Source organism: Akkermansia muciniphila ATCC BAA-835, assembly GCF_000020225.1.
GTDB lineage: Bacteria > Verrucomicrobiota > Verrucomicrobiia > Verrucomicrobiales > Akkermansiaceae > Akkermansia > Akkermansia muciniphila.
The window spans coordinates 2,588,685-2,646,355 of record NC_010655.1 but is presented as its reverse complement, the minus strand read 5'-3'; the positions used below and the strand labels follow the sequence as shown (position 1 = coordinate 2,646,355).

Annotated in this window: 44 protein-coding genes (2 of these 44 cut by a window edge); 17 read left to right on the top strand and 27 right to left on the bottom strand. The window is 56.9% G+C overall.

The window, feature by feature from the left end:
- From AMUC_RS11560 to AMUC_RS11540, 5 genes are all read left to right on the top strand, one after another.
- Nucleotides 1–1,281 carry the 3' portion of a tetratricopeptide repeat protein gene (locus AMUC_RS11560; protein WP_012421189.1) on the top strand. Its footprint begins 333 nt before the window's first position, so the window shows 1,281 of its 1,614 coding nt (coding positions 334–1,614); its start codon lies off the left edge, out of view; the stop codon is at nt 1,279–1,281.
- Between the two features lie 389 nt (nt 1,282–1,670).
- Entirely contained in the window at nt 1,671–3,773 is a 2,103-nt protein-coding gene (locus AMUC_RS11555; RefSeq protein WP_012421188.1) for a M3 family metallopeptidase, read from the top strand.
- Between the two features lie 31 nt (nt 3,774–3,804).
- The gene (locus AMUC_RS11550) at nt 3,805–5,127 is read left to right on the top strand and encodes a Gfo/Idh/MocA family protein (protein ID WP_012421187.1); all 1,323 of its coding nucleotides are present in this window, start codon (nt 3,805–3,807) and stop codon (nt 5,125–5,127) included.
- A gap of 633 nt (nt 5,128–5,760) precedes the next feature.
- Nucleotides 5,761–6,219 (top strand): PEP-CTERM sorting domain-containing protein, encoded by a 459-nt coding sequence (locus AMUC_RS12740; RefSeq protein ID WP_157738297.1) that lies wholly within the window; start codon nt 5,761–5,763, stop codon nt 6,217–6,219.
- Nucleotides 6,220–6,369: 150 nt separating this feature from the next.
- A complete protein-coding gene (locus tag AMUC_RS11540; RefSeq protein WP_012421185.1) occupies nt 6,370–10,071 on the top strand; it encodes a LamG-like jellyroll fold domain-containing protein in 3,702 nt (1,233 codons plus the stop codon).
- A gap of 298 nt (nt 10,072–10,369) precedes the next feature.
- Here AMUC_RS11540 and AMUC_RS11535 read toward each other — a convergent pair whose 3' ends face one another.
- The 13 genes from AMUC_RS11535 to nadA all read right to left on the bottom strand — a co-directional run bounded on the left by AMUC_RS11535 (nt 10,370) and on the right by nadA (nt 27,944).
- A complete protein-coding gene (locus AMUC_RS11535; RefSeq protein WP_012421184.1) occupies nt 10,370–13,132 on the bottom strand; it encodes a tetratricopeptide repeat protein in 2,763 nt (920 codons plus the stop codon).
- Between the two features lie 284 nt (nt 13,133–13,416).
- Nucleotides 13,417–14,547 carry an AMP-binding protein gene (locus AMUC_RS12250; RefSeq protein WP_012421182.1) on the bottom strand — a complete coding sequence of 377 codons (1,131 nt, stop codon included), beginning with the start codon at nt 14,545–14,547 and terminating at the stop codon, nt 13,417–13,419.
- Nucleotides 14,548–14,559: 12 nt separating this feature from the next.
- A complete protein-coding gene (locus AMUC_RS11520; RefSeq protein WP_035196850.1) occupies nt 14,560–14,859 on the bottom strand; it encodes a ribonuclease III domain-containing protein in 300 nt (99 codons plus the stop codon).
- Nucleotides 14,860–14,867: 8 nt separating this feature from the next.
- A complete protein-coding gene (locus AMUC_RS11515) occupies nt 14,868–15,668 on the bottom strand; it encodes a hypothetical protein (RefSeq protein WP_012421180.1) in 801 nt (266 codons plus the stop codon).
- Between the two features lie 35 nt (nt 15,669–15,703).
- On the bottom strand, nt 15,704–16,288 hold the full coding sequence (locus tag AMUC_RS11510) for an NADH-quinone oxidoreductase subunit C (RefSeq protein ID WP_012421179.1): 585 nt from the start codon (nt 16,286–16,288) through the stop codon (nt 15,704–15,706).
- A gap of 45 nt (nt 16,289–16,333) precedes the next feature.
- The gene (gene nuoB / locus AMUC_RS11505; RefSeq protein ID WP_012421178.1) at nt 16,334–16,915 is read right to left on the bottom strand and encodes an NADH-quinone oxidoreductase subunit NuoB; all 582 of its coding nucleotides are present in this window, start codon (nt 16,913–16,915) and stop codon (nt 16,334–16,336) included.
- 358 nt (nt 16,916–17,273) lie between these two features.
- Complete coding sequence (locus AMUC_RS11500; protein ID WP_094137864.1) at nt 17,274–17,615, bottom strand: hypothetical protein; 342 nt, start codon at nt 17,613–17,615, stop codon at nt 17,274–17,276.
- 414 nt (nt 17,616–18,029) lie between these two features.
- Nucleotides 18,030–18,716 carry a hypothetical protein gene (locus AMUC_RS11495; protein ID WP_012421177.1) on the bottom strand — a complete coding sequence of 229 codons (687 nt, stop codon included), beginning with the start codon at nt 18,714–18,716 and terminating at the stop codon, nt 18,030–18,032.
- 67 nt (nt 18,717–18,783) lie between these two features.
- Nucleotides 18,784–19,005, bottom strand: a complete 222-nt coding sequence (locus AMUC_RS11490) for a hypothetical protein (protein ID WP_012421176.1) — start codon at nt 19,003–19,005, stop codon at nt 18,784–18,786.
- Between the two features lie 34 nt (nt 19,006–19,039).
- On the bottom strand, nt 19,040–19,840 hold the full coding sequence (locus AMUC_RS11485) for a hypothetical protein (RefSeq protein WP_012421175.1): 801 nt from the start codon (nt 19,838–19,840) through the stop codon (nt 19,040–19,042).
- A gap of 6 nt (nt 19,841–19,846) precedes the next feature.
- Nucleotides 19,847–25,585: an RHS repeat domain-containing protein gene (locus tag AMUC_RS11480; protein ID WP_012421174.1), complete on the bottom strand. Its 5,739-nt coding sequence runs from the start codon at nt 25,583–25,585 to the stop codon at nt 19,847–19,849.
- A gap of 384 nt (nt 25,586–25,969) precedes the next feature.
- Entirely contained in the window at nt 25,970–26,992 is a 1,023-nt protein-coding gene (locus tag AMUC_RS11475; protein WP_012421173.1) for an SAM-dependent methyltransferase, read from the bottom strand.
- Nucleotides 26,993–27,008: 16 nt separating this feature from the next.
- Nucleotides 27,009–27,944: a quinolinate synthase NadA gene (nadA, locus tag AMUC_RS11470; protein ID WP_012421172.1), complete on the bottom strand. Its 936-nt coding sequence runs from the start codon at nt 27,942–27,944 to the stop codon at nt 27,009–27,011.
- Between the two features lie 111 nt (nt 27,945–28,055).
- Here nadA and ffh point away from each other — a divergent pair, with 111 nt between their 5' ends.
- From ffh to AMUC_RS11455, 3 genes are all read left to right on the top strand, one after another.
- Nucleotides 28,056–29,495: a signal recognition particle protein gene (gene ffh / locus AMUC_RS11465; RefSeq protein WP_012421171.1), complete on the top strand. Its 1,440-nt coding sequence runs from the start codon at nt 28,056–28,058 to the stop codon at nt 29,493–29,495.
- A gap of 92 nt (nt 29,496–29,587) precedes the next feature.
- Complete coding sequence (locus AMUC_RS11460; RefSeq protein WP_157738296.1) at nt 29,588–31,273, top strand: beta-N-acetylhexosaminidase; 1,686 nt, start codon at nt 29,588–29,590, stop codon at nt 31,271–31,273.
- Between the two features lie 120 nt (nt 31,274–31,393).
- The gene (locus AMUC_RS11455; protein ID WP_012421169.1) at nt 31,394–32,152 is read left to right on the top strand and encodes a DUF3313 domain-containing protein; all 759 of its coding nucleotides are present in this window, start codon (nt 31,394–31,396) and stop codon (nt 32,150–32,152) included.
- Between the two features lie 97 nt (nt 32,153–32,249).
- Here AMUC_RS11455 and AMUC_RS11450 read toward each other — a convergent pair whose 3' ends face one another.
- Nucleotides 32,250–32,702, bottom strand: a complete 453-nt coding sequence (locus tag AMUC_RS11450) for a 6-pyruvoyl trahydropterin synthase family protein (protein ID WP_012421168.1) — start codon at nt 32,700–32,702, stop codon at nt 32,250–32,252.
- 175 nt (nt 32,703–32,877) lie between these two features.
- Here AMUC_RS11450 and AMUC_RS11445 point away from each other — a divergent pair, with 175 nt between their 5' ends.
- Nucleotides 32,878–33,414 (top strand): hypothetical protein, encoded by a 537-nt coding sequence (locus tag AMUC_RS11445; RefSeq protein WP_012421167.1) that lies wholly within the window; start codon nt 32,878–32,880, stop codon nt 33,412–33,414.
- Nucleotides 33,415–33,550: 136 nt separating this feature from the next.
- Here the strand turns inward: AMUC_RS11445 and AMUC_RS11440 are convergent, their stop codons facing one another.
- Nucleotides 33,551–35,197, bottom strand: a complete 1,647-nt coding sequence (locus tag AMUC_RS11440) for a fumarate hydratase (RefSeq protein WP_012421166.1) — start codon at nt 35,195–35,197, stop codon at nt 33,551–33,553.
- Here AMUC_RS11440 and AMUC_RS11435 point away from each other — a divergent pair.
- Nucleotides 35,177–36,493 carry an acyltransferase family protein gene (locus AMUC_RS11435; protein ID WP_081429245.1) on the top strand — a complete coding sequence of 439 codons (1,317 nt, stop codon included), beginning with the start codon at nt 35,177–35,179 and terminating at the stop codon, nt 36,491–36,493. The two genes, AMUC_RS11440 and AMUC_RS11435, sit on opposite strands and share 21 nt — an antisense overlap.
- Here the strand turns inward: AMUC_RS11435 and AMUC_RS11430 are convergent.
- Both AMUC_RS11430 and AMUC_RS11425 read right to left on the bottom strand, forming a co-directional pair.
- Entirely contained in the window at nt 36,414–37,898 is a 1,485-nt protein-coding gene (locus AMUC_RS11430) for a SecDF P1 head subdomain-containing protein (protein ID WP_012421164.1), read from the bottom strand. The two genes, AMUC_RS11435 and AMUC_RS11430, sit on opposite strands and share 80 nt — an antisense overlap.
- 273 nt (nt 37,899–38,171) lie before the next feature.
- Complete coding sequence (locus AMUC_RS11425) at nt 38,172–38,660, bottom strand: transcriptional regulator (protein ID WP_012421163.1); 489 nt, start codon at nt 38,658–38,660, stop codon at nt 38,172–38,174.
- 209 nt (nt 38,661–38,869) lie between these two features.
- Between AMUC_RS11425 and AMUC_RS11420 the strand changes: the two genes are divergently transcribed.
- From AMUC_RS11420 to AMUC_RS11400, 5 genes are all read left to right on the top strand, one after another.
- Nucleotides 38,870–39,028, top strand: coding sequence for a hypothetical protein (locus AMUC_RS11420; protein ID WP_153816444.1), 159 nt, complete (start codon nt 38,870–38,872; stop codon nt 39,026–39,028).
- On the top strand, nt 39,025–39,162 hold the full coding sequence (locus AMUC_RS12735) for a hypothetical protein (protein ID WP_157738294.1): 138 nt from the start codon (nt 39,025–39,027) through the stop codon (nt 39,160–39,162). Before AMUC_RS11420 ends, AMUC_RS12735 begins: the two co-directional genes overlap by 4 nt.
- A 334-nt stretch (nt 39,163–39,496) precedes the next feature.
- On the top strand, nt 39,497–40,588 hold the full coding sequence (hisC, locus tag AMUC_RS11410; protein WP_012421161.1) for a histidinol-phosphate transaminase: 1,092 nt from the start codon (nt 39,497–39,499) through the stop codon (nt 40,586–40,588).
- Nucleotides 40,589–40,620: 32 nt separating this feature from the next.
- Complete coding sequence (locus tag AMUC_RS11405) at nt 40,621–41,268, top strand: NAD(P)H-dependent oxidoreductase (RefSeq protein ID WP_012421160.1); 648 nt, start codon at nt 40,621–40,623, stop codon at nt 41,266–41,268.
- Between the two features lie 371 nt (nt 41,269–41,639).
- Nucleotides 41,640–43,910: a beta-hexosaminidase gene (locus AMUC_RS11400; RefSeq protein WP_012421159.1), complete on the top strand. Its 2,271-nt coding sequence runs from the start codon at nt 41,640–41,642 to the stop codon at nt 43,908–43,910.
- Nucleotides 43,911–44,099: 189 nt separating this feature from the next.
- Here AMUC_RS11400 and AMUC_RS11395 read toward each other — a convergent pair whose 3' ends face one another.
- The gene (locus AMUC_RS11395) at nt 44,100–44,831 is read right to left on the bottom strand and encodes a hypothetical protein (RefSeq protein ID WP_012421158.1); all 732 of its coding nucleotides are present in this window, start codon (nt 44,829–44,831) and stop codon (nt 44,100–44,102) included.
- Between the two features lie 187 nt (nt 44,832–45,018).
- Here AMUC_RS11395 and AMUC_RS11390 point away from each other — a divergent pair, with 187 nt between their 5' ends.
- Nucleotides 45,019–45,420 (top strand): DUF4870 domain-containing protein, encoded by a 402-nt coding sequence (locus tag AMUC_RS11390; protein WP_012421157.1) that lies wholly within the window; start codon nt 45,019–45,021, stop codon nt 45,418–45,420.
- Between the two features lie 96 nt (nt 45,421–45,516).
- Here the strand turns inward: AMUC_RS11390 and AMUC_RS11385 are convergent, their stop codons facing one another.
- From AMUC_RS11385 to AMUC_RS11355, 7 genes are all read right to left on the bottom strand, one after another.
- The gene (locus AMUC_RS11385; RefSeq protein WP_102742247.1) at nt 45,517–46,407 is read right to left on the bottom strand and encodes a hypothetical protein; all 891 of its coding nucleotides are present in this window, start codon (nt 46,405–46,407) and stop codon (nt 45,517–45,519) included.
- Between the two features lie 181 nt (nt 46,408–46,588).
- Nucleotides 46,589–46,930: a hydrogenase maturation nickel metallochaperone HypA/HybF gene (locus AMUC_RS11380; RefSeq protein WP_012421155.1), complete on the bottom strand. Its 342-nt coding sequence runs from the start codon at nt 46,928–46,930 to the stop codon at nt 46,589–46,591.
- On the bottom strand, nt 46,923–47,468 hold the full coding sequence (locus tag AMUC_RS11375) for a HyaD/HybD family hydrogenase maturation endopeptidase (RefSeq protein WP_012421154.1): 546 nt from the start codon (nt 47,466–47,468) through the stop codon (nt 46,923–46,925). The genes AMUC_RS11380 and AMUC_RS11375 overlap by 8 nt, the downstream gene beginning before the upstream one ends.
- 21 nt (nt 47,469–47,489) lie before the next feature.
- On the bottom strand, nt 47,490–48,662 hold the full coding sequence (locus AMUC_RS11370; protein WP_012421153.1) for a cytochrome b/b6 domain-containing protein: 1,173 nt from the start codon (nt 48,660–48,662) through the stop codon (nt 47,490–47,492).
- The gene (locus AMUC_RS11365) at nt 48,659–50,416 is read right to left on the bottom strand and encodes a nickel-dependent hydrogenase large subunit (RefSeq protein ID WP_012421152.1); all 1,758 of its coding nucleotides are present in this window, start codon (nt 50,414–50,416) and stop codon (nt 48,659–48,661) included. The genes AMUC_RS11370 and AMUC_RS11365 overlap by 4 nt, the downstream gene beginning before the upstream one ends.
- A gap of 26 nt (nt 50,417–50,442) precedes the next feature.
- Nucleotides 50,443–51,663 (bottom strand): hydrogenase small subunit, encoded by a 1,221-nt coding sequence (locus tag AMUC_RS11360; RefSeq protein ID WP_099421481.1) that lies wholly within the window; start codon nt 51,661–51,663, stop codon nt 50,443–50,445.
- A gap of 85 nt (nt 51,664–51,748) precedes the next feature.
- Nucleotides 51,749–53,233: a carbohydrate porin gene (locus tag AMUC_RS11355; RefSeq protein WP_012421150.1), complete on the bottom strand. Its 1,485-nt coding sequence runs from the start codon at nt 53,231–53,233 to the stop codon at nt 51,749–51,751.
- 567 nt (nt 53,234–53,800) lie between these two features.
- On the opposite strand from AMUC_RS11355, the gene AMUC_RS11350 reads away from it, so the two are divergent.
- Nucleotides 53,801–54,526, top strand: a complete 726-nt coding sequence (locus tag AMUC_RS11350; protein ID WP_042448462.1) for a PEP-CTERM sorting domain-containing protein — start codon at nt 53,801–53,803, stop codon at nt 54,524–54,526.
- Between the two features lie 417 nt (nt 54,527–54,943).
- Here the strand turns inward: AMUC_RS11350 and AMUC_RS11340 are convergent, their stop codons facing one another.
- The gene (locus AMUC_RS11340) at nt 54,944–56,215 is read right to left on the bottom strand and encodes an adenylosuccinate synthase (RefSeq protein WP_012421148.1); all 1,272 of its coding nucleotides are present in this window, start codon (nt 56,213–56,215) and stop codon (nt 54,944–54,946) included.
- Nucleotides 56,216–56,426: 211 nt separating this feature from the next.
- A protein-coding gene (locus AMUC_RS11335; protein ID WP_012421147.1) for a P-loop NTPase family protein crosses the window boundary here: on the bottom strand, nt 56,427–57,671 show its 3' portion. The gene runs 144 nt beyond the window's last position; only the last 1,245 of its 1,389 coding nucleotides appear in the window; its start codon lies beyond the right edge, outside the window; it ends in the stop codon at nt 56,427–56,429.

Genomic DNA, 57,671 nt, shown 5'->3' with positions numbered 1-57,671 from the left:
ATGAGCCTGATGGGCGCGGGGCCCGCCTTCCAGGACCAGCGCGTCCATTCCATGAAGCGCATGAAAGATCTGGCGCTGCGCCCGGACTGCCCGGAACGGGAACGCGCTTATGCGGATGCCCTGGCCGTGCTGCTGATGGATGGCCCCGTGAAGGCGCGGGAAGCGTGGAAAACCATCTGTTCCACCTGGAAGCGCGACCCATACGCCCCCCTCTTTTACGCCATGCTCCTCCGGGACGGCTTTGACGGGCAGGGCAACCCCGGAGAAGGGCAGAAGGAGGCCGTCCGCGTGGTGGAAGACGTCCTGAAAGAACGCCCCGGCTCCCAGGCCGCCCTGTTCATGCGCGCCCTGCTGGAAGAGGTGGCGCCATCCATTTCTCCGGCAACGGTGGAAACCGCCCGCAGGGCCGTGTCCGCCAACCCCTTTTCCGCATCCGCCCATCATTTACTGGGCCATTGCCTGTTCCGCACGGGAGATTATGAAGGGGCATCCGCCGCGTTCAAGGAGTCTGAAAATCTGTGCCTGGCCTGGGAGAAGGCGGAAAACGTGTCTCCCGCGCTTGATGACGCCTACTTCCGTTCCATCCTTTACCGTGCCGTTTCCGAATTCTGCGCCGGCCGTTACAAAAGGGCGGAAGCCATCGCCTCCAGAGCCGCTTCCGTTCCCCTGGACAAAAAGCATCCGCTGGCTCCCGGAACCCTCCTTCAGCTGTGGGAGGCCAGGACGCTGCCTGCGCGCCTGATGCTGGCCCGGCCCGGCCTTCCCCGGCAGGCCCTTGTGCTCAAGGCTTTTCCGGGTCCTCTCCCCAAAGGGTTTCCGGATTTGAGCAACGGCATGACCGCAGTGGCCTCCCAATACATGGGCGCATGCTACGCCGCAAGGCAGGGCAGAACGGACGCCGTGGCGTCCGCCTTTGACAAGATGTCCGGCATTCTGCGGCTGCTGATGGACGGCGCGGACGCCGCCCGGAGGCAGATGAGCGTCTCCTACTGGGCGCGCTGCCTCCAGGCGGGTAGCCTGTATTCTTCTGAAATCCGCTCCCTCATGTTCCCGGATTCCGCCAATGTCTGGATGTCCGAGGCCATACGGAGTCAGCGTTTTTCCTCCCTGCTCCTGCCTCCCGTAGTGCCATACCCTGCGGAATGGGTGCTGGCCCGCGCCTACCTGAAGGCCGGAAAATTCCGGGAATGCGCGGATATGTGCGAACAGGCACTGAAACGCTTCCCGAACCATGCCGGAGTGCTGGAGACCCTGGACAAGGCCCGTTCTTCCGGAAAATAATTAGGAATAAACGTGGGGGGGTGCGGTTTTGATGCCCGGTTTCCTCATGGATGGATTGGAGATGGCATTCCCCCTCATCACGATGGAACATGACGTCCAATCCCGGGACAGGAAGCTTGTTCATCTTGAAAAATAAGCCTGCGGTGATAAAAAAGGGGCGTGAAGCCGTGCCCGGAAGGTTGCGGGTTCCTTCTCCGCCGCTATGAAGATGTTCGGTCCGCATGCCCCGGAGGCCGGATCTGCCGTAGCATTCATCAAGATGCTCAGCAGGTTGCGGCTGTTCCGCCGGATGTTCCTTAAACATGGTAAGTTTTATTTTTTCATGGCTGTTGCGGCAAATACCGGAACGCGTCCGTTGTCATTTTCAATAACATCATACATCAAGCAATATGAACCATCCCTATCTGGACCCCTCCTTTCTGGTTTCCTGGTCCCGGCTTACGCCGGAGGCCATCAGGCCGGACATCACGGAAGCCATCTCCCGCGCCAAAGAGAATATCCGGACCATTTGCGACCAGCCGCTGGAGTCCCTGACTTATGAAAGCACCTTCGGCGCTCTGGAAAAGGCCTCCGAGGATCTGCACCTGGGCTGGGGCCGCATCATGCACCTGGACTCCGTCAATGACGAACCCGCCCAGAGGGAGGCCATCGGGGAAATGCTGCCGGAAGTGGTGGCTTTCTCCTCCTCCGTGCCGTTGAACCCGCGCCTGTGGACGGTGCTGAAAGCCGCGGCCTCCTGTGACTGGGTGAAAAGCCTTTCCCCCGTCAGGCAGCGTTTCATCCAGGAAACGCTGGCGGACTTCCGCGAGAGCGGGGCGGACCTGCCGGACGACGTGAAGCCGGAATATGCGGAGATAGAAGCCCAGCTCTCCCTGAAGACCAAGAAATTCGCGGAAAACGTGCTGGACTCCACCAACGCCTGGGAACTCATTGTGGAAGATGAAGCGGAACTTTCCGGGCTGCCGGATTCCGCGAAGGAAGCCGCCCGCCTGGATGCCCTGGCCAACGGCCACGGCACGGAAGAAGCCCCCCGCTGGCGCTTCACCCAGAAATTTACCTCCCTCCAGCCTGTCATGCAGTTTGCGGACTCGGACAGCCTGCGCCGCCGCATGTGGGAGGGCTCCTGTTCCATCGGGAAGGGCGGAGAATACGATAATGAAGCCCTTATCGCTGAAATCCTGGAACTGAGGGACAGGAAAGCCCATTTGCTGGGGTACGGCTGCTTTGCGGATTACGCCACTTCCCGCCGCATGGCCGGGAGCGGAGCCAACGCCCTGAAATTCATCAACGACCTGCATGACAGGGTGAAGCCCTCTTTCCTGAAGGACATGGAAGCCGTTCGCAGGTACAAGGAGGAAAAAACAGGAAAACCCGTGGAAAAGCTCTCCCCGTGGGAAACCGGATACTGGTCTGAAAAACGCCGCCGCGAATTGTACGCTTTTGACGAGGAAGACCTGCGCCCGTATTACTCCGTGGAAAAAGTCATGGAAGGGCTCTTTTCCATCTACTCCGGCCTGTACGGCATCACGGTCACGCCGCGTCCCACGGTGGCGTTCAAGCCCGGTGAATCCGGGGAAGCGCCGGAAGGCGCGGTGGAGGTGTGGCATCCGGACGTCCTGTTCTATGAATTGCATGATGCGGAAAGCGGGGAACACCTGGGTTCCTTTTATGCGGACTGGCATCCGAGGGACTCCAAGCGCGCCGGAGCGTGGATGAACTACCTGAGCGTAGGGGAACCTCCGCACGGCGGAAAACCCCGCGTTCCCCATCTGGGTCTCATGGTCGGCAACATGACCAAGCCCGTAGGGGACAAGCCCGCGCTGCTGTCCCACCGGGAGGTGGAAACCATCTTCCATGAATTCGGCCACCTGCTGCACCAGCTCCTTTCCGATGTGGAAGTGAAGTCCCTGTCGGGCACCAACGTTGCCTGGGACTTTGTGGAACTGCCCTCCCAGATTAATGAAAACTGGTGTTGGGAGCGTGAATCCGTGGACCTCTTCGCCGCCCACTATGAAACGGGTGAAAAAATACCGGACGAACTGTTCTCCAAAATGCGCGCCGCCCGCAATTATATGAGCGGCACGGATTTCATGCGCCAGCTCTGCTTTGGCAAGCTGGATCTGGAGCTTCACGTAAACTGGCCTCAGTACAAGGGTGTTCCGCTGGAAGAAACGGATGAACGCATTCTGGCGGATTACCGGGTGCCGATGACGGACCGCGGCCCTTCCGTGGCGCGCCGCCTGACCCACATCTTCGCGGATCCCACGGGTTATGCTTCCGGTTATTACTCCTACAAATGGGCGGAGGTGCTGGAAGCGGACGCTTTCAGCCGCTTCCTGAAAGAAGGAGTGCTGAATCCCCGAACCGGGCGCGACTTCCGCCGCTGCATCCTCAGCAAGGGCAACAGCAAGCCTGCCGCTGAACTCTACCGCGACTTCATGGGCCGTGATCCGGACGCGGAAGCGCTGCTTGTCAAATCCGGCGTTCTTTAACCTCTCTACCCATATTATCTGCACAATCCTTATGCCTGAACAAAAGAGACTCTCCCTCGCCGGTATCGGGTGCGGTTCCCGTACGCGCACCTACATGAAGCTGGCCATGGAACAAAAAAAACGCTACCGCATTGCCGCCGCGGCGGATCCCGTCAAACAGCGCACGGAAGCCGTTCGTGACTTTGCCCCGGAGGAGGAACGGGATTCCGTCCGCCTGTTCAAGGATGCCGCTTCCCTGCTGGCGGAACCGCGCCTGGCGGACGTGGCCATCATCGGCACGCAGGACGACTACCATTACGCTCCGTGCAGGAAGGCCATGGAGCTGGGCTATCATGTCCTGCTGGAAAAGCCCATCGCCAAGACGCTGAAAGAAGCGCTGGAGCTGAGGGATACGGCGCGCCTGCTGAAGCGCCGCGTGGCCGTGTGCCACGTGCTGCGCTACACCCAGTTTTACCGGACCCTGAAAAAAATCATCGACAGCGGGGAAATCGGGGAAGTCATCACCTTCAATGCCAATGAAGGCGTGGGGGCGTGGCACTTTGCCCACTCCTTCGTGCGCGGACACTGGGGCAACAGCAAAACCTCCACTCCCATGATCGTTGCCAAATGCTGCCATGACATGGATATCCTCTACTGGCTCATGGGCCGGCGTAAATGCCTTTCCGTCGCCAGCTTCGGGGAGCTTACCTTCTTTACGAAAAAGACGCTCTCCTCACCCCGGCCGGAACGCTGCACGGAGTGGACCACCCCGGTGGGGGAAGACCCCTGGGACGCCCGCAAATACGCCACGGACGACGAATGCAAACGCTGGCTGGGCATGGTGTATGACCGGGCGCAGGAAGCTACCGCGGAGGAAATCTGCGAATGGCTGAAAACCTCCCCGTGGGGCAGGGACTACCTCCAGTGCGACAATGACCAGCCGGACCATCAGGTTTCCATCATGCGCTTTGAGGGAGGCTTGACAGGCACGTTCACGATGACGGCTTTCGAACAGGGGCGCCACATTGAAGTGTATGGCACCAAAGGCAAAATCCGAGCCGGAGTCTTCTACAAGGAAAACGGCCCCGGTGAAATAACCGTGACGCCCCACTTTGGCGGGAAAACCCGCGTGGTGGAGCTGGAGGAACTGGCCGGAGGCTACCAAGGGCACGGCGGCGGCGACTGGGGATTGATTGAGGCTCTGTATGATGACATGCTGACGGTGCCCTCTCCGGAGGATATGACCACTTCCATTGAGGAATCCGCCCATTCCCATGTGATGGCCTTTGCCACGGAACACGCCCGGCTGAGCGGGCAGGTGGTGGATGTTGCTGACTTCGAACGCAAGGTCGCGGAAGGCATCCTGAATTATTGATGCGGTTTTCCTCCTTGAGGGAGAGGAAAAGGCGCAGGCGTCCAAAATGCCTGCGCCTTTTTGTATATAAAATTCTATCCTTTTTTAGGCGGATTTAGAATCCGCATTGCGAATGCAAAGGATGAAAAATTTTCGGTACAAAAAATAATCCGGTCATTGGCATTTCAGTTCATCATGTATGTAATGCGTTAATAATTAATCTAAAAATTATTTTCATTGAGAGAGGCTTTGTTTTTCCTCCTTTTTGTGTTTCCATAATGGACGGAGGGGACAATTCGTTTTCTTTCCCGTTCGGGACTGGAGGAAAAAACATGGTAACAGATTCATTTATCTACATTTTTTGATTCTTTTATGTTGACACCGGATTCTAAATCCGATATGGAACGGATTGTTATGAGAAAAACATTGTGTCTCTTGGCGGTTTTGGCGTTGGTTCCTATGGTTCATGCTTCTTCGTTTTCCATTGACCTGTCCCCGACGGGTTCTGGGACTACAGGTGTTTCTTCTTCCGGGATCACTCCTCAAAACGTCTTCGGTTATAATGTCGGGGAATGGCACGGGACTTGGGAAAGCAGTAGTTTAAGTGGTCAGGTAGGGTTTGACGAAGGAGTCCTCAGGTTGCAAATCGGAGCCGTGGCCTCCAATAATGCCGGAGGAAATTTTGCCGGACTCAAATTTGACATGCCGTCTGGGGCGGCTTCCGCCTCCCTGCAGTTTGATATTGCCAAAACTTCTTCTTGGGGTGGTTCCCTTGGGAATTTTGAATGCAAATATATTTGCAATGTTTATGGTTTCTCGGATGATGGAGAATCTACGGTCATAGGAACGTGGACATTGGAAAACGCCAAGACGAACCTGACGAACACTCCCTCTTCCTTTTCCATTAGCTTGGATTTGAGCGGAACGGATGAATATGCGTCTTATGGATTGATATTCAACTCTATGGAAACGTCAACATTGGGAGCTGGCGCTGGAATGGCCGCTGATATTACCAATATACGCCTTTTGGGAGAAGTTGTTCCGGAACCGGCTACGGCCTCTCTGGGACTTCTTGGCCTGGGCGCCCTTCTTCTGCGCCGCCGCAGAAACTGATGACGGTCATACAGGTGATTGACCGGACAGGCTGTGTCCAAGCCGGTTTTGTGCGAAGGGGGGATGGTTCATCCCCTCTTTTTTATCCGTTTTCCACGCAGTTTTTTCTGGTTTGATGGACAGGGACGGATAAAATGGCGGACGGTATTTATGGTTAAGGTGTTTTTCAAGAGGGCAGCCCATTTGCTGACAGCGTTTTTTGCGGGAGGCGTCTGTGTCCTGCAGGCGGCGGAGACGTCCGGCTTCGGCATAGACCTGGGTAATGGTTCCGGAACGGCGCAGGAGGGATGGACCAATGTAACCATGCCAGCAACGGCATCGGGAGGCGCCAATACATTTGTTGCCGTTCCGTTAATCAGGAATGGTGCGGCTTCTTCTTCTTCGTCCGTGGCAGTGGGAAGCCTGTTCGGAAGGCTGGTTTCCCTGACCGTCTCCGCCAGATGCAGTTCTGGAGGTTCTTATACGCTGGCGGAACCCAATACCCGGTATACCTGGTATGAAGGGGGGAAGCACAGGCACAACGGTACGAACGCTGACGCGCCTTCTTCTTTTGAATTCCCCAATGGCTGCGAAGCTTTCAATACCAGCATGCGTCTGAGCGCCAACGGGATGCCGTCCGCCTCCGCCGCGGCCAGGCTTTCCTTCTCCGGATTCCAGGCGGGCAAGGAATATACGGTATCTTTCTTTTGCGGGCACAATGCGCCTGCTTATGAATCCATGACGCTGGTCAGCGGAACTCTGGTGGATGTGCGGGGGCTTCAAAGTTCCATGGGGAGCCTTTCCGGGAATCAATTTTCCGGTCTTTCCAATTCATCGGAACAGGACGCTTATCTGGCTGTGGAGTGGAGGGCCTGTGCGGATGAACAGGGCAGGCTGGTGTTTGATGTGACCAAGGAGGCGGACAGCAGCGCTTCCGGCCGCATGGAACTGAATGCCGTTACCGTCAGTACGGACGATTCCCCGGCTCCGGAAGTTCCGGATCCCCGGCCTGTCAGCGTCTTGCACAATAAGGCGCTCATTTTTCTTCCTTCTTCTCTTGCGTTCCCCGTTCCTTCTTCCACATGGGCGGCTGAAGGCCAGTTAACCTGTGAATTCTGGGTCAGGCCCAATGATGATGCCGTCACGGGAAAAATCATTTCTTTGGGAAATGCGTCTGTTTCCCTGGAACACGGTTGTCTGGCTCTGTCTGCTCCGGATGGGGATTCCGTCGCTTCCGTGAAAGCTGCCGGGAAGGAATTGGCTGCGGGGGAATGGCACCATGTAGCCGTCTCCGTCGGGGAGGAGGTTATCAGTCTGTATGTGGACGGAGGCCTGGCCGTTTCCTCGCCGCGGTCGCCTTACCTGCAGGCCATGAAATCAGGCTGGAAAGGGATTGTGCTGGAGGCGGGGTTCAAGGGTGCTCTGGATGAACTGCGTTTCTGGAATGCGGCTCTGGGCGGGGAGGAAGACGACTTTTTCTTGAACGGACCGTTGCCCCTGTCCCATCCCAGGTATGGGAGGCTGGTGGGCTGCTGGCGTCTGGATGGGGATTTCCGTGATGCCAAGTGGACGGAATTTGCGGAAAAGACAGGGAGCGCCTTTGTGCGCCCTTACCAGGCGGTTGCCCCTGAAGGGACTGAATTTTCCATTGTCACGGATAATGAAACGTTCCGTTACATGCTGGTGACGGCGTATGTGAGGAATGTGCATGTTATTTATGACTGGCCGGCGCGCGCCCATCTCATCAATAATTCCGATTTGATCTACATCAATTCCGTTACGCCGGCCGCGGACGGTTCTCTCAATTTTCAATATCCGGACAATGACGTGACGGAAAGCTCCGGTGTGGTTCTGCTGCCGTCTGACGGGGAATGTTCCAATGTCCTGGACTTCTCCGGGGAAGGGGCTTACATGAACGTGGGCGGAGGTTTGCTGGGCGGCGGCAGTTCCGGAGCGTTTACCGTGGAAGTCCGCATGGCTTTGGACGGAGACGGACAGGAGGCGGTGCTGTTTGAAAATGATAACGTTTCCATGAGGCTGGAATGGAAGGAAGACCATTACAGGGTCCGTACCCAGGCAGGCCCGGATAAAGCCTGGGAGGCGGATTTGCCGCCTGTGGAAGCCGGCAGGTATTTCTGGCTGGCCTTCGTCAGGAATTCTTCTGCGGATACGGCGTCCTTTTATGTGGACGGGGAGGCCGTAAGCACGGCCGCCGCGGATGCGGGGGAAATGGAGGGAACTGCCAATGCCGTCATAGGAAGGAATTTGGATGGCAGAATTGATGAAATGCGCGTGTGGCATGAGGCCCGTGCGGCGGCCCGCCTGGGGGCGGCTGTCCAGCACAGCTGGGGAGACAGGTTGTTGGTGGGCCGCTGGGGGACAAGTGACCAATTTGGCCATGATACAGCTTCCTGGGTGGAACATGTCCGTATCCTCCGCAGGCTGACTGAAGGCGTTTCCGGAATGCGGATACGGCTGGGTGTCTCCGGCGGGAACTGGTCCGCCATGCTGTCTGATGCAAATGCCCGTGAGGCTTTTGCCGAAAATGTGGCGGAAGTGGTACGCAAGCATCAATTGGACGGACTGGATCTGGACTTCGAATGGATTGACCAGAACGATACGGCCGCCTGGAATAATTACGGAGAATTGGCCAGGGCTATCCGGGCGGCTTCCCCGGATATGTTTTTTACCATTTCCCTGCATACCTACTATTACAAATTCCCGGCGGCCTGCATGCGTTATGTGGATTATTTCACGTTCCAGAATTATGGCCCCCAGATTGATGTAAACGGATATAGCAGCATGGTTTCCGCATGCGGAACATACCGTTCATGGGGCTATCCGGACTCCAAGATCATGCTCAGCGCTCCGTTCCAGGGGACTCCGGGCGCGGGGCAGGGCGCCGATATCCGGGCTTACCGGGACATTGTCTCAGCCTGCGCCGGAGTTCGGGAGGATCCTTCTCTGGATTCCGCCAGCTTCAATTATGGCGGAGGCAAGGTTAAGACGCTGCACTTCAATGGTGTGGATACGGTCAGGAAAAAGGCCCGCTACATCAGTGAACAGAAAGTGGCTGGGTTCATGTACTGGGATTTGGGAATGGATGTGGCGGATTCCTCTGGGAAGAACAACTACTTTGACGAATGCTGCCTGCTTCGGGCCGCCAACCGTTATGTTTCCTCCACCGCTTATCCGGATACTCCGGCCCCCTTTGCCCTTTCTTCTGCGGGGGAAACCGTCCCGGCCGGGGGCGGTGCCGTGGCGGTGGAAGTGCAGTCGGAAGAGAAGGCTCTGGGCTGGGTGGTCGCAGATTGTCCGGACTGGATTTCCGCCTCTACCGTTTCGGGAATCGGCCGGACTACAGTCATTTTGACGGCGGCGGAAAACAAATCCGCTGACGGACGGTTCGGGACGGTAATCTTCCGTTCTTCCGACAAACAGGAATGCTCTGTCATCATAACGCAGGATGGCGCCGAATTGACGGGCTACGACAAGTGGGTGCAGGACTCCTTCCCTCCGGATGCTGCCGCGGACCGGACGGCTGCGGATGCCGTTCCTGCCGGGGACGGTATCCCCAACCTGATGAAATACGCCACAGGACAGGATCCGTTGAAACCCTGCGGGAGCGTTACGAAAGTAACGCTGGAAGAGGGGGAGGACGGATGCATGCATCTGGTGCTGCGCTGGCCTGTAAATCCGCAGGCAACGGATGTGAAGCATGAAGTGGAAGCCTCCACGGACCTGGTCGACTGGATTTCCCTGGGAGAAGTGGAAACCGCCGGAAAGACGGCTGCCGAATTTTGGGATGCGGAACCCGTACGGGAAAGCGGGATGGAACGCCGGTTTTTGCGGTTGAAAGTGACTCGGGAATAACTTAGGTACGTCCTTTCTGAAAAAAATTCCGTTCCAGCTTCCGTTTTTTGAGAAATCTATACGGTCCGGCGGGGCATGCCCGGCTGGGGAGCGCCGCGTGCCCGTACCGCAACCGGACGGGCGGCTGTTTGTACAAAATACTCGAATTACAAAAGCATTGCTTCCTTTGAAACAGGCAGGGGCGCTTTAAAAAATCGCGTCCGCTTCGCACGCATTATTTTCTGCCGTCTGCAGAAACCTGTGCCAAAAATTTGTGTTCCACCGCCATTCCGTGGCATTTCCGGAACGGGAAAGGAGCCTATTTCTTCTTCGTGTTGAGTTTTTCCCTTACCCGTTCCACATTGGCAAGAGCGTCTTCATTCCCCAGCTCCGCCGCCCGTTCATACCACTTTTGGGCTTCGGCCAGGTTCTTGGCTACGCCAGTTCCGCGTTCATACATGGAACCCAGGTTGTTCATGCACTTGGCGTCGTCCTGTTCCGCCCCCTTGATGTAAAACTGATAGGCCAGGGCCATATCCTGCGGGGTGCCGAGGCCTTCTTCATGCAAGTAGCCGAGCAGGAAATGCATGCCGGGCACCGCATGCGTCTGGTTCTCTTCCAGATCGGTCAGAATATCCAGCGCCATTTTCGGGTCCGGCTCCAGATCCTCTCCCTTGATGAGCAGGCGCGCCTTCTCCACCAGAGCTTCCGGATCCCTGGTTTCCGCGGCTTTCAGTACATAATCCTTGTACAGTTCCCTGTTCGGCTGCACGCCGATGCCCTGCTCGTAATAGCGGGCCAGCCTCTTGAAACCGCGTACGTCCTCCTTTTTCACCAGGGCGGTGGCTGCCGTCATGGCAGAGGCCAGAAGCTGCTGCCGTTCCGCAGGCTCCTGCACATTCCCTGCCACGGTTTCATAATAATTGGCCAGCTCGTCCAGTGCCGTCAGGCTGCCGAGTTCCACAGCTTGTTCCCAGAACTTCACGGCTTCCGGATTGATGGTTTTCGGGGCCGGGGCCTGGCGTTCCCTGCCGGACGGGGTCATCCAGGGAGGAACGGTTCCGGCATCCGCCGGAATATCTTCCCCCTTACCCTTCTGTTCCGGTTTCCGGAGCCACGGCGGAGTGTTGGCGTCCCCTCCGTTCAGGGTCAGCTTGACCTGCTGGCAGGCGGAAGTGAATCCGTTGTCCAGGGCCGCTGTTTCCCCCGTATTCTGGGGATAGGCCGCCTGGTTGGCCAGGAAAAGCAGGGAGGGGATATGCCCCCGTGCCGCCAGACCGTGCATCATGGCGCTGTAAGGCTGCAGGTTCTCATTGTTGGAACTCCACATGTCCGCCGCATCCACATGGCCTTTCAAGGCTCCCCGGAACATCCAGGAATCCCCCTCGGCCATGCGTTTTTCCAGGCCGAATTCATAAATGAGGGCGCGGCCGAGCACGTACATGCCGCAGGGATCTCCCTGTCCGGCGGAAAGCCGGGCCCAGGCCAGGGCTTCCGGGTAGCCGGATTCTTCGCTCCTGTAACTGAATAACATCAGGTATGCCAGATCCGCCTGGCTGCGGGCGTTCCCCCCCTGAGCTTTTTTACGGAGGGTGGCGGTCAGCTGTTCCCATTGTTCCGGCGTGACGTATTCGGAAATTCCTTTCAGCGTGATGAAATCTCCTGCGGCGGCTTTTGCCAGGCAATCGTTCAGCAGCGTTCTGGCAGGTTCTGCGGACGGTTTGTCCATTAAGTCCGGGTTTTCCATTTGGGCCAGGCGCAGCCTGGCCAGGGGGTGGCCTTCCTCCGCCGCCTGCCTGTACCATACGCGCATATTTTCCCGCGCTTCATGGGCCTTCCCTACGGAATCCAGTGTATTGGCCAGTTCCTCCTTCCACAGCTCGCCCAACTGTACGCTGGAATCTGCGTCCCCAAGCTGAGAGGCCAGCTCAAGCTCCTTATGTGTCTTGGCGTAGGGGGGAAGCTGGTTGAGTTTTTTCTGGGGGAAGGACAGAGGTTCCTTCAGGTATGGCATGCCCCGTTCGTCATGAAGGGACAGCAGATCAAGGGCCGCCTTGCGCAGCTCCTGTTCCTGCGGGGGCTGCGCTTCGGAAATTAACTGGGCGTACCAGGCACAGGCGTTATTGCTGCCCAGTTTCCTGGCCTGCTCGAACAAAGGCTGGAGGAGGGAGCTTTTACCTCCCCCTGTTTTTTCCTTCATGCCGGCGGAGAGGTCCGCCAGCAGAGTTTCCAGATCCCCTCTGGAGCGCAGTTCCGCCAAAAGCTTTCCGGCCTGTGCCGGTGCGGCCCCCTTCGTCAATTCCGCCAGAAGCCGCATGGCCCCCGCGTGCCCCTTTTCCGCAGCCCGGGAAAGGGATTGAATGGCCGTATCCCTCCATCCCCTGCCGTCCTTGCCGTCCAGGGCAAGGGCCAGTTCCCCTATCCGCGCCAGAAGAACCGGTTTGGCGTTTTTCCGGTATTGCTTCAGGGTCTCGATAACGTTGGCGGGATTTTCCTTCAGCCAATCCACTTTGATGAAAGCGAGCTGGGACAGCGCATCCTGGTCGCCGGAAGCGGCCTTCTTTTCCAGGGGGGCCAGGTAGCGTCTCAACTCGGCTTCCGGAAGATCCGTGACGGTGTACAGGGCCGTAACGGCATCCATGTCTCCCTTTTCCGCAAGCTTGCGGCAGGCAGCCAGCCATTCCGCATGTTCCGGTTGCATGGGTTGCGCCTTGAAAATCCCGAAAATCCCGTAAGGATCCGTCATCATGAGCTTGGGTGCCGGATGGCCGGATGCCGTGGCCGCATCACGGAAAAAATGCTGCATATGTTCCAGGCAGGCCAGCGGCAGGTCTCCACGGTTCAGGTAATAAAGCCCCATCCAGTATTCCCCGGCCAGCATATTGGCCCGGAAGTCTCCAGCCGCGGCTTTGTCCAGCACTTCCCCGTACGTCCAGCCGCCGTCCATAGGCAGTTGGGAGAGGTTCCGGACCGGAGCGTATTTCACCTGCCCGGGGGGATTTGCCGCTGCGGCGGACGGAATGTCCTGGCCATAAGCCGGAACGGAAAAAATAAAGGGAATAAGCAAAAGACGGGCTCGCATGGGTCAACTCTTTTCTAGCAGGAAAAACCTCTGCCCTACAAGCGTTTTTCACGTGTCTGAATGTTTAATTATTGGTCATGTCACGTTCTTTTTTAAAGAAAAAAAATGGAGTGGGACCGGGTGGTTCCGAAGACGCGTGCGGAAGCCCGCAAGGCGGAGGAAAATGGCTTCCTGGGAGACGGGATGAATGAAGTGGGCAAGGGATTGGGGATTCCAACCCCGCCGTATTTCTTCATTCCATCAGGTCCGGATTCTTTTGATGAATATCCCCGGAAGATTACCTTTTAGTAAATTCCCTTCAACTTTTCCGGATGATCGCTCAACTGGGAGCGCAGCCGGTTTCTGTCCAGCTTTCCCATGACCGTGAGGGGGATGGGCGTTTCCATGACGGCGCGGATGCGCTGGGGGCCTGGGGCCGACGCATTCCACTCGCGGCAGGCCTGCTTCAGGGGGGCGGCGGAAGGGCCGCAGGCGACCAGTTCCATTCCGGCGCGCGGATGTGGAACTGCCTCCACGACAGCCTCCGGGACGCTGCGGCGCAAAACGTCCTGAACGGCATCCGGATCCACCAGTTCCCCCAGGACTTTGACAAGTCTGTCCGCCCGGCGCAGAAAGGTCAGCAAACGCCCTTCCAGGCGCACCAGGTCGCGGGTGCTCCACCACTCCTGCGGAGCGACTCTTTCCAGAAGGAACCCTCCATGAGCCTGCGTCAACAGGCGGCCGAACAATTTGCCTTTCCCCTGGAAGCGCAGGAGGCCGCCTTTGTCCGTCTGAGCTTCCCAATGGGGCAGAAGGGAAAGGCGGTCCGTATGGAAGGAATCTCCGGGAAGGGCCGTGGCTAATTGGGAGCCGGCTTCCGTCATGCCGTAGCTCTGCACTACGGGCCAGCCAAGGGTGCGTGCTTTCCGTCCCGTCTCCGTGTCCAGCGCGCCGCCGCCTACGATAATGCACCCGGCGGTGGAAGGCGCGCGGAGGCCGAGGCTGACCAGATCCACTACCTGCGTGGGGACCAGGGAGGACCATCTGGCTCCGGAACTTTTCATCAGGTCGGCATAAGCCTGCGGGCACCACTTTCCGCGGAGCGTATGGACGGCGGTTCCGGCCAGGGCCGCGCGCAGGTAAATCATGGCGCCCCCCACATGCCATACAGGCAGCGGGCAGCACCAGTCCCCGCTTTCCGCATGTAAATGTTCCAATGCCCCACGCGCGCATATGTCCAGGGCGCGGCGGGTAAACAAAATGGCTTTGGGCGGAGAACCGGAAGAGCCGGAGGTGGCGAAGGCTGTGATTCCGTCCATGCCCCGGAGGGAAAGAAAGGCGGCGGCCTCTTCCGCCCAGCCCCTCAAATGGGGCGGGGCCATCACGCAGGGGCCGTTGCCGCGGTCCCAAGGCAGGGGTGTTCCGGTGGCGGGCATGGCGGCGGCAGTTTACCGGAGGGCTTTTCTGCGCAGGGTGTGCCAGCGTTCCTCCATGCGGGGCTTCAAATGATGCTCAATCCATGCATAGGCTGCTTCCAGGCCGCCCGCTTTGAAAGTGCGGCCTATCTCCGCTTCCACGCCTGTGGCGTTGCCGGTGCGGCGCAGAAAATCATTGCTGGTGAATTCTACGAAAAGCTTGCCGTTGATCGCTCCTTCCTCCGCCAGAATCCATTCCCTGACGTACAACGCCAAAATGGCGTCCCCTACCCATGCCTCTGCGCGGAGGCGTTCTTCTGTAGCCTTGTCCATATGATGGTTCATGAAAATCTGGCAATGGCGGTTTTCCTTCCCAGAGGATCCCTGATGGGAGGCGGAGGCACGCCGGGGGCCTTGTCTCCGGAGGGGGAAGCCGGTTGGCGGTTTTCCCGCGGGAGCTCCGGCAGGTTGTCCGCGGGGGAGGCGGGAGCTCCCGGCATTGGCGGATTTTCCTTGTTGCCCTGTGGCGCAGGCGTGGCTCCCGGAACCAGGGGCACGTCCAGCACTCTGTCTTGGGCCGCGCGGCGGTTGGCGGCGTCCTTGGCTTCCAGAGACTTGCGGAGTACCGTTTCCGATTCCGAATTCCAGTACCCGGAATCCAGTTCAATATAAATATTGGAGTAAGGCAGGGATGTCTTGGTTTTAATGACCAGAACGTTGAATTGCCTGGCCGCGTCTTCGATCAGGGAATTGATCGTACGGCTCATCAGTTCAAAATGCTGGCGCCCAGGAAGCATTTTATTGATATTGTTGCGGTAGCGCTTAATGCCGGGAGCATAGTCCTCCGTAACGCTGCGCAGCTCCGAGCTGATCATGATGCGGGGCACCACGTGGGCTTCCTCTTCCAGCATATTCAGCACATCCAGGAGTACTTCGTCCGACGTCTTGTCGGAAACCATGGTTCTGATGCCGGTTCCCGTGTAGGCGGGAAAGGAGGATTCCGCGATGACAATCCAGTTCCTGGCCCCCACGATTGCCAGGTTTTTATATAACTGCTCCTTCCATTCCCGCTCTGCCGGGTTGGCGTCCTGGCAGCCGCTGAGCAGGCTGATGATGCATATGGGCAGGATGAGTCGGGTCATGGGTGGGACCCCGCCTTGCGGGGCTGGAAAATGGGCTAGAATTTATGGGACCGGGGTTCGCGGCAGGCACTGGGGCAGCGGCCTTGTTCCGTAGCGAACGGCGCTCCCTGGGTGGGAGCCGCCTCCGTAAAGGCGACGCCCGGCAGTTCAGTAGGTACGCCTTGAACAGGGAAATCCTTTCGCAGAGGGAAATAAGGATAACCTTCCCACATCAAAATGCGGCGCAAATCAGGATGACCTGAGAACTTGATGCCCATCAGGTCCCATGCTTCACGTTCGTGCCAGTTGGCGGACTGGAAAATTTCCGTGACGCTGGGCACTTCTTCGCCATCGTCCACCTTCGTCTTGAGGCTCAGGTTCGCTCCCGTTTCCGACTGTGTCAGCGTGTAGTTGACTTCAAAGCGGGGGCTTTCCCCCATATTGTCCACGGAAGAAAGGTTAACCAGCATATCAAACCCGGCGGAATCCCGTAGCCAGCGGACAACATCCGCCACGGCTTGGCGCGCGACGGTCAGCGTAATATCTCCGCGGAATTCGTAGCGGTCCGTGATGATGTCTTTCCCAAAGCGGTTTTGGGCGTTGTCTGCGGCGGTTTTAATCTGTGATTCTAGAGAAAGCATGGAGAAAAAATGGTAAAAGTGAACGGAAGAAACGTTTGAAAAAACTTATTCAAGGGGCATTTCCGTGTTGACCGGGACGGGAGCGTTGGCTTCGCGAGGTTCTTCCTTCTTGAAGAAAGTGCGTGCGGGCTGCTGGGTATCCAGCTTCTTGCGCAGGGTGAGCAGGGCTTCCAGAATAGCCTCCGGACGGGGCGGGCAACCGGAAATGTAAACGTCCACGGGAAGAATCTTGTCCACGCCTTGGAGTACGGAATAGGAGCGGAACATGCCGCCGGTGGAAGCGCACGCGCCCATGGCGATGCACCATTTGGGTTCCGGCATCTGGTCCCAGATGCGGCGGACGGCCAGGGCCATTTTATAAGTGACGGTGCCGGCTACAATCATCACGTCCGCCTGGCGGGGGGAAAAACGTGTCACTTCCGAGCCGAAGCGGGAAAGGTCATACCGGGAACAGGCCACGGCCATGAACTCAATGGCGCAGCAGGAAAGACCCATCGGCATGGGCCAAAGGGAATTTTTACGAATCCAGTTGATGGCGGCGTCCAGGGTGGTATAGACAAAATTGCCTTCCGCATTGGAGTCCAGTACTCCCGTTTCGTAAATATTCGGTTCGTTCGTGGTGACCATGATAACAGATGATTCTTGCTGAAGCCAGATTAGCGAGATGCCTTCAACTCTCAAGCCTTAATTTGGTTCAGCCATGATTTTCTGCGGCCTGTTCCGGCCCTGTTTTCTGGCATTCCGGGAGGGGGGATGAATAAACCCGCACAGGGTTTCCCCCGTGCGGGTTTTTTATCCAACTATATTACCTATGAAACTCAGAACTCCCCATAATGGGCGGCGGTCTCTCTACCTCCCGCCGCCCGGTTTGTTGCTGATGCAGGTTAGAGTCCCGGACAGGAGCATCCGTTCAAAAAGAAGAAATTTGTATGACAAAAATCCGGGTATATATTTTAAAATGATTGATAATAAATAAATTATATAGCTATTCCCTTTCAGGGAGATACGGGGTAGGGGCTTCATTTCTTTGTGGCGCCTGTGAGGAAAATGGCGGAGCGGAACGGACGGAGAGGCCGTTTACGTTTTTCCCGTTCCTGAAGGCGCGGATGGAGAGGTGCGCGATCAGCCAGAGGCCCAAAGTAATACAGGCTACAAGAGCTGGCGGGCTTTCCGTAATATCCCATAAAAATAGAATAACCAGTTCTGCAGTCAGTAAAAAAAGCCCCATGAAACGCCAGTACGGTGATTCTCCCTTATGCTTGGCGCGAGGAGAAAAATCAGCAAGAAGGGACGGGATATCCAGCAGGAAAACGAGAAAATCAAGCATGGTATTTGTTATGATAAACCGGGAAAACAAATATAGGGTTCTCTTTATTCATTTTATTTGTTCGGCATCCGGCAGTCAAGAGGCGGCTATCTGTAAATAGTCCTGGTACAGTTTCGTCCATGGCTGGCGACTGTCCCGTTGACGGTGATTTTCTTCATGTACCTTCGTTCCTGGCGGTCGTAGCCGCATTCCAAGATGGTCGCTCCGTCTCGGCTGGTGAAGCTCGCCGCGCGGTTGGCTGCGTAGGAGAGTTCTTAGGCCAATTCCTGTGCCGTCTTGCGGTTACCGATGTTGTCGCAGCTGTAACCGTAGGAGGGGACGGCATCCAGGCCATCATAGCTCAGGCTGCTGGAGACAAGCATGATTTCTCTCGGAGAAGCAATTTTATCATATACAAATTCTTCTTGATACGAATCAATCTATGTTACTGTTTAATTTTTTTCTTAATTCATTATAAATATTTTCATGTATTTTATATTTGTTTTGAATTTCTTTTATCAAATGTTTGATTGTCGTCCGTTCCAGATGATTAATTTGTAAAGAACCAATCTTTTTTTCTATCATATCTATTTTTTTGAGCAATTCGCAATCTGATATCGACATGATTTTCATAAACAATTCCAAATCATTAATTTTGTATATATCCAATAAATATGAAATTAAATAGAGTACATCTGATTTATTATCATTTAAATTATTTACGTAATTAATAATTTTTTCCTTGGCGGAAACAGCAGAACTTGGATCCTCTATGCCGTTGCATAAGGTATTTTTTGATTTTATTTGATTAACATGATTTTTCATAGAGGAAAGATTGAACCATTTGTGATGGTTCAATCTTTCTATCTCCGCCAATAGCATAATATGATATAAAGCTCCCTTTTGAGATTTAAAAAAATCTTTCAAAGGATTTTCATTTAAAACAGTATATAAAATAATAGGAAATTCGGAAGAGTGTGAAAAAGTGGATTTTTCATCCGTGCAGCTCTGCAATGTGACAATCATTTTTTCGCAAAAAATTGCATATTCATTAAATTTTTGATTATCTCCATAAACTATTGTTGATGTGAAAATAATAGGAATTATTATATATTTTGACATAATATGATTTTTTAGATTTCGAAAGTTTCGTCGTATACCGGATGGCGATATATTGTTGCAATAAATCTTAATTCATAACAATTTCGTGAAGATGTATAAAATTGAATAGGCATTTATAAATTTTTTCTCTGTCTCCTGCGTTTGTCTTGCGGTTGCCGATGTTATCGTAGCTGTAGCCGTAGGGGGCGGCGCTCAGGGTGGCGGCGGTGAGTTCGTTTCTGCCGTTGTAGCTGAAGCTGTCGCTGCGGGCAGGCTCCATACCCCCCACTGCGTGCGGGCAGTCGGGCATTCTAAGGGGGCATTATAGCTCTGATACAGGAGTGTCAATTCTTCCAATCAATTCCGTTGCCATAAGTCCATAAATTATAAATCATCATTTCTCTCCAATTTCCTATTTTGGACCATTGCATATCAATTTTTTTATCATTCAGATAACATGTTATATTGTCATTATCACATGAAGCTTCTATTTTGGAAATACGGTATTCTTCATTATTCAGCTCGGTAAGCTGATTTTTACGATCAAAAAATGTTAATACAATCTTTTGATTTTTTTTCTCATACAAGGCTGAGGCAACTCCGCATGGTAAGACATATGATTTTTTTTCCTTATCCAAAAAGAACATAATAGCTCTGTCTTGGAAAGAATCGTGTTTGATTATTACACTAGATATTCCCCATTCATTATGAACAGGTTTCCATAATTCATTGTACCATTGGTGGCACAAATACATGGTTTGTCCGATTTTCAAAACTTGATATGTATAAATTGCTGCATCTCGACCACCAAACATACAAAAACTTGGAACAGGCTTTCCAGTTTGCTGATCTATCTGAATAACATCATATGATCTACCTACTACATTGTCTTTTTTGAATTTGATAACTCCAGATGTCACTATTTGAATATTTTTCCAAGCTTCAAATCTATCCCGATAATATGGTATCTGTGTGTATCTTGTGGTATCATTTAAATTTTTATTAGTATCTATGAATTTTATTATAGGAAAATCTTGAAATAAATCTGCGGATTGAACGATCTGTTTCAAAGTTTCTATATTGTCTTGTGCTTGGGTTATATTTATTATGGTGCTGAATATTAATATATTGAAGATATTTTTCATGTTTTGTTAATCTAATGTTTTATGCCTTTTATTACATTTAGAAATACAATAGTCAGTAGAAAATTTAACTATTCCTTTTCCTAAATCATTTTTTAAAAATACTTTTGCATACTCTCCCATGGCTACGCATAATTCAAAACAACTTGAGAATGTCTTTTTCTTTAGCGTTTGATATCGTGTAGCAGCTTCATAAAATTGTTGATATGCAACTTTTTCATCTCTTTTGATATAAACAAAATCAATTATATCTTTAATTGAAGAAATTTTTACTCCGGGAATTTTTGTTCCAGGAGTTACTTTATAAAGTTTAGACACTTTTTTACTAAAATCTTTTGCATATCTAATATTGCTTGCCGCTTGATTAGCACTATTAGCTTCCTTAAAAGCGTTCATGGATTCTGAAACTGTATTATTTAAAATTTTGTCATTTATTTTCAATCCTGTTGTTTCACAAATGTATATGTCTGTTCCTTCTAAAGTTTGATCATAAACATATCCAAGAAATTCTTTATCTTTTTTCTTATCTTCTAACCCCAAAGCATCAAACTTATCTTGAGGGCTGTTCCCTACGAACGCATAAAAATTCCATCCTCCCTGTTCAGCGATGGGATCCCTATTGATCCACCTGCCGTCTTTGGGGTTGTAAAAGCGGTAATTATAATAGGCCAGGGTGGGTTCTTCGTCGTGCATCTCGCCGGACCACTGTACGGGTTGGACGAGGTTGCCTGTGCTGCCAACTATCCCATAGGGCGAGTAGTCGTAAGCCGCCGCGATCGTTCCCTGTGCGTCGAAGACCTCCGACACATTCTTGTTGAAGTCCATGCCGTAGCAGTACAGGGAAGCGCCCTGCGCGAGGGCCAGGGGGCGGGTGGCCACCGGTTCCAGAGGATCCCACAACAGCGTGCGAAGCACGTTACGGTTGTCCAGCATATCCAATGCCGCTATTTGTAAATAGCCGCGGTATAGATAGCGTTCGTGGCTGGCGACCGTGCCGTTTTGGGTCACTTTCTTCATGTAGCGGCGTCCCTGGTAATCGTAGCCGCATTCCACGACTGTCGCGCCGTCCCGGCTGGTGAAGCTCACCGCGCGGTTGGCCGCGTTGTACACGGCCGTCCAGATGCCCGTTGACGTCTTGATGAGGGTCTGGTTGCCCGAGGCGTCGTACGTCGGCACAAAAGGAGCTTCCCCGCTTTCTTCAATGCCGGTGTACTGGTTGAGCCCGTTGGCCGCGTAGGCGAGTTCTTCGGCCGGTTCCCGTGCCGTCTTGCGGTTGCCGATGTTGTCGTAGCTGTAGCCGTAGGGGGCGGCGCCCAGGGTAGCGGCGGTGAGTTCGTTTCTGCCGTTGTAGCTGAAGCTGTCGCTGCGGGCGGGTTCCGTTCCACGCTGCTGGGTGCGGGTGACCGGGCGTCCCAGGGCATCGTAGCCCTGGCTGCGGGAGACCAGCACGGTTTCCCCCAGGCGGCAGTTGATTGCCGTGACCAGGTTGCGGCGCTGTTCATAGGCAAGTTCCCGGACGATGCCGTCGGGCATCGCAAGGCTGGAGAGCAGGCTGCTTCCTGCCAGGTAGCCGTAGGCGAAGCTTTGCTCCGTTCCCCCGTGCCTGATTCCGGCGCTGGCCAGCCTTCCGTCGGTTTCATAGCCCTGGCTGGCTTCCTGGAGGACGTCGGTTCCCTGTTTCAGGGTATAGCCGGAGGAGCGTCCGTAAGTGTCGTAGTGTTCCTGGAGCTGGTAAGAGCTCCCTCCGATGGTGATGCTGTCGGTGTCCGGTTCGTTGCAGGGGGTGTACGTGAGGACGCGCGAGCCGGAGGCGTCCGTGACCTGGGTCAGCTGGTTGAGGTGGTTGTAGGCGTACTGGATGCCGGGCGTGGAGTCGCTGTAGGAGACGGAGTTGTTGACCCCCTTCTTCAGGTTGTAGCCCCAGGTGGTGACCACCCCCCGCGCGTCCATGAGCGTGGATTTGAAGTTCAGGGCATTGTAGGCGGTGTCTTCATGGGTGCCGTCCGCCCAGGTTTTGCGGATGAGCAGGCCCGTGGCGTCATCGTAGCTCCACGTAGTGACGTCCCCGTCCGTGCGTCCCGTGGGGTCGGCGGTGATGTCGCCCGCGTCCTCCCGGAACGTGGTGAGGCTTATCATCCTGTCCGCCTCGTCATAGCCGAAGAGCAGGGGCTGGGCCCTCGTTCCCCATTGCGCCGTGTTGCGGCCCCGGAGGTCGTAGCCGTAGCAGGTCGTGTTGCCCAGGGCGTTGGTGACGACGGCAGGCTGGTCAAACCAGGGGCCGTAGGCGGTAGAAGTCGTGTTGCCCGCCGCGTCCGTCACCGAGATCGTGCGCCCGGTAAGGTCGGTGTGCGTCGTGACCGTGTTGCCCCGGCCGTCCGTGCTGGCGTAGATGACGCCGGTTTCCGTGTAGGCGCGGGTATGCGTGGCCGTGACGCCCGCATGGTCCGTTTGCGAGATGATAAAACCGTCGATGACCGTAGCGGCGGCCGTGATGTCGGAGGTGGGGATGCTGCTTTTCTGCGTCCGGACGGCGCCCGGACCGTATTCGCTCCATTGTTCGGAAGCGTTTCCCCTGGGGTCGATGGAAATGACTTTGCTTTCCAGCGTGGACGAGAGGGAGGAAGCCAGCGTTTTCTGCGTTTCGTTATAGGTCGTTCCCCGGCTGTTGTTCCTGGTCGCCGTAACAACGCGGTATACTTCATCCTGGGCCTGTTCCACGCCGTAGCTCCACGTGGTGATGCGCGAGTTGGATGTCGTGGCCGGATCGGCGAGTTTCCAGGTTTCTTTCGTTTTGTTGCCGAAGGCGTCGTATTCCCACAGGGTCGGGGCCATCGTCGTGGCCGCATTGCCCGCGTCCGTCTGCGTTTTGGTGAGCTGCCCCCTGGCGTTGTAGGTGTTCCTCGTGTAAATGACGCCACCGGTGGTGTTGGGGACGCCCGTGCGCAGGGTTTCCCCGGCTCCGTTGACAATGCTGCGCTGCAGCTCGGTTTGCGTTTCCCCGGAGACGGCTTTCGTGAAGGTCCGCACACCGTCGCTGACCAGGTCGATGGCGTAGATGACGTGCCGCTGCCCCGTGCCGGATTCTTCCATCACCGTTCCGTCCGGCGCGCTGCGCGTGATGAATGTAGCCCCGGAAGGGACGGTTTGCGTGACCGTCAAGCCGTCCTGGCTGTAGGCGTAGGTAGTGACCCGGCCCAGGACGTCCGTGGTGGAGGTTGTTCTGCCAAGAAGGTCGTAGGTGGCGCTTTCCCGCGTGGTCATCGCCCCCGTGTCTTGACGCGTGGAGAGTACGCGCCCTGCCGCATCCCGGACGTAGGTGGTGATGGTTTCCGGCGTGATGACGGTTTCCCCGTCCATCACGGCGGAACGCGTGACTTCCACCAGTTGGCGCGCCGTGTCGTAGGCGTAGTCCGTCCTGATGCCGTTTTCATCGATTTCCCACAGCAGGCCTCCGTCGCACATCAGTTCGCGTTCCGTGAGCCGGCCGTTGCCCGCCGTCCGCTTCACCCACCGGTTCTGCGTGTCAAATTCGTAGACGGCGCTGCCCGTGAGCGCCCATTGCCCGGTGGAAAGCAGGAGGTAGTTTTCTTCCCTGACGCGCTGCCCTTCCGCCGTGATCCAGGTGACGGCGCGCGTGCTTTGTCCCGGCACGGCTTCTCCGTTGATGCGCGTTTCCACCGTTTCCGTGTAGAGGGCGCCGTGCTCCGTCGTGGCCGCGTAGTCGTGCCACGTTTGCACGCCGTCGAGGTCCCGGCTGAACCGCGTGCGTCCGCGGGCATGGATGTTGGCGGCTCCGGCCAGCCATTGTTCCTCCGCCGTCAGGCGCGTGCCCGTCACGCCCAGTCCGGTGACCCGCCGTTCCGTTCTTTTGATGTGGTTGGCCGTCGTGTATTTCCAGGTGGTGGATGTCAGCGTTTTGACGTGTCCTTCCAGCGGAAGCAGGTCTGCCGTTTCCGTGGCGGGTTCGTTGCTGAAGTCGGCTTCTCCCGAACAGGCGTAGGTGTAGCGCGTGATGCGCCTGCCGCTTTCCGCCCACGGTTCGTCCCGGCTGAGCAGGCGGCCGTAGAGGTCATAGGCGTAATGAGTCTGGCTGCCGCCCGGGGCCGTTTCCGTTCTGAGCCGTCCGCACTGGTCGTAGGCGTATTGCGTGGTTTGCTCCTCCGGGCTTCCGTAGCCTTCCGCCAGCGTGAGCAGCAGGTCGCCCACGTCCGTGGTCTGGTAGATGGCGCAGGTGCGCGCCGCCACGATTCCGTTTTTGGAGATTTCCGTGACCAGCTGCCAGACCGAGTTTTCCGGTTCCAGCTCCGTGCGCGTGCGGAGGGTCGTGAGGGCGTCTTCCCCCGTGCCCTGCCGCATGTTCCACGCCAGGCCGTCGTTCCACCAGGTGACGGCGTAGGGCTGCCTGGCAGGCGCCTGTTCCGTGATGGTGAACTTTTCCTCAGCATCCAGGGAAAGAATAAATGTTTTCAAGGGAGCGCCCGTAACGGTATAAAATCCCTGTTCGTCCGTTCCGGTGATTTGCCCAGGGGTATAGAGCGCGATGGTGTAGCCCGTGGAGGTGACGTTTTCCACGTTGAGCAGGCCGTCCCACAGGTTCCAGATTTGCCTCAGCGAGCCGTCTCCGGCATGCCTGACGTCCAGATAGGATGACGCGTTGGAGATGACCTGCCTGTCCGTGGTGGTGTAGGAGAGGAGCGTTCCCGTTTCCGCCGAGAAGAGGTATTGGCTGCCGTCTTCCACCACCCAGCGCAGGCAGGATTGTCCTTCCACCGTGGCCAGCGCCGCACGCCCTCCGCCCGACGTGTCCACCCCGATGGGCAGCACGGACCCGTCCGTGTAGCAGCGCATGGCAATCACCCGGTCTCCCTGCACCAGGTTGAACCGCACTCCCGGCGCAATGCCCCCTTCCGGCACGTCCAGACGGCTGTTCAGGGGATGGTTGTAGGCCAGCGAGGAGGGGCTTTCCAGGCCGGAGACGTTTTGTTCAGCCCTCAGTTCCACCCTTCCGGCCGGAAGGCCCCCAAGTCCACGGAACGCTCCGAAGTTGCAGGACCAGTACATCAGCGTGGCCGTGCTTTCCGCCGTCACGCTGCACCCCGCCGAGCTGTAGTTTCCCAGGGCGCCGCTTTCCATGCCCGCCTCAGGGCACGACCGGGCCTGCGGCGGGGAGGGCGGCGTTCCGCCGCTGTTGTCGCACGTGTCTCCCTCGCAGGGACACGGTTCGGGTTCTTTCCTGCCCCCCGGTTCCGTCGGCACCACGTCGATGCTGTAGTTGCAGATGGAGGTGTTGCCGCTTGCCGGATTGTAGTCGATGTTGGTCTGGCTGACTTCCCAGCTGTAGGTGCCGGAGGGGAGCTGCGCCCCGCCAGTCCCCGTGTGGTATTTGTGCCCGCCCTGTTCGCCCGCCGTCTGCGGGTTTTCTTTCAGATCCACCTGCGCCACCACGTTGCCGCCGGAGTCCTTTACTTCCAGGCTTCCCCAGTCGTCCACCCCAAGGAAGAGCGAGCAGGTGCCGTAGAGCTTTTTTCCCCCCTCCCCTTCCGGGATGGTGAATGTCCCGTGCGCGCTGTGCCCGTCCGCCGACGTGCTCGGCGGCCCCACGGTTCTTTCCCCATGGATCCGGATCGCTTCAAACGGTAGCGGATCGGGCTCCGGAGCTGCCTCCATGCCCCGCCTGCCGACGCTGCCGCCGGCTCCAAAGTACCATTTCCGGTAAGCGGGAACGGCAGAACGATGAGGGGGATTCATCAGGTATTAAGAGTTAGTATTGATAATGAAATTAGAAGAGAACAACCCTCTATTATTATTTTCGTAGTAGCATTATTCAGATTTAGCGTCAATAAGAATTTATTTGAAAATTTCTGTTATTTTAAGAACATGAGAATTTATTCCATGAGAAAATAATATTATAATTCTTACGCTCAGTGCATTCCCTTAATAGACATCAATGTTGTCTGTTTGTTAGAAAATGTTTTCCTCTCATGCTGAGCCCTTGACAGGATGCCATCCCTTCCGGGCATCAGTCTAATTCCTGTAATCAATGTTTTTCTCTCTCGGAGAAAGATGGGGCCGTCGCTGTCGGACGGGGCCTGCTTAGGTTTCGTCCGGCATTTCCAAGTACGGTTTCCTGGATTACTGGGTGCCTTCCGGTTGCAGCCGCTGGCGTTCCTGAATGAGTACGTGGAAGTGTTCTCCGGCACCGTATTCATCCGTTAGAAAGGCATCCTGCGGCGTGTTTTCCGCATGGGGGAGCAGGTAGTCCCGCTGGGTCATGAAAGTGACCCGGTCTCCCAGACAGTTGCGGGATAGTTCCAGCAGGTCCGTAAAATTGACGTCACAGGTCAAATCCGTGAGGCCGGGGTTACGGTACAGTTCCTCCCCCGTCAGCACCTGGTGGCTTTTGTACCCGCGCAGGGAACCCCGGGGGCGGCGATAGTACAGCCGCTCCATTTCATCCCCGTAGTCGATGACCGTCATGACGCCCATGTTCCAGAGGGGAAGCCAGCTCGTAAACCAGCGCGCGTAGGAGTCGTGAATTTCCACCCGCTGCCCCGGCTGGGAGCCGTATTCCAGCATATGGGAGAAAAGCGGCTGCTGCCGGACGGGGCGCAGTTCTTCCCGGACGGCTCCGTTTTTCACGACAAGCCCCACTTCTTTCCAGTCCTGTTCCGTGTATTCAAATACGCGCGCCGGGAAGGCATCCACCAGCTCGTTGGAGAAAATAAAGGCCTTGCCTCCGCAGTGTTTCAGCGCTTTTTCCATGGTGGAGTAAATTTTAGCGCGGCCTCCCAGCAGAAGGTGCTGGAATTCGCGCAGACGTGGGGAAGATTCCACAATCACGTAATCCGTATTCAGGCGGTTCCAGAATCCCAGCTGCTCCAGGATTTTAACGGCCAGGGCACCGGAGCCGGCGCCTATTTCCAGCAGAGGCAGCCGCCTGCCGCAGCGGGAGCAGGCTTCTTTCCAGTGCGCGACAATGGCTTTTGCGAGGATGGGGGAAAGCGTGGGGGTGGTGGAAAAATCCCCGCGTTGACCGATGTTTTCAATGGAAGAGGAGTAGTACCCTTCCTGCGGGTGGTGCAGGGCCAGCTGCATGAAAGCTTCCAGGGAGAGCCAGCCGCCAGCGGCCGCGATGTGGTCTGAAAGGCGTATCATGCGGGGAAGGCAGAGGTCAGGATTGGGATTGCTCCAGCATGCGCAGCAGCGGGGCTTCCGCCCTTCTGCGCAGGTCTTTCGGCAGTTCCACGGCGGGAGAAAGGTCCCGAAGGGCCAGGTACAGTTTTTCCAGCGTGTTCATTTTCATGTACGGGCAGGTGCTGCAGGAGCATTGCTCCGTGGGCGCGGGAATGAATTCTTTTCCCGGCACCAGCTTGCGGAGACGGTGCAGAATGCCGGATTCCGTCACAATGATGAAAGATTTGGCGGGGTTTTCCGTGCAATAGGGGATCATTTTTTCCGTGGAGCAGATATGGTCCGCCAGCAGGCGCACGGCTTCCGTGCATTCCGGATGGGCCACTACCGGCACACCGGGGTGTTTTTCTTTCAGGGCAAGAATCTGGTCCCGCGTGAACTCCATGTGCACGTGGCAGGCCCCGTTCCACAGTTCCAGGGGGCGGCCAAGCTGGCGGCTTACCCATGCACCCAGATTCTGGTCCGGGACGAACAGGATGGGGCGGTCCTCCGGAGCCTGGGAGACGATTTTTACGGCATTCCCGGAGGTGACGATTACGTCCGCCAGAGCCTTGACGCCGATGGAGCAGTTCACATACGCCACTACATAGTAATTCTTATGGGCGTTTTCCTTTAAGAAGGCTTCCAGTTCCCCGGCATCGCAGGAGGCTTCCAGGGAACAGCCGGCATCAGCATCCGGAAGGATGACGGTTTTGTCCGGATTAAGAATTTTGGCGGTTTCCGCCATGAAATGGACGCCGCAGAAGGCGATCACGTCGCAATCCGTATTCTGCGCCTTGTAGGCCAGCCCCAGGGAATCGCCCACGTAGTCGGCCATGTCCTGGATATCCCCGGTCTGGTAGCTGTGCGCCAGAATGATGGCGTTGCGTTTTTCTTTCAGGCGTAAGATTTCCTCTTTCAGGTCAAAGGGTGCCATGCGGGAAAAGATGGGGCGAAGCCCCCGGCAAGTCAAGCATCATGTCCCATGCAGGGCGAGCTTGTTGACGGGAAGGGGGAAATGTGGCACAGTCTGGCGCATCATACGATTATGTTTTCACTTTTAGCAGATAAACTGGATAACACGTTCCGGAGGCTGCGCGGCCTGGGCAAAATTTCCGAGAAAAATATTGCAGACGCCCTGCGCGACATCCGGCTGGCTTTGCTGGAGGCGGACGTGGAGTTTGGCGTGGCCCGGGAATTCATCGGCCGCGTGAAGGAACGGGCGATGGGGCAGGAAGTGCTCAAATCCATCAAGCCCGGAGAGCAAATCGTCAAAATTTTCCGTGATGAAATCGCCGCCCTGCTGGGCGGGGACGCCGTGGGGCTGGATCTGACGGACCCTGCCAGAATCATGGTGGTGGGGCTGAACGGCGCCGGCAAGACCACGACCAGCGCGAAGCTGGCCCTCCGCCTGAAGAACGAGGGGCGCCGCCCCCTGCTGGTGGCCTGCGACCTGGTGCGTCCCGCCGCCGTGGACCAGCTGGCGACGCTGGCGGAACAAATAGGAGTGCCCGTTTATAAGCCCGCACCAGGCAGCAGGGACGTGGTGGCCGTGGCGCGCGAGGCTCTGGAATGGGCCCGGACCCAGAACGGAACCGTCATGATTTTTGACACGGCGGGCCGTCAGGAAGTGGATGAAGCCCTGATAGACGAGCTGCGCCAGCTGCACGCCTTCCTTTCGCCGAGGGAAACGCTCCTGGTGGCGGATGCCGCCACGGGACAGCAGGCCGTGAATGTGGCCCAGACCTTTGACCGTGCCGTGAACGTGACGGGCATCGTCCTGACCAAGCTGGACGGCGATGCCCGCGGGGGCGCGGCTCTTTCCATGCGTTCCGTAACGGGCAAGCCCATCAAATTTTCCGGTGAGGGGGAAAAGCTGGATCAGTTCGGCCCCTTCGTCCCCGGCCGCATGGCGGATCGCATTCTGGGCATGGGCGACATTGTCGGGCTGGTGGAGCATGCCGCCGCCCGCATTGACGAAGAGCAGGCTGCCAAATCCATGGACCGCATGATGTCCGGCCAATTTGATTTCAACGACTTTCTGGACCAGATGAAGATGATGCAGAACCTGGGACCGCTGGAAGGACTGCTGGGCCTGCTCCCCGGCTTCGGCAAAATCAAAAAACAGCTTCCGGAAGGCGCCCTGGACCCCAAGCGGATGAAGCACATGGAAGCCATTGTGCTCTCCATGACGGCAAAGGAAAGGAGCAATCCCAACCTGTTGAATCCGTCCCGCCGCCGCCGTATTGCCGCGGGCTGCGGCCGTCCTCTGATGGAGGTGAACAAGCTGATCAAGAATTTTTCCGAAATGCGCAAGATGATGTCCGGCAAGGGCAAAATGGGCGCCATGATGAAGCAGATGGCTTCCATGAAAGGGAAGGGGGGCAAGATGCCCGGCCTTCCCGGCATGGGCGGAGGGTTGGGCGGCCTGAAGGGCCTGGGTGGATTGGGGGGCGGCCTTGGTGGCCTTTTTGGCGGACGCAGGTGAATGTAAAAAAGGACGGAATCCGGCAGGCGCGGCTGAATATGGCCGCGCCTTTGCCTTCCGGGACACAGGGGTCTGAGGGAAAGCTCCTTCCATTGAAAGAAGAGACCAGGGTGGGCCGTACTTCCGGGATGATGAATAAGGGGTGTTGTTTCCGTCTGGCAGCATGGCTGGCCCTGTCCGGATTACCGGGCGCCGGCATGGCGGAAATGCTGCCGGCCGAGGAGGTGCTGCTCCCCGCGCCTTCCGCATGCAGGTCTGACCGGGCCGCCGTGGCGCATCTCCCGTTGCGGCTGGCGGTCTATGCGCCGGAAAAGGATGTTCCTGTAGTGGAAGCTCTCCTGAATGTGCTCAATGCCCAGGGCGTTTTGTCCGGCCTCTCCATAACCCGTGACAAAGCCTCTGCGGATGCCGTCTGTTCGGTTGAGGGAACCCCCTCGGGGACAGGCGAAGGATATGAGGCCCGCCTGAAGCGTGACGTGGAAGGGAGGGGCATCCTGCATCTGAAAGCGGCGGCGCCCCAGGGCCTTTTCTACGCGTGGCAGAGCATGGTCCAGATTTTAAGCGCCAACCGGACCGGGGAGGGGTTTTCCGTACCCGTTTTTTCCCTCCGGGATGATCCCCGCTTTGAATGGCGGGGCCTGATGCTGGATGTTTCCCGCCACTTCTTTACCATGGCGGAAGTCAAGCGCATGGTTGACACCATGTCCCTGTTCAAGCTTAACCGCCTCCACCTGCACCTGACGGACGGTCCCGGCTGGCGCCTGGAAATTAAAAAATATCCATTGCTTACCTCCATGAGCGCCTGGCGCGTTCCGCTCGCTGACGGAGAATGGAACTGGCAGGAAGTGAAACTCGCCATCCAGGAGCATGACCCGGAAGCTACCTATGGCGGTTTTTACACCCAGGAGCAGATGAAGGAGATTATTGACTATGCGCGCAGCCGCCAGGTTACCGTTGTTCCGGAAATAGACCTTCCCGGCCATTCCTATGCGGCCATGCATGCCTACGGGGATTTGATTTGCGACGGTGTGGATTTTCCCGTGGAGGGGAAAAAAGGACGGGATGCCGTCTGCATGGGGCGCCCGGAAACGCTCCGCTTCGTGAAAGACGTAGTGGATGAACTCAAGGCCGTTTTTCCGCCCGGCTCCCCTATCCATTTGGGCCATGACGAGGTGTCTGCCGAGGCATGGAAAAAATGCCGGTATTGCCAGAACCGTTTAAAGAACCTGAGGGAGAAGGATCTCAAGGCCCTGGGCCGGGATTTCCTGCAGCAGATTGCGGACTACGTGCGGAAGGACGGTTATGACGCCATCGTCTGGGATGAAGCCGGGGAACTGGAGGCGGACAAACACATCCTCGTTATGGCGTGGCGCGGCAACGGCTTTGCTGCGGCGGCAGCCAGGAAAGGGCATCCCGTCATTCTGGCGCCGTGTTCCCACTTCTATTTTGACTATTACCAGTCTGCCGCATCCACGGAGCCGAAAGCCGTCGGGGGCCTTATTCCGCTCAAGCAGGTGTACGGCTATGAATTGCCGGAACTCTCCCCGGAGGAAGCCGCCAGGGTGCGCGGCCTTCAGGCTAACATCTGGACGGAATACCTGTACAATATGGGGCTGGTGGAATACATGGCATGGCCGCGCGCCCTGGCCCTGTCCGAACGCGCCTGGAGCGACTGCGACCCCCGGGACTACAAATCCTTCCGCAGCCGTGCCTCCAGGGCCCTGAAAATCCTGGAAAAACTGGCCGTGAAATACCGCCCCATGGATGAAGAAGACTAGGAATTCCCGCCTTGGCTCTTTCTGCCCGGCAGGAGAGCCCCAGCCCGGGATTTTCACCCGCAGGTTTTATTGACAGCTGGTGCCGGGCCATGATAAAAACGATTCTGCCTGTTACTTGATATGAAGAAACACCGTTTTTTATTCCCGGCTTCCCTGATGGCCCTTGTGCTGCTTGGCTGCATGGCGGTAGTGTCTTGTTCCAATAATTTCAAACATGTTCCCCAAACAGGATTTATCACTCATCAGGTAAAAAATAAGGATTCCCATATTCCCTTTGACGCGTACTGGAATGCCGATGATAAAAAAATCTGGAATGACCGGGTGAACGGCGTGAATGGGAAAAAAGTCCTGATGGCCGTCGTTCCGGTGGATACAGTGCACATGGATGTGAGGCCGGATACTGCGGAAGGGTTTGATGCCCTGCGCAGCCTGGCGGAATACTTCCAGAAGAGCGTTGCAACCAGCATGGAAAAGGAGGTTGCCGAAAATCCGCATTTTGAAATGGTGCCTCCGGGAACCAAGGGGGCTTATACGCTGGAACTCGCCATCATTTCCATCACTCCCACAAATGCCAGGGCCGGCATCTTTGTCACGGCGCTGAGCGGCATCAAGGGGGGAGGGCTGGTTAAGCGGTTCATCAAGAAAGGGCACATTGCCATGGCGGGACGCCTGAGGGATGAGTCCGGCCGCATCGTCTCCGAATTTGCGGATTATGAGGAAGACCACAGCTCCCTGCTGGGCGTGGACACCAAAGATTTTAAAAAATACGCCCATCATCAGCGCACTATTGACGAATGGGCCCGGGAAATTACGGATGTGTATTCTTCCACCTACGGGCACTGGACGCAGAAGCGCATGATATGCCTGAATCCCTTTTAAGGGATGAACACCGGGGTGGCTGCATTGCGGCCGTGCCTTCCGCGGGGCCGGGAATCTTTGCAGAGCGTTCCTCCCGGCGGGAAGCGCGCTGTTTCAGTTATTCCCCATATTCCGCCCAGGAGCTGCTGGTTTCCCACACGCGCACGCGTTCCAGCTCAACACAGGCCCGCACGGGATATTCGCCGGGGTTCTCCCTGGCTTTTTCCAGCGCGTGCCGGGCAACATTGAAAATGACGCGTGCCATCACCTCGCTGGTGGGGTCTTCCCGGTCGAAGGGAATGATGCGCTCCCCGTATGCGGCCACGAAGGCAGCGTAATTGGGGTCCTCCGTATTCACGCACAGGGAGTGGTCAAACTGCTGGAGGAAATCCCCCATCATTTGCTTGACGGCCTTGAAATCCAACACCATGTCATTGGCATCCAGCGTTTCCGCCCGGAACACCATTTCCACGGAGCGCGTATGGCCATGCGGGAATTTGCAATTGCCGGGATGTTTGGACAGGAGATGCCCGTTTTCCAGTTCGATGGATTTGCAAATTCGGTAGACCATGAGGACAGGATAACGTGGGCGCGGGTGCGGGGCAATCCCAATCAGAGTCTGTCTGGTTCCTATCCTGCCGCGTGCGGAGGGACGGGGCTTCGCTGCTCCGGATGCTCCGTGGGCGGCTTTCCCTTGCGCACGACCCCTGTTTCTGGCAAACTTTAAAAAACCATATTTTTACCCTATGGCTTATCTTTCATGGTCTTTCCTGAAAATGGGGGAGAAGGCGGAGCGCAGGACAGCCTTTCTTTTCCTGCTCATGGCAGGCGTGCCTGTCCTTATTGTCGCTTTCTTCGCTTTCGTAGCGGGAATGGCCGCTATTTTATATGCAGGCCCCGTCCTGGCGCTGATGCTTCTTCCCTTCTATTTGCCCTGCGCTCTGCGGAAGGAAAAGACGCGGAACGCCTGCTCCCGTAATATCCTGTTTGGCAGGGAACCGCTGACGGTTTCTTTCAGGATGATAGTGAAGAACTGGGTATATGTCATTTACGCCGTGTTTCCGGCGTTGCCGTTCCTTTTCCCCGGAGGGAACATGCCCCTGGACGGGCAGGGGAACGGGCGGAACCTGACAGCATTTTTTCTGATGTGGATATCCCTGTACTCCGTCTTTGCGGTACTGGCGGTCTTTCTTGGAAAGGCGCCGTATTTGAAGCCGGGCGGGGTGATGCTGGCTGCCGGCGCCAATCTGGCGCTGATGCTGGTTTATTACCTGTTTGCGTGAAGGGGCGCACGAGGCATTCCGGAAGTTTCCTCCCGGATATTCGTTCCGTCTGTACTGGGAGGGCTGAACCCGGGGCATAAAAAAGCCGGAGCCCCGAAAGGCTCCGGCAGTGAATCATCTTTTTCCCGGTTCAGGCTTAATGCCCGCAACCGGCGCAGGCCCATCCTTCGCGGATTTTCGCGAAGAAATCGTTGCCCTTGTCATCTACCAGAATGAAGGCGGGGAAATCTTCCACTTCAATTTTCCAGATGGCTTCCATGCCCAGTTCCGGGTATTCCAGCAGTTCCACTTTTTTGATGTTGTTCTTGGCCAGAATGGCGGCCGGGCCGCCGATGGAGCCCAGGTAAAAGCCGCCGTGCTTCCGGCAGGCATCCGTTACCTGCTGGCTGCGGTTGCCCTTGGCAATCATGATCATGGAGCCTCCGTTTTCCTGGAACAGGTCTACGTAGGAATCCATGCGGCCTGCGGTCGTGGGGCCGAAGGAACCGGAGGGGTAGCCTTCAGGAGTTTTGGCCGGGCCGGCGTAGTACACGGGGTGATCCTTCATATACTGAGGCAGCCCTTCGCCCTTTTCCAGGCGTTCCTTCAGCTTGGCGTGGGCGATGTCGCGCGCCACAATGATGGTGCCGTTCAGGCTCAGGCGCGTGGTGACGGGGTACTTGCCCAGTTCTTTCAGAACTTCCTTCATCGGGCGGTTCAGGTCAATGGAGACAGCTTCGCTGGAGGTCATGCGCAGGGCTTCCGGAATATACTGGCCGGGGTTGGTTTCCAGCTGTTCAATAAAGATGCCCTCCGGCGTGATCTTGGCTTTCGCGTTGCGGTCCGCAGAGCAGGAGACTCCCAGGCCAACCGGGCAGGAGGCGCCGTGGCGGGGCAGCCGGATAACTCGCACGTCCAGAGCGTACCACTTGCCGCCGAACTGGGCGCCCAGGCCCAGTTTGCACGCTTCTTCATGCAGTTCCTTTTCCAGTTCCAGGTCACGGAAGGCACGGCCGTGTTCGTTCCCCGTAGTCGGCAGATTGTCGTAGTACTTCGTGGAAGCCATCTTCACGGTCTTCAGGCATTTTTCCGCAGAGGTTCCGCCAATGACGAAAGCGATGTGATAGGGAGGGCAGGCCGCCGTGCCCAGAGTACTCATCTTTTCCACCAGGAACTTTTTCAGCGTGGCCGGGTTGAGCAGGGCCTTCGTTTCCTGGTAAAGGTAAGTTTTGTTGGCGGAGCCGCCGCCCTTGGCGACGAACAGGAAGGAGTATTTCATGCCCTCCACCGCTTCCAGGTCAATTTGGGCGGGAAGGTTGGTGCCGGTGTTTTTCTCCGTGTACATATCCAGCGCCACCGTCTGGGAATAGCGCAGGTTGTTCTGGGTATAGGCGTCGTAAACGCCGTGGGAAAGCTGTTCGCAGTCGTCACAGCCGGTCCATACCTGCTGGCCCTTTTTGCCTACGATGGTGGCGGTTCCTGTGTCCTGGCAGAAGGGCAGGATGCCGGCGGACGCCACTTCCGCGTTGCGGAGCATCGTCAGGGCCACGCTTTTATCATTGTCGCTGGCTTCCGGATCGTCCAGAATGGCGGCCACCTGCTTCAGGTGGGCGGGGCGCAGGAAAAAGGCCACGTCATGGAAGGCTTCCGCTGCCAGCAGGCGCAGTCCCTCCGGTTCCACTTTCAGCATGGGGTGTCCTTCAAAGTCGCCTACGCTCACATAGTCTGACGTGATGAGACGGTATTGGGTGTCGTCCTTTTCCATGGGAAAAGGATCCTGATAATGAAAATCCGGTGTTGCCATAACGGGAGCCAATATAGCGAAGCTCCGAATCCGGTTCGAGCAAAAAAATCAGGGATGCCCCCATGCGGAGCCCATGCCCGAAAAGGTTCCGGATACTTGACTTTGACACCCGCCTGCATTACTTTTTCCCCGCTTAAGTGTATAACTCCCAAAACCAGCCTCCGATTCTTGACACGCTTACCCCCCCCCCCCCCCCCCCCATCAAAACGTGTCTTATGGATTGACGTATCAAGGGTTATTGCAGCCCTTCTGATCATGTACGTCCACCTGTCCTCCCCCTTTCTCCAGGCGGTGAGCCTCCATCTCTTTTACCTGGGGAGGGTTCCGTTTTTCCTGGTGCTGGCAGGGTACTTCCTGGGCAGGAACATCACCTGGAACAAGGCTTTTAACCGGGCTTTCTGGCTGTTTATTCCGTTCATGTTCTGGAATGTACTGTACGTGTTCCTTGTCCTGCCTCATGACGGCGCTTCCTTCCGCCTTGAGAATTTAATTGGTATCCGGGACGTCTTTCTTCCGGGCATGAACCTTTTCTCCGCAGATGACTCCCATGCCGTTCCCCCCATCGGCCCTTCCTGGTTCCTGAGGGACATTATCATTCTCACGTTGCTGACGCCTCTTCTGGTCCGCGTCAAAATCCTGCTGTTTCCTGCGGTGCTCCTCTTTTTCTGTTTCTTCAACACGGCCCCGGACCACACGGAGACGATTTCCATTGGAACCTGTGCTTTTTACCTGCTGGGCGTTGCGCTCAGTTCCCGGCGGATTGACGACATTCATCTGTTGATGAATAAAAAATTCGGCATTTTTTTCTGGGTAAGCATTTTTATGCCCGTTGTACTGATAGCGCTGTATTCCGCCGGAGTGATCCCCCTGTGGAAAGAGACGGCCATTGGCATGCTTCTGGGTGTCATGATGATCATGTACGCAGGCATCTGGATGGAAAAGCACCTGCCCGGCCTGTCTGCGAAAATAGCTTTGCTGGCTCCCGCCTGCTTTCTGACGTTCATGCTGCACTGGCCCATTTACGGTTTCCTGCCTCCCGCCATGAAATCCAGCCTGTTCGCCTTCTTCACGCCGTTGCTGGTGTTTGCGGCCATCGTCCTGTTTTATTTTGCCCTGAAACGTTTTGCCCCGTGCCTTCTGCCGTATCTGGCCCATGTGAAAAATACCGGCCGGCGGCAAGCGCAGCATGGCGCGTGCGACGAAACGATTCCTTTAATCAGGGGCCTTTCAGGGATGAGTCAATCATCAGAAAGGGACGCCGGGAACCCCATGCCCGGAACACGGGAGAGCTTTTAAAGAACCACGGGCAAACGGGTTCCAGGAAGCCGTAGATTGCCAGGTGAAAGGACTCCCGGTACATCCGTTGCTCTTCTTCCGGCTCAGGAAGGTAAATGAAAGAATTTGGCTGGATGGAATCCAGCACAGGCATCCCCCACAGTTGAAGGGAGAATCTTTTGATTTCAAACCGGAGGCGCATGTTCCCCCGGAAAACAACTGCCGCCTCCACCTGGCCCGCAGGGTTTGCCTTCATGAAAGCAAACGCTTTTTCCCATGCCCCGGGCAGAAGTTGGCAGGAGATTGTTCCATCCTGGTCGCGTTCCACCTCCTGAATGTCCTCCGGCCCAATGAGGGATTCCGGGCGGATGAAGACATAGGTCCGGACGGGGTTCGGGAAATCGGGGCAGGTATAGGGGATGGAACGGAATCCGCTTTCCAGGCGGATGGATTTTCCCTGCAGAAGTTCCGGAAGAAAATGCTGTTCCAATTCCCGGCTGCGCGGATGGATGGGATAAAGAGCCACGTTTTCCCTCACATGCCGTTTTTGCTGTTCCGTCAGCGGCAGAAGGGTGTTGTTGATGGCCCGGCACAGGGCATCCAGCCGGCTGTCATCCCCCAGACCGGGAATAAGAGTGGTGCGGGAAGGCATTCCCTGGAATAAGGGGGTGGACAGAATGGTTCCGCGCAGAACGACAGCAATCCTGTCCTTGCCGGGGCGTAGTCCGGCCGATGCCCGCTCCAGTTTACGGAATGCTTCTTCGTTCCAGGTGATGTCCAGGCTTCCCGGATGTTCCATATCTGGCTCCGCATGTCTGGCGCAGTCTCCGGAAATGATGGGAGAATTCCCCAGGAACAGATATTCTACCTCTCCCGTTTTTCCCTGCCGGTGCGCCGGGAGCTTCCAGAGCCTGAAGCCCGGTACGCGTAGGGCTCCTTCTTCCACCAGACGGCGGCTTTCCGGATGGACGGCGTACAGGGCCAGATCCTGTGGAATGAAGGGTGTGTTTTTTTCTGTGGGTGCCTGCCGGTTGAGCAGTTCCGCCAGTCCGGAGGCTTCATTTTTTCCGTCCAGTCCGGAGATTTCAAAAGTACGGGATATGACGGCCTGCACCACGGGGGCCGACTTGATTTTTCCCTGAACGACGAGGGCCAGCCTGTCGCGGCCCAGATTCATGGCGGAGGTTGCCGCTTTCATGGTTTTTCCGCCCTGTGTATTCAGGGTGATGTGGAGGCATTCTCTTCTCTCCGGCTCAATTCTTGCCTGTTCCACTTCCGATTCCGTGATGATGGGGGTATTTTTCAGGAACAGCCGTTCCCGCTGCATTTTTCCATGGCGGTCGCGGAATTCGTATGTATAAGGCGTGTATCCTTCCGGAACAGGGCTCCTTTCCCGGTCCAGCTCCTGGCTGTCCGGATGCACCATCCTGACGGAGACGGCGGGAACAGACGGCGGAACCGCTTTCGCGCGGGCCGAAAGCGGGAAACAAAAGGCGGGAAAAAGCAGTAGATAAAATAATTGACTCACAGTCAACGGAAATAGAACTTTTGGAGAACGGAAAGCAAGAGAAAAGTTGATTCGGCGCACAACAAAGGAGATCGGTGTTCCCGGCGCCTGGGGAAGCCCTCCGCGGAACAGCACGCTGGCGGAAGCCGGCAGGCAGGCGGGACATCAGCGGGATGCCATGCCCTCCAGGATTTATTGCCGCGGCTTGCGGCGGGCAGAAGAGGGCGGAGATGATGAAGGGCCGGAACGTCTGGGAGCTCCGTATTCCTCCGGTACTTCCGCCGCCAGGGATACATCTTCCGGAAGGCTGCTGTCGTCGTAATAATTTTTCATCCTCTTCTGGGCATCCTTGATCAGGGTGGCTTCCGCCCATTCCTCCACCGTCATGTTGTCCCTTCTGGCGGCTTCTTCGATGAGTTTGTAATCCTCGGAACTCAGCATGACGACAAAGGGCTTCCAATTGGCTCTTGCCGCCTCTTTCAGTTTTTTCTCCCTTTCCGTTTTTTCCATCATGAGCCGGATGAGAGCTTCCTTGTCTTTGGGGATGGCCACCTTGGCAAGCCAGTTGCGGACCGTGTTGGGAGACACGAAGCATTCCGCCGCAAAATCATTGCGGGAAATGTTCTGCTGTTTCAGCCAAGCCTTGATCTGCACTTTGAGTTCGTCCTGATTCTCACTCATGCACCCTTTGTAACGAAAATGGTGCTATTTTTCAACCTTTTTTGTATAAAGTCATTTTAATGGTATATTTTTGTTGACTGAAATACCGTTTCAGGTGCATTGTAGGGGCGCAAAAGGGCTGTTAAGGCCGTTATTGCACCAAAAAAAGGATTTTTATGAAGACGGAAAATAAAAAAAAGAGTCAGAAAAAAATTCAAATCAAGGGGAAAATGCCGTTATCGGTCCATTTTTTCCGGGATGCGGAAGCGGACGCGCTGAACATGGAACGCTGCCAGCTGGATAAAGCCACCCTGATTGCCTGTGCCGTCAAACGCCTCCGGGAAGATTTGGGGAACGTTCCCGATTCCGGTAAAAAACCTTCCGCATGACTCAGGAGATTTACTGGGAACTTCTGGCCTGGCTGTTCCGTTCCTTTCTGGCGGTGACTGCGTTCGCCTTTGTCGTGGCCGGGTACCAGACCCTGTGCAGCCGCCCGCGCAGGGGCCGCAGCCGTAAAAAATAGGAGGGCAGGGGGCCAGTTTACCGTCCGTCACGGAATGCCGTCCCGCTTTTTAAGGGAAATGTTTTTGACCTTATGGGGCATTGAAGAATTCCGGGGCTGTGCTCCTTCATATTTGGGCGGTCCGTCATGAAAAGCAGGCGGAAATCTGCCGGAGAAAGTGGACGGCTGCCTTTCTCCGGTAGAAGGGCGTTGCAGGAAGAATGGAAAAATTCCGGAAAAGGTTTCCACTTTTCCGCCAGCGCAGATTCTCTAAACGGCTGTCATCTTCCCAGGGGCCGGCCGGATGGAAATCCGTATTGCCAGAAACGGGGAATGGCGGTAACATTCCGCCGCTATGAGTATTGAGAGTTTCGCAAATCAGCATGTGCTGGAGTTGGTGGCTTATCAGCCGGGCAAGCCGATTGAGGAGACGGCCCGGGAACTGGGCCTGAATCCCCATGATATTGTGAAACTGGCGTCTAATGAAAATCCTCTGGGGCCGTCCCCGAAGGCGGTGGAGGCGATTGCCCGTGCGGCTGCCGGCGTGAACATTTATCCGGACGGAGCGGCTTTCCGCCTGCGTTCCGCTATTGCGGAGTTCTGCGGCGTGGAGTTCGGCCAGACGGTAGTGGGCACGGGCAGCAGCGAAGTGATTGAACTGATCTGCCATGCCCTGCTGAATCCCCGTGCGGAGGTGGTGGCCGCCAAACACGCCTTTTCCATGTACCCTATCATGTCCAAGCTGTTTGGCGCCGCGTACGTGGAAGTGCCCAACAAGGAGGACTGGACGCATGACCTGGACGGCTTCCTGGCCGCTATTACGGAGAATACGCGCGTCGTGTTCATTACGAATCCCACCAATCCCGTAGGCACCGTAGTGGGACAGCAGGAAATAGACGATTTCATGGCGAAGGTCCCGGAACATGTGCTGGTGGTCTTTGACGAGGCGTACCGGGAGTTTTCCGACAATCCTCCGGATACCCTCAAATTTGTGCGAGAAGGCCGCAACGTGGTTGTTCTGCGCACCTTCTCCAAGGCTTACGGCCTGGCGGGGCTGCGCGTGGGCTACGGCATTGCGCCGGAACCGGTTTGCAGCATGCTGCACAAGGCGCGTGCTCCGTTCAACCTGCATGTTCTGGCCCAGGAGGCCGCCCTGGCCGCCCTGGAGGACCGGGAGCATGTGCGCCGCACTGTGGAGAATAATAAGGAAGGCATGCGTTTTTATGAGCAGGCTTTCCGGGAAATGGGCCTGGAATGGATTCCCAGCCAGGGCAACTTTATCCTGGTGAAAGTGGGCCGGGGCAAGCAGGTGTTCCAGGATATGCTTGCCAGGGGAGTCATCGTCCGCGCGCAGGACGGTTACGGCCTGCCGGAATGGATACGCATCAGCATAGGCACTCCTGCGGAGAACGCCCGCTGCATTGAGGTATTGAAAGAGGTTCTTTAAACAGTTTTTCCGTTTTTCGTGTCTCACCCTGCATGATGATCTCCCCGGAACAGTATATTGACGGTCTGGAATGGCGTTACGCCTGCAAAAAATTTGATCCTGAAGCCCGTCTTGAACAGCCCACCTGGCATGCGCTGGCGGAAAGCCTGCGTCTCAGTCCCTCCTCCCTGGGGCTTCAGCTCTGGAAGTTTGTCGTCGTGACCAACAGGGAACTGAAGGCTCGCCTGCGGGAGGTTTCCTGGAACCAGTCCCAGGTGGAGGACTGTTCCCATTACGTGGTGCTGTGCTCCCGGCGCGACGCCACCAGGCGGGATGTGGACCGTTACCTGGCCCAGATTGAATTCACGCGCCGCCCCTCCGCTGAAAAACTGGCTTCCTCCGCCGATTTTTATACCAGCTACGTGGAGGCTCTGGCTCCGGAAAAGATGCATGCCTGGCTGGATTGCCAGGTGTACATTGCCGTGGGGTTCCTGCTCAGCGCCGCCGCCGCCCTGCGGGTGGATTCCTGCACGATCGGCGGCATGGACCGCGCCAAGTATGATGAAATCCTGGGCCTGGACGGTACGCCGTACCGCTCTGTGGTGGGGGTGGCTCTGGGCTACCGCGCCAAGGATGACGCTTATGCCCGCGAGGCCAAGGTGCGCTTTCCCGCCGGAGAGGTGATTGATATCCGCGCCTGATTTTATTTTTTGTCCGGAACGGGCCGCCCTAATAGGGACGGCCGGTTCCCGTTTTTTGCCGTGGGGGGGCGTTTTGCCGTCGTGCGGCATCTTTTTTCCCTGCAGCCCGGGGCTCCACGTTTTTTATCTCGCCAACAACGGGTTCTTTGGGATAATAATTTATTGGAACAGGAGGGAAAGCCTCTCTTGGCCGGCGGTTTTCCTTCATGAAGCCCGGCGCGCGGCAATCCGTTTGGGCGGAATGTCCGTCCCGCCCGGTTGAGAGAGGGAGAATTCTTCCGCTTTTCTCCCTTTCTCTGCAAGAAAGGGGCGGCGGGCGCGTAGTTTTTGGAGCAAATCAGACATTTCCTTTTCCTAAACAAGACTAAAACATGAAGAAAAACCTATTCCTGATGATCGCCGTTCTTGCCGCGTCTCCCGTGATGGGGCAGGACGCCAAGCAGATTGCGGATTCCCTTTCCATCCCTCCGGTGAAAGCCGGAGCGAAGCAACTGCCCATGCCGAGCGTTTCCGGAGCCCAGATTAAATTGCTGGGGGCCGACTATGAGCAGCTCGTCAACAGCAAAGGCAAGATAGCCCCTGTTATTTCAGATACCCCCGTCAACGTCAGCTTCAAGGTGACCAAGGACGGCAAGGAAGCCGTCAGCAAAGATTATGAAATCATGCTGCAGGCTCCTCAGGCCGCCCAGGGCAACCCCAAGCCGCGGATTATCCCGGAAATCCTGCAATGGAAGGGGGGACAGGGAGAATATAAGCTGGGGAATACGGTCACCATAGCATGCCCGGACAAGGAGCTGGGCAAATTGTTTGCGGCGGATATGGAAGACGTGCTGGGGAAGAAGGTCAAGCTTGTCGCCCCCGGGGCGAAGGCGGATATTTCCCTTTCCCTGTTGAAGGGCGGCAATCTGGGCAGGGAAGGATACCGGCTCCAGATTGCCAGGGACGGCGTCCGCCTTGGCGCGGCGGCTCCCACCGGCCTGTTCTGGGGCACGCGCACCCTGCTGCAGATGCTCCGCCAGACGCCCGGCAGCGTGCCCTGCGGCACGGCCGTGGATTTTCCGCGCTACCAGCTCCGCGGGTTCATGCTTGATGTCGCGCGCACGCCTTACCCCCTCAGTTACCTGAAGGACGTGATCCGCACCATGGCCTGGTACAAGATGAATGACCTGCACCTGGTCATCAACAACAACTATATTTTCCACGAACACTATGTGGACAACGGCCATGATCCGTTCAAGGAAAGCTATGCGGCTTTCCGCCTGGAATCCAAAATGAAGGGAAAGGACGGAACGCCCCTGACAGCCAGGGATCTTTTTTATACCAAGAAGGAATTTGCCGACCTGGTCAGCTATGCCAGAAAGTACGGCGTCAATATTGTTCCGGAGTTCGACACGCCGGGGCATGCCCTTTCCTTTACGCGCCTGCGGCCTGATCTCATTTATAAAGGGCCCATGAATCATGAGAAGCGCCGCTGCGAGATGCTGGACGCCGCCAACCCGGAAACGATCGACCTGGTGAGCAAGGTTTTTGACGAATACATGCTGAAGGATCCCAAACTGGGTCGTCCCGTGTTCGCGGACTGCGGCGTGGTGCATGTGGGGGCGGATGAATTTTATGGGGACAAGGAAGATTACCGCCACTTTGCAAACGCCGTGCTCACCCATGCCCTCAAGCGCGGTTATACGCCCCGCATCTGGGGAAGCCTCAGCGCCAAGCCGGGCAAGACCCCGGTGGTCAGCAAAGGGGTCCAGATGAACCTTTGGAGCACCGGCTGGATGAAAGCATGGGAAGCCGTCAACCAGGGCTATGATGTGATCAATACGAACGATGGAGCCCTTTATATCGTTCCCTTTGCCGGCTACTACCGGATGGACAGAAACCATAAGGGGCTGTACAATAACTGGATTCCCAACCGCATCGGCAATGAAACGCTGCCTTCCGGGCATCCCCAGCTCCTCGGAGGCACCTTCGCCGTCTGGAATGATGAAACGGACATTATGCATACGGGGTACGCGCCTTATGACATTTGGGGGATCATTTCCGGTTCCATGGACGTGCTCAGCCAGAAACTGTGGGGAACCGCCAAAGCTCCGGATACGTTTGAACAGCATCGCGAGCTGGTTTCCTCCATCGGCAACGCTCCGCGCACCAATCCCCTGCACAAATGGAAAGACAGCCAGCCCTTGACGGTGAAGCCTTCCTCCCTCCCCCAGAAGCTGGACAAACCTGCCCTGGGGCCGAATTACCGCCTGACCATGGAACTGGAATTGACTGCCGCTCCGGAAGGGAAGGAGCAGGTGCTGCTTGCTGCGCCTGAGGGCGAATTGCTTGCGGTCATGAAGGACGGCACCGTCGGATTCCGCCGTGACGATTCTCTGGAATTTTCCTTCGGCGCCAAGCTTCCCGTAGGCAAGAAGGTCAAGGTGGAAATTGTGGGAGAACCGGAGAAAACCAGCCTGTTGCTTGACGGGGAACCTGCCGGAACTGCCGTGCTGAAGAATTTTTCCGACAAGTCCAAGGATTTTTCGGACAAATTCAAGCATCGTCCCAAAGTTCACCGTTCCACGTTCATTCTGCCTCTGAAGGAACTTGGCTCCTCCTTCCAGGGGAAGGTGTTCCATATGAACGTACAGCCGTTGTAATTCCCGGCATTTGGCCAGGCCGCCGCCTTTGACGGGGCGGCCTGCAGCCCGGCATCCCTGCCGCATGGGATGCCGGGTTTCTTTTTATGGAAGGGGGGAGAGGAAAACTTCCGGAATGTTTCCCGATGTCTTCCCCCTTATTCCTGTTCCGGGAAAGAAAGAGGGGCACGGATGTTCCGGAACCTGTTTTTAGTCCCGCATGCCCCTGTATCTCATGGGGCGGTAACCGCTGTTTTCCAGCATGGAGCGGCTGAACACATGCTCCGAACATTTCCAGGCCGGCAGGGGGCCGGCTTCACTGCCCAGGAACCTGCTCTTTTCCGTTCCCTCCCACTGAATGAACAGGAGCACATGGCGCCCCGGCACAATCAGGATGTCTCCCGTCCGGAGGTCTTCCCAGGAGGGAAGCCGCGTGCAGAGGGCGGGGAGTTCCCGTGTGGAAAAGGGCCTGTCCAGCCGCCAGCAGCGGGAGACGAAGCCGGAGCAGTCCACTCCGGCGGCAAAGCGGCTGACGGCGGCGTCTCCCGCGGCCTGCTTTTCCGGGGTGCCCATGTCGCCGGCCGCAGCGGGAAGCCCTCCGTTGGCGGCATCCGCCTTCAGGCGTTCGGAGAACTGTCGCGGGGTGTCGAAGCCGCCCCATTTGTACGGCATGCCGATGGAACGCATGCCCGGTTTCCACCATGCTCCGGCATCATATCCGGCTGCGGAGGCGTCCGGCGTGTCTGTCCGGATGCCGTCCCCGTCCGTCCCGTGGCGGACATTCCGGAGAGAGCCCCGCCAAATCATGGAGGTATAGGCCCGGCTGGCTGCCAGGGCTTCACGGCGGGTGACGGAAGAAGCGGGAGGCGGGATTTCCGGTATTCCCGGGGCGCAGGCTCCCAGACAGGCGGAGAAGACGAGCAGCGTCAGGGCATTGGTCATGCCCGGCAGTATGGCTTCCGGCCTGCTTGGTGGCAAGGATGATTGCTGGAGAACGTTTTTTATTCAGGGGACGGACGGTCTGGAAGCTTGACTACGGGGAGGAATATGTAAAAAAGGTCTCATCAAGGCGGAATGAAACGGAAAAGGTTTCCGTTCTCCTTCATCCGCTTTCCATCTCTTTATTTTTATGGACGAAGAACAACAAATCATCCAGGAACCGGTTCAGGAGCCCGCCCCTGAGAAACAATCGGATAAAACGCAGGCTATCCTGACGGCGGTTTCTCCGCTGGTGGCCGTCTTTTTCGGAGGCTCCGCCGGCGTGAACATTATTCCGCCCCTGATCTGCTGGCTGGTCTGGAAGGATGCCAACCCTCTGGTGGACAAAGTAGGAAAGAATATTCTGAATGCCCAGATTTCCTGGGCGATTTATACGGTTGCGGCCTGTCTTTCATGTTTGATCCTGATCGGGTTCGTGCTCGCCCCTGTGGTGGTTATCGCCTGGATCGTTTTCTCCATTATCGCTGCCGTCAAGGCGGCGAACGGGAATTACGATTATGTGGCTCCCTTCACGATTAAATTCCTGAAATAACGTTTTTCCGTTTTTCAGCAGATCAACAGATGAAAAAACCGCCGGTACGGAATGCCGGCGGTTTTTTGATGAGGGCTTTCCATTTGCCGGAGGGGTTCAGATGGGCATGTCCTTTTCACTGCCGCCGTACATGAACGTATGGAGCAGGCGGGTAACCTGATTCTGTTCCGCGTTCAGCTGGGCGGAGGGGCGCAGCGCGGCGTACGCCAGTCCGTCATGCCCCGTGAACTCCCTCATATGGAACCCCTGGAAGCTGGTCATGGGTTCACTGTCATGAAAGAGCTTGCCCCTCCGGAGCAGTTCGTCAAAGACATGTTCCGCTTCCCGCGTGCGCGTCAGAGCGTTTTCCGGGTGGGGGATGCGGATTACCAGCGCTCCGCCGTCCCCGCGGAAGTTGATGCCCGCTCCGGCCATGACGTCCGCGGAAGGCTGGCTGGTGACGCTGCCCAGCAGCAGCACGCCGTCGTCTATCAGATGGATGCGGCTGGCGCGGGCTTCCTCCTTTACGTGCAGAACGCCTCCGTAAATGCGGGTGGATGCATTGCCGGAGAGTTTTCTGATACGCATCAGGCCGTGCCTGATCACGAGTTCCGAGCCCTCCGCCGGCAGATCCACTTCCGAGGCGAAGAGCCAGCCGTCCGTCATGGCGATTCTGCCTTCATGCTCCCTGGCGCCCTGAATGCGCCCCTGGCCCATCAGAAGGCGGCCGCCGTTGATTTCCAGGCTGCCGTTGGCTTTGTCCCCCAGGAAAACGGTCATATGGTCCGGCAGATTGCCCAGGAGCGTCATGGCGCCTCCGTTCCGGATGACGAGGTGGGCGGTGCGGTGCCCGTGGTCCGGCTGGTTGGGGCCGCCCACGTAAACAGGAGCGTTGATGATGTAAAGATTTCCGCCGGAATCAACGGTAAGGGAATCCTGAATGTCCGTCTGGCCCTGCACTACATCATTGCTGATGGTGACCGGGCACATGTAGGAGACACGGTTCATGGATGAGGCTGAAAGCGGCATCATCCCTGTTAGAATGAATGGGTTGATATTGCTCATGGCTCTGGTTACATAGTTGGTTTGACGTTTGAGGCGCGATGGATGCGCTCCAATGATATTAGACCATCCGTCCGGGGAAAGTGTTCGCGTAAATTTCCCTTATTTTTCCCGGAAGGGGCACTGTTCATTCCCACTCCACACGGGTCAGCTCCAGTTCCCGCCCGCGCAGGATGGCCAGGGCCGGTTCTCCGCAGCCGGGGCAGATGTAGCCGTGTTCCGTAAAGGAAAAATCCGCCCGGCATGCATCACAGCGGCACACGGCCTCCACCCAGGCGACGTCCAGGGCTGCATCCTGCGCCGCATACGAGTCTTTCAGGGCCAGGAAGGCGGATTGAAGGGCTTCCGGCACCACGCCGCTCAGGCTGCCGATGGTCATGTGCACGCGCCTCAGCCTGTTTCCTCCGCGTTTTTCCATAAGTCGCCGGGCCATGTCCAGCGCGCCTTCCATGATGCCTACTTCATGCATGGGCGTTTTTCCGGGCCTGATGTTCCGCCAGGGCGCGGGCGATGAGGGCCTCCGCCGTGTCCAGCGCCTTCGGCAAGGCTTCCTGCACCTCCGCGGACATGGGGCGGCAGAAATCCGTATGCAGGGCCTCCACTCCCACCAGCGTGATGGCGCGCGGCAGGGTGCCGCACAGCTGGGCCGCCCCCAGCACTTCCTTCATGCCTATCTGGTGGGGAGACATAACGCGGGAAAAGTGGCGCGGCAGTTCTTCCCGGCTGCGCGTGACGACGGTTCCCGGCAGGGCCCCCGTCCTGACGGCGTCCAGCAGGATGAGCGTGTCCGCATCTTCCAGCAGGGGAAGCAGGGTCATGCCCTGCGTTCCCCCTTCCTCCACGTGGACCAGCGGGCCGTAGTCCCGTTCCTGGAGGCGGTGGGCCAGCTCCACGCCTGCGCCGTCGTCCCCCATGAGCGGGTTTCCGATGCCCAGCACGAGCACGGGATAGGCATTTCCCTTCACGGGGCAGCCCCGCAGTTCTTCCGTGTATGGCTCCAATTTCATGTCAAGGGGAGGGCGGAGAGGTTATTCATCCCGGAATTTGACGCCCTTGCGCAGCCATCGTCCGCCGCTGAACATGGAGGAGATGGTGCCGTCCCGGTCCACGTTCCCGGAAAGGATGGAAAGGTACACGTGGATCATGGCGAAGATGATGAAGCACCACATGCCGATCAAATGCACCAGGCGCACGTACGGAATGCCTATCAGGTCGTTCAGCGGCATGAACCAGCGGTAGAACCAGTGGCGCGGCTCATACAGGGCATACAGGGCCAGCCCGGTCACCACCATGGTGGTGAACAGGACGTACACGCCCGTGTATGTCCACTGCTGCAGGGGATTGTGGCCGATGTAGCGGGGGCCGTCATAACTGCGGGCGAACAGGTAGTCCACCGCTGTGGCGTACAAATCCTTCCACTCCTGTCTGGAAACGGGGAACAGGGCCCGGAAACTCTGGTATTTGTTGGAGGCCATGAAAAAGCAGGAAAAACGCAGCATCATCACCACCACCAGAATCCACCCCAGCGCGTAATGCACGAAGCGGAGCGTTCCGAATTGGAAAGCCCCGTGCAGATCCCCCATTTTCAGGAACCACCCTTCCGCGATGCAGATGCCTGTGGCGGACAGGCCGATGATGCAGAGCACCCACGTCCAGTGCAGCACGCGCAGAGGCCAGTCCCAGACGTGGAAATAGCGGAAATTGGCCTTGGCCATGGAGAGGCGGCGCACATCCCTCATGGCGTGCATGGGCACGACGCCCAACAGGCGCCACGGCGCGCCGGACCGGTGGACGGCCACGGCCACGGGTTCAAAGCCGGAGGGGGAATGCTCTTCAAAGGCCTTGTTCATGCGCTCCTTTTCCAGGGAGCTGACTTCGCACAGTTTTTCCAGCGCCTTCAGATTGCCGCGGGCTACCATGAAAGGGGAGGCGTCCGCCTTGTCTGCGGCTTTCAGAACAGCCGTGCTGTACGGCCTTTCCCGGGAGGGAGCCTCCCAGGAGTTTTCCCGCTGGGCGTAAGGGAGGGTTATGCCGCGTTCCCGCGCGGCATGGAGCAGGGCCAGGTCTCCCGCGTCCCTGCTGCCGTTGGGGGAGGCGCACACGGCCAGAGCCAGGATTTCTTCCGGAGCGTACACCGGACTGGCCGGAATGGCATCCTCCACCGCCAGGGTGAGGTCGTTATCGATAAGAGTCGTTTTCACGGGTCCTGTCTGGTCAGAATGGCCTCCCCTTCTTCGTCAAACAAATGGACGGCGCAGGATTGGCACGGGTCATAGCTGTGAATGGTGCGCAGGGGCTCCACCGGGCGGGAGGGGTCCACCAGCGGGTGTTTCCCGGTATGGGCCAGGGAATATTCATATGGCCCCATCTGCCCCGCCGCGTCCCGTCCGGAACTGTTCCATGTACTGGGGACTACGGCCTGGTAATTCACCGTCTGGCCGTTTTCAATCCGCACCCAGTGGCTCAGGCTGCCGCGGGGCGCTTCCACCCAGCCCACGCCCTTGCAGGAGGAGGGCCAGGTTTCCGGTTCCCATTTTTCCGGGTTGAAGGTGGAGGTTTCCCCGTTCCTGATGCGGTCCGTCATTTCCTGGAGCTGGTCCACCATCATGTCCACGTTGATCAGGGCGTCCAGCGCACGGCCGTATACGCGGCCCAGCGTGGAGTTCATGAAGGCGTTGTCGCGCGGCAGGCCCAGCTTGTCGCAGGCGGCATCCACCCGTTCCACGATGGCGGGAACCCCCTGGGCGTAGCCAATCATCATGCGGGCGTTCGGACCCACGGCCATCGCGTGGCCGTCATAGCGCGGGGCTTTCACCCAGGTGTACTGCGGGTGGTCGGAAAGCCACTTGTAGGGCGGCCTGGGGCCGTTGTAGTCCGCATTCGTCTCCCCGTCATACGGAGCCAGGCCCGCGTCCCTGCCTTCCGTATACCTGTACCAGGAGCTGGTGACGAATTCCCTGATCTTGTCCTGGTCAAAGGGAAGCACGTTCCTGTAATCCCCATTCAGAAGCACGCCGGGCTTGATCATGCCTTTGCCGGCGGGGGCGCCCGTGTTGATTTCAGACGGAGCCCCAGTGCAGAAAAAGTTGGGGTTGGACGCGCCAATGTGGGCGTAGTCCTTATAAAATCCGGCGATGGCTACAATGTCCGGATAATATACTTTGTGAATGAAATCGTGGCAGGTTTGCACCAGCTGCTTCAGGTAGCTCAGGGAAAACTGGTTGATGGCCTGGTCATTGTTCATGTTGATGGCGCAGGCCATGCCGCCGACCAGGAAGTTCGGGTGCGGGTTCTTGCCGCCCAGGATGGTGTGGATTTTGATCATGTCCCGTTGCCAGACCAGGGCCTGGAGATAATGCGCCACGCCCAGCAGATTCACCTCCGGCGGCAGCTTGTAGGCCGGATGGCCCCAGTAGCCGTTCGTAAAGATGGAATATTGCCCGTAGGCGATGGAGTCCTTCAGCTTCTTCTGCACTCCGGCGAAATACGCGGCGGAGGACAGGGGCCAGTCGGAAAGGGACTTGGCGATGGCGGCGGTTTCCGCGGGGTCCGCCTTCAGGGCGGACATCACGTCCACCCAGTCCATGGCCTGGAGCTGGTAAAAATGGATGACGTGGTCCTGGATGCCCAGGGCTCCGCTGACCAGGTCTCGCATGAGGCGGGCCTGGACGGGCACCGGGTATTGGAGCGCGTCTTCCACCGCAGCCAGGGCCGCGATGGCGTGCGTACCCGTGCAGACGCCGCAGATGCGTTCCACAAAAGCCCAAACGTCCCGGGGGTCCCGCTTGCAGGCGATCACCTCAATGCCACGGTACTGCGTGGTGGACGTCCAGGCATTTTTGATGACGCCGTCCCCGGCCTCCATTTCCACCCGCAGGTGGCCTTCGATGCGCGTTACCGGGTCAATGACCACCCGGCTGGATTCCGGAACGTCCGCTGATGTGTAATTGCTCATGGTAATCTGGTGGTGAGGGCTTCTGGCTATTCTTCAATTTCCTTGTCGGGCGAGCCGGGAGCGTCCCCGAAGGCGGGCAGGGAGACGTTTGCTTCCTCCTTCATGTGCTGCTTCCTGTAATGAATGGCGGAGCCCACGGCATGGGCGGCGATTGCCGCTCCGGCGCCGGCTACGCCCACAGCCCCGATGATGTTGGCGGAGGCTTCCACGCCGAAGCCGTTCACGTTCGGCAGCGTCTTGTAAAACGGAGTCATGCGGTCAAAGAAGTACAGCTCCGTACAGCCGATGCACGGGTGGCCGGACTGGATGGGGAAGCTGACGCCGCCATTCCATTTGACGATGGGGCAGGGAGAGAACGTATCCGGGCCCTTGCAGCCCACCTTGTACAGGCAGAAGCATTCCCGCGCGTTCTCGTCGTCAAACACGTTGACGAACTGTCCGGCGTCGAAATGGGCGCGGCGCGGGCAATTATTGTGGATGCGGGTGCCGTATGCCATCAGCGGGCGCGACTCCAGGTCGCATTCCGGGGCGCGGTCAAATGTAAGGATGTACATGATGACGGCCGTAATCACGTCCCCGATGGGCGGGCAGCCGGGCACGTTGATGACCGTGCGGTCCGTCAGGATGTCCCGGATGCCCACGGCCCCGGTGGGGTTGGGACGGGCGGCCTGGATGGAGCCGAAGTACGCGCACGAACCCACGGCCAGGATATGAGAGGCGTTTTCCGCGCAATGGCGCAGCATGTTCTCCACGGTATCTCCGGCCACGGTGCAGTACACCCCGCCGTCATTGACCGGAACGGAACCGTTGATGACGAGGATGTGGGGCTCCCTGATCGCGTCTTCCAGAGCCTGATTGGCGGCCTCTCCTGAAGGGGCCATCAGCAGTTCCACGTAAGGCATGGAGACGGCGGAAAGCACCATGTCCCCGATTTCCTCGTTATAGCTGCGGATAGTGCTTTCCAGGCATCCGGTGCATTCCTGAAGCTGGAGCCAGATGACTACGGGACGTTTCAATGCGGCCATCTTGTCCGCAATCTCCTGGGCGTTGGAAATGCCGCCCGTTACAGTGGCAACGCCCATCAGGGAGATCATTTTCAGACACCACTTGTTGAATTCGCGCCGGCTGACGCCGCGGCGCTCCATGTGTTCCCCCAGAGTTTCCCCGGGACGCCATGTATTTAAAATCTCATGATTCAGGGAGGCCTGCTCCGCCTCCTGCATGGAAGGTTGCTGAATGCGCTTCATGTGCGTGGTCCAAATAAGAACATTTCCATTTAGACAGGATTTCCGGGAAATGCGATCAATATTTTCCAGTTTTCCGGGAGGGCTTTTACCAGGACCAGACGTTCTGGATCTGGAAAACCACCGCCGTTTGCCCTCTGCGGCCGTTGACGGGATTCTTGACAAGCTGAATATCAGGCTGGAGAGTCATGGTGGGCGTCACCTGGGCCACATACGTCAATTCAATGCCGTATTCATTCCTGTTCACGTACGGGCCGTTCTTTTTAGCCCCCTGCTGCCAGAGGAAACCGAGGCCCAGGTATCCGTCATTGGATGCGCCCTTTCCCCGGAAGGGGGAAAGAAGCACCAGCCCTGTGGTGGCCGCGCAGCGTACGCCGGTCAGCGTGGCTGCGTCATCGCTTGCCCAGCCGCCGCGGAAGAACCACCCCAAGTGGCTGCTGCGGCCCAGCTGCTGCTGGAAGTTTACGGCCACGCCGCCCCCGTTTTCACCGTTGCTGGTGGTGAAAAAGGGCTGGAGGCGGTACACGCCGGGGCCCATGCTGCAAAAATCTTCCGCCACGTAGCCGAATTCAAGCACGTTCGTCCAATTGTCGGAATTCAGGTTCCGGAAAGGATTGTGGTTTTGAGCCATGTTATTGGCGGCAGTGGCTCCCATCACGTAAAAGGAGGTGGTTGGCTGCCACGCGAAATGGAATCCCAGGGAATTATCAGTCAGGGGGAGTACGGGATTATTGCCGAAAACGCTGTTGGTGAGGTTATTGTTATGGGAATTGGCGTAAGCGTTGTGGTCCATGTAGTTGGTGGTGTCCAGCTGGCCCGCCATCAGCAGAAGCTTTCCTCCCGCTCCCACCCATGCCAGGCTCAGGTTGCTCAGGTGGGGGGCCGGGCCCTGGAAGGAGCTGGTGGGGTTCTGGAGGGAGCCCAGCGTGGTTTTGGGGCCTTTACTGCCTTCATTGAAGTCAAAGCCGTTGCCGAAGTCGAACTCGGAGGCCAGGTACAGGCCGCTGCCCGTGGAATGATTGCGGAAGATGGTGATATTGGTCAGCAGGGAACCATTGTAGGAGGGGAAATCCGTTTTTCCGTTCAGGCCGCCGCCCGTCAGCCCCGTGTAGTTGAATCCGAACTGGGCGGAATAAGTAATGCCGTATCTGGAGAGAGCGGTCTTGAGCTTTTGCGCTCCGGTGGAAATCATGTCTTCGCGTATCCAGGCGTTCGGTTCCGCACAGGTATTGCCGAAAACGTAGGAACTGTCCAGGTACGGCATCATTTTAAGGGGCCTGGCCGCAAACCATTCCAGGCCGGGAGCGGAAGTTCCGCCTTCATGCTGAAGCAGTACGCTGGGCCTGGTGGGAACGCCGGGCGTCCTTTTGGTGATTTGTTCTTCCGGGCGCATTCCTTTCATCAGGCTGGGGCTTATTTCCCTGCCTTCCAGAGTTTTCACGCGCAGACCGCGTTCCGTGTTCAGGTAAGCAGGGGAAGCCGCCGCAGCGGGAGCCGCCTGTTGGGCAAGGGTGGGACTGCAGGAGGCTGCGACGGCAACAGCGCACATGGAGGGAAGAATGGCATGTCTCATACAGACAGTCAGACAAGGCTTTTCCCGGAAGTATCATAACTCCGTTTAAATGCTGACACGAATATCCGTTTTTCACCGTCTTTCCGGAAAAAGGAAAGGCGGGCTGTCCTTCAGGGGCCTTTTCCTAAGACAGGCATGATAGGGCAAGCGGAGGGGCAGCTCCCACCGCCGTATTCCTTCCGCAAAAGAAGTGGAACCAGTTGGAACATGGTAGCTTAGGGAGATTATTGTTTTTTGCAGGGGGCTGTCTGAATGTACGTCGGGTGAGGGAGCCAAAAGGAGTGTAAAACGGGAAAAAAGCATCAGATTTTCTCTGTAATTTTTATTGCGAATTTAGAATCCGCTGCGCACTTAAATATTTTCTCCTTCTCATAACATATTTACCTGTATTCGGATAAGATGAAATAAAAAAAGACCAGAAATTATATATGATATTAAAAAACAACTGATTAAGATGAATTAGACGTTGATTTTCAATATTTGTTATTGTTCCCGGATTCTAAATCCCCTATATGTACCGCACTGGGAGAGCGCGTCGCTCTTTTCTTTTCAACCTAGAACAGTCAAATGAAGAAAACATTATTTTTGCTTTCTTGTGTAGTAGCTTCTTCCCTCATGGTTCAGGGGGCAACCGTCCTTACTTTGGATTCCAGTGAATTGCAGGCAGCAGGCGGATCATATACCCTGACGGAGGGTATAAACTCCGGTTACGGCAATTTCTCCGTGACCATGGCCCTGGACGCTCAGGCTTTCCAAAACGCCATTCTGGCAGGTAACGTCAAGGCGAATATTTTTTCCGCCAATAATAATATGATCGGCCTGGGCCTCAACTACGTTTCTTCAGGAACTCCCACGGCGGGCATTTATGGTTCCTGGCAAGGAGAGAACTACAACCGCACGATTACTTCTGTCAACGGTTCTGAACTCAATTTGAATACGGGATTGAAGGAATTGTTCACCGAAAACAGCTATGAATCCGCCGCCATCACTTATCAGATTACCAGCACCGGAACCTGGACTTACCTGACCCTGGTTGATTCCGAAGGAACCGCCACCACTTATGGTGGTCAGGATTCAGGGTTGAAAGCGAGCGGGTTCGGAGCCCTGACTTCATTTACCTATGGCACGGATTACGTCAAATACCTTGTCGTGGATAATACCACGTTGCAGGCTAATGCTTCCCAGGAAGCCAATCTTAATGCCATTGCGGCGGCTGCCGTTCCCGAACCGGCCACGGCATCCCTCAGCCTGATTGGTCTGGCTGCCCTCATGATGCGTCGCAGACGTGCCTGAGCCGGGGAGTCCAATTGCTGTTTTACAGGAGGCGGGAAAGATCCCGCCTCCTCTTTTATTATCATCAGGAGGGAAGTATCCGTATCCGTCAAATCATTCCGGGAACTCCCAGGCATGGGCTTTCCAACGGTAGCTTCACCAGTTCCGCCGGGCTGTTTTGGATGATATTTATTTGCTTTTTCCTGACCTGGAAGCGGCAAAATTGCCGTTTTCATGTGTTTTAGAGGAGGCATTTCCGCGCTTCATGCAAAGATGCAGGGTGGAAAATAAGTTTTTCCCATGCCGCTGCCGTGGAGAAACGGTGGCGGAGAAAGCGTTGAAACGTGTGTTCGGCCTTTATTAGCTGACAATAAAAAAGCAGTTCCGCCATGCATGCGGAACTGCTTTGAAGGAAATAATAACGAGAACTGCCGAGGTTTATTGCACGGCAATCGTCTGTTCGCGGTCGGGGCCTACGCCCACGGTTGTGACGGGGCAGCCGATGAGCTCGCTCATGCGTTTGACGAATTTCTTGGCCTGTTCCGGAATCTCTTCCCAGGAACGGCAGGAGGAAATGTCCTGCATCCAGCCGGGCACCGTTTCATACACGGGCTTGCAGCGTTCCCATTCATCCACTGTGGCGGGCGGATAAGCCAGGATTTCCCCGTCCAGATCGTAACCCGTGCAGATTTTAATTTCCGGGCACTTGTCGTAGCCGTCCAGGTTGGTCATGGCCATTTCATCAAAACCGTTGAACATGGCGGAGAAGCGCAGCAGCACGCCGTCAGCCCAACCGCAACGGCGGGGGCGGCCCGTGGTGGCGCCGAATTCGCGGCCCATGCTGTGCAGATGGTTGGAGATGTCTTCATCCTCCGTGACGAAGGGGCCTGCGCCCACGCGGGTGGTGTAGGCCTTGCAGACGCCGATGATGCGGTCAATTTTGTGCGGAGGAACACCCGTGCCGGTGCAGGCGCCAGCGGAAGAGGTGTTGGAGGAGGTGACGAACGGATAGGTGCCGAAGTCCACATCCAGGTAAGCTCCCTGGGCCCCTTCAAAGAGAATGCTTTTTCCGGAGGCCACGGCTTCGTGCATAACCGGAATGGTGTTGGTGATGTGGGGGCGCAGCACATCCGCGGCGGCGCTTACTTCCGCCACCATTTTTTCTTCATCCATAGCGGGAAGGCCCATGCGTTCCATTTCCGCATTCGCCATCCTGATGCGGCGGCGCAGCACTTCGTCAAAAATCGCGGGATCCCTCATATCCGCCATGCGCACGCCGATGCGGCGCGCCTTGTCCGCGTAAGTGGGGCCGATGCCGCGCTTGGTGGTGCCGATGGCTTTTTTGCCGAGGGCGGATTCCTGGGCGGCGTCCATTTCCTTGTGGAAGGGAAGGACCACGTGGGCGCGGTCGGAGATAAGAAGGTTGTCTTTTGTAATGGTCACGCCCTGGCCGCGGAGTTCATTGATTTCCTCCACCAGGCCGATGGGGTCCAGCACCACACCATTACCGATGACGCAAAGCTTGTCCGGCCACAGGATGCCGGAGGGAACCAGGTGGAGAATATATTTCTTTCCATTGGCAATTACAGTATGGCCGGCGTTGTTGCCGCCCTGGCCGCGTGCCACCACGTCGGCGGATTCCGTCAGGAAATCGATCATTTTGCCCTTGCCTTCGTCGCCCCATTGGGAGCCGATAATAATGGTATTCATGATAAAAATGGAACTCGGAGACCTTAATGAGATTCCTGCCTTATGGCAAGACAATCTTACGGAATTGTTAAGTTTTCCTGACCAGTGGCGGGAAGCCCGGCAGGGCAGGCGGGAGGGGCCGTGCCGGATTATCCGGTTTCAGGAACGGAGAGACCGCGGCATTGGGAGGGCCGTGCCGCGGGGAGGAAGGGGCGGCCTGCTGAAAAGGAACTCAGCGGAAGTGGAGGGCGGAACGGTGCGCTTCCTCCGGAACCAGCGTTTTCCAGATGTCTTCATCCGCAGCGATCATGCGCTGGATGTCCCGCGGCGTGTGGCGCAGCAGGAATTCATTGAAAAAGGGCACGTCCACCACCAGGCCGTTCGCCAGGAAGTGCTGGTACAGGTGCACGTATTGTTCCGGCGCGCGGAAAGTGCGTGCCGTGACGAATTCCCCGGATTTGCGGTTGAGCCACGGGGAGACGTACAGGCGCGTTTTGTTCTGGAAGGTGCGTCCGAAGGATTCCAGAATGCCTCCGGGAATGTCCTCCGTCCATTTTTCCTTGAACAGCTCATTCAGCAGGCCGATGGAGAGGGCGATGGCTATGGGTTCTCTCGTGTAGCGCGCCAGCAGCCCGGACAGGTTGTCGAAACGGGCCATTTTGGTAATCAGAACGTTTTTGCCGAGAGCCTTGAGGCTGTCCGCCCTGTCCAGGAATTCCAGATGGTCCACATCATCGCCGCGGAGCAGGTTATTCATGGATATTTCACAAATTTCCATGCAGCGGTCCGCCTGCGTCTCATTGATGTGGGAGAGGAAGGTTTTTTTCACCTGGGCCATGACTTCCAGGTGCAGATTGCAGACGGGGTTGAAACTGCCCCTCATCAACACGATGGGGCGCTTGTACAGCACATCCGCCGCCTGGGCCACCTGGCCGTTCGCCAGGAACAGGGTGGCCGGCGTCAGGCCGGACTGGACGAGCTGGAGCGCGAAAAGACGGTTGTCCACCATGGAAAAACCGTGGCCTTCAAAACGGACGACATCTATTTCCACCAGCCGGGGATCCAGATTGTCCACCAGGGATTCAATGAATTCCTCCAGACGGTCCCTTTTGAAAAAGACGGCGTGCAGGATGTTGACGCCCAGGATGCCCAGGTCCTTCATCTGGCGGTCGTGGTCCGGGTCGTTCAGGCGAACGTGAATAATCAGGTCGGACGGTTTTGCCTCCGGTTTCAGCTGGAAGCGCACCCCTATCCAGCCGTGCCAGGGGCCGTTGTCCCGGTAGCCTTTGACTTTTACCGTATTGCAGAAGGCAAAGAAGCGGGTGTCTTTGCCGCGCTGGGGGCCCAGGCGGTTGATGAGCTGGGTAAATTCGTAGTCCAGCATGCCTTTCAGGCGTTCTTCAGAAACGTAGCGCTTGACCGGCCCGTACAGGGTGTCGCTGACGGTCATGTCATAGGCGGAAATGGTTTTGGCCAC

What these genes read in the sequence shown, in the direction of transcription:
- AMUC_RS12250 (WP_012421182.1), bottom strand. Translation starts at nt 14,547, where the DNA reads ATGCCCGCCACCGGAACACCCCTGCCTTGGGACCGCGGCAACGGCCCC.
- AMUC_RS11485 (WP_012421175.1), bottom strand. Translation starts at nt 19,840, where the DNA reads ATGAAAAATATCTTCAATATATTAATATTCAGCACCATAATAAATATA.
- AMUC_RS11515 (WP_012421180.1), bottom strand. Translation starts at nt 15,668, where the DNA reads ATGACCCGACTCATCCTGCCCATATGCATCATCAGCCTGCTCAGCGGC.
- ffh (WP_012421171.1), top strand. Translation starts at nt 28,056, where the DNA reads ATGTTTTCACTTTTAGCAGATAAACTGGATAACACGTTCCGGAGGCTG.
- AMUC_RS11445 (WP_012421167.1), top strand. Translation starts at nt 32,878, where the DNA reads ATGGCTTATCTTTCATGGTCTTTCCTGAAAATGGGGGAGAAGGCGGAG.
- AMUC_RS11350 (WP_042448462.1), top strand. Translation starts at nt 53,801, where the DNA reads ATGAAGAAAACATTATTTTTGCTTTCTTGTGTAGTAGCTTCTTCCCTC.
- AMUC_RS11430 (WP_012421164.1), bottom strand. Translation starts at nt 37,898, where the DNA reads ATGGTGCATCCGGACAGCCAGGAGCTGGACCGGGAAAGGAGCCCTGTT.
- AMUC_RS11495 (WP_012421177.1), bottom strand. Translation starts at nt 18,716, where the DNA reads ATGTCAAAATATATAATAATTCCTATTATTTTCACATCAACAATAGTT.
- nuoB (WP_012421178.1), bottom strand. Translation starts at nt 16,915, where the DNA reads ATGGTCACCACGAACGAACCGAATATTTACGAAACGGGAGTACTGGAC.
- AMUC_RS11520 (WP_035196850.1), bottom strand. Translation starts at nt 14,859, where the DNA reads ATGGACAAGGCTACAGAAGAACGCCTCCGCGCAGAGGCATGGGTAGGG.
- AMUC_RS11405 (WP_012421160.1), top strand. Translation starts at nt 40,621, where the DNA reads ATGATGATCTCCCCGGAACAGTATATTGACGGTCTGGAATGGCGTTAC.
- AMUC_RS11540 (WP_012421185.1), top strand. Translation starts at nt 6,370, where the DNA reads ATGGTTAAGGTGTTTTTCAAGAGGGCAGCCCATTTGCTGACAGCGTTT.
- AMUC_RS11490 (WP_012421176.1), bottom strand. Translation starts at nt 19,005, where the DNA reads ATGCCCGACTGCCCGCACGCAGTGGGGGGTATGGAGCCTGCCCGCAGC.
- AMUC_RS11435 (WP_081429245.1), top strand. Translation starts at nt 35,177, where the DNA reads ATGAAAATCCGGTGTTGCCATAACGGGAGCCAATATAGCGAAGCTCCG.
- hisC (WP_012421161.1), top strand. Translation starts at nt 39,497, where the DNA reads ATGAGTATTGAGAGTTTCGCAAATCAGCATGTGCTGGAGTTGGTGGCT.
- AMUC_RS11395 (WP_012421158.1), bottom strand. Translation starts at nt 44,831, where the DNA reads ATGACCAATGCCCTGACGCTGCTCGTCTTCTCCGCCTGTCTGGGAGCC.
- AMUC_RS11355 (WP_012421150.1), bottom strand. Translation starts at nt 53,233, where the DNA reads ATGAGACATGCCATTCTTCCCTCCATGTGCGCTGTTGCCGTCGCAGCC.
- AMUC_RS11375 (WP_012421154.1), bottom strand. Translation starts at nt 47,468, where the DNA reads ATGAAATTGGAGCCATACACGGAAGAACTGCGGGGCTGCCCCGTGAAG.
- nadA (WP_012421172.1), bottom strand. Translation starts at nt 27,944, where the DNA reads ATGGCACCCTTTGACCTGAAAGAGGAAATCTTACGCCTGAAAGAAAAA.
- AMUC_RS11480 (WP_012421174.1), bottom strand. Translation starts at nt 25,585, where the DNA reads ATGAATCCCCCTCATCGTTCTGCCGTTCCCGCTTACCGGAAATGGTAC.
- AMUC_RS11380 (WP_012421155.1), bottom strand. Translation starts at nt 46,930, where the DNA reads ATGCATGAAGTAGGCATCATGGAAGGCGCGCTGGACATGGCCCGGCGA.
- AMUC_RS11420 (WP_153816444.1), top strand. Translation starts at nt 38,870, where the DNA reads ATGCCGTTATCGGTCCATTTTTTCCGGGATGCGGAAGCGGACGCGCTG.
- AMUC_RS11390 (WP_012421157.1), top strand. Translation starts at nt 45,019, where the DNA reads ATGGACGAAGAACAACAAATCATCCAGGAACCGGTTCAGGAGCCCGCC.
- AMUC_RS11550 (WP_012421187.1), top strand. Translation starts at nt 3,805, where the DNA reads ATGCCTGAACAAAAGAGACTCTCCCTCGCCGGTATCGGGTGCGGTTCC.
- AMUC_RS11340 (WP_012421148.1), bottom strand. Translation starts at nt 56,215, where the DNA reads ATGAATACCATTATTATCGGCTCCCAATGGGGCGACGAAGGCAAGGGC.
- AMUC_RS11555 (WP_012421188.1), top strand. Translation starts at nt 1,671, where the DNA reads ATGAACCATCCCTATCTGGACCCCTCCTTTCTGGTTTCCTGGTCCCGG.
- AMUC_RS11455 (WP_012421169.1), top strand. Translation starts at nt 31,394, where the DNA reads ATGAAGAAACACCGTTTTTTATTCCCGGCTTCCCTGATGGCCCTTGTG.
- AMUC_RS11425 (WP_012421163.1), bottom strand. Translation starts at nt 38,660, where the DNA reads ATGAGTGAGAATCAGGACGAACTCAAAGTGCAGATCAAGGCTTGGCTG.
- AMUC_RS11360 (WP_099421481.1), bottom strand. Translation starts at nt 51,663, where the DNA reads ATGAAGCGCATTCAGCAACCTTCCATGCAGGAGGCGGAGCAGGCCTCC.
- AMUC_RS11500 (WP_094137864.1), bottom strand. Translation starts at nt 17,615, where the DNA reads ATGCTTGATTTTCTCGTTTTCCTGCTGGATATCCCGTCCCTTCTTGCT.
- AMUC_RS12735 (WP_157738294.1), top strand. Translation starts at nt 39,025, where the DNA reads ATGACTCAGGAGATTTACTGGGAACTTCTGGCCTGGCTGTTCCGTTCC.
- AMUC_RS11385 (WP_102742247.1), bottom strand. Translation starts at nt 46,407, where the DNA reads ATGAACCGTGTCTCCTACATGTGCCCGGTCACCATCAGCAATGATGTA.
- AMUC_RS11510 (WP_012421179.1), bottom strand. Translation starts at nt 16,288, where the DNA reads ATGCTTTCTCTAGAATCACAGATTAAAACCGCCGCAGACAACGCCCAA.
- AMUC_RS11475 (WP_012421173.1), bottom strand. Translation starts at nt 26,992, where the DNA reads ATGATACGCCTTTCAGACCACATCGCGGCCGCTGGCGGCTGGCTCTCC.
- AMUC_RS11400 (WP_012421159.1), top strand. Translation starts at nt 41,640, where the DNA reads ATGAAGAAAAACCTATTCCTGATGATCGCCGTTCTTGCCGCGTCTCCC.
- AMUC_RS11440 (WP_012421166.1), bottom strand. Translation starts at nt 35,197, where the DNA reads ATGGCAACACCGGATTTTCATTATCAGGATCCTTTTCCCATGGAAAAG.
- AMUC_RS11535 (WP_012421184.1), bottom strand. Translation starts at nt 13,132, where the DNA reads ATGCGAGCCCGTCTTTTGCTTATTCCCTTTATTTTTTCCGTTCCGGCT.
- AMUC_RS11450 (WP_012421168.1), bottom strand. Translation starts at nt 32,702, where the DNA reads ATGGTCTACCGAATTTGCAAATCCATCGAACTGGAAAACGGGCATCTC.
- AMUC_RS11365 (WP_012421152.1), bottom strand. Translation starts at nt 50,416, where the DNA reads ATGAGCAATTACACATCAGCGGACGTTCCGGAATCCAGCCGGGTGGTC.